At 36.6% G+C, this 51,290-nt stretch carries 48 protein-coding genes (1 of these 48 only partly in view); 25 read left to right on the top strand and 23 right to left on the bottom strand.

Features of this window, described 5'->3' with window-relative positions; translation table 11 throughout:
- Positions 1–89: 89 nt before the first annotated feature.
- From SB679_RS03235 to SB679_RS03220, 4 genes are all read right to left on the bottom strand, one after another.
- Positions 90–3,122 carry a T9SS type A sorting domain-containing protein gene (locus tag SB679_RS03235; RefSeq protein ID WP_410700781.1) on the bottom strand — a complete coding sequence of 1,011 codons (3,033 nt, stop codon included), beginning with the start codon at positions 3,120–3,122 and terminating at the stop codon, positions 90–92.
- Positions 3,123–3,378: 256 nt separating this feature from the next.
- Positions 3,379–4,404, bottom strand: coding sequence for a phytase (locus tag SB679_RS03230; protein WP_410700780.1), 1,026 nt, complete (start codon positions 4,402–4,404; stop codon positions 3,379–3,381).
- A gap of 14 nt (positions 4,405–4,418) precedes the next feature.
- The gene (locus SB679_RS03225; RefSeq protein WP_410700779.1) at positions 4,419–7,229 is read right to left on the bottom strand and encodes a TonB-dependent receptor; all 2,811 of its coding nucleotides are present in this window, start codon (positions 7,227–7,229) and stop codon (positions 4,419–4,421) included.
- A gap of 189 nt (positions 7,230–7,418) precedes the next feature.
- Positions 7,419–8,282, bottom strand: a complete 864-nt coding sequence (locus SB679_RS03220; RefSeq protein WP_410700778.1) for a DUF1932 domain-containing protein — start codon at positions 8,280–8,282, stop codon at positions 7,419–7,421.
- A 310-nt stretch (positions 8,283–8,592) separates the two neighbouring features.
- On the opposite strand from SB679_RS03220, the gene SB679_RS03215 reads away from it, so the two are divergent.
- Positions 8,593–10,026, top strand: a complete 1,434-nt coding sequence (locus SB679_RS03215; protein ID WP_410700777.1) for a serine hydrolase — start codon at positions 8,593–8,595, stop codon at positions 10,024–10,026.
- A gap of 334 nt (positions 10,027–10,360) precedes the next feature.
- Here the strand turns inward: SB679_RS03215 and SB679_RS03210 are convergent, their stop codons facing one another.
- From SB679_RS03210 to SB679_RS03200, 3 genes are all read right to left on the bottom strand, one after another.
- The gene (locus tag SB679_RS03210; RefSeq protein WP_410700776.1) at positions 10,361–10,777 is read right to left on the bottom strand and encodes a hypothetical protein; all 417 of its coding nucleotides are present in this window, start codon (positions 10,775–10,777) and stop codon (positions 10,361–10,363) included.
- 201 nt (positions 10,778–10,978) lie between these two features.
- Positions 10,979–12,166 carry an MFS transporter gene (locus tag SB679_RS03205; RefSeq protein WP_410700775.1) on the bottom strand — a complete coding sequence of 396 codons (1,188 nt, stop codon included), beginning with the start codon at positions 12,164–12,166 and terminating at the stop codon, positions 10,979–10,981.
- Between the two features lie 108 nt (positions 12,167–12,274).
- Positions 12,275–13,252, bottom strand: coding sequence for a helix-turn-helix domain-containing protein (locus SB679_RS03200; protein WP_410700774.1), 978 nt, complete (start codon positions 13,250–13,252; stop codon positions 12,275–12,277).
- Between the two features lie 525 nt (positions 13,253–13,777).
- Between SB679_RS03200 and SB679_RS03195 the strand changes: the two genes are divergently transcribed.
- The 3 genes from SB679_RS03195 (at position 13,778) to SB679_RS03185 (ending at position 16,630) form a co-directional block, all read left to right on the top strand.
- Complete coding sequence (locus tag SB679_RS03195; RefSeq protein ID WP_410700773.1) at positions 13,778–15,361, top strand: Na+/H+ antiporter; 1,584 nt, start codon at positions 13,778–13,780, stop codon at positions 15,359–15,361.
- A 125-nt stretch (positions 15,362–15,486) separates the two neighbouring features.
- Positions 15,487–15,696 (top strand): hypothetical protein, encoded by a 210-nt coding sequence (locus tag SB679_RS03190; protein ID WP_410700772.1) that lies wholly within the window; start codon positions 15,487–15,489, stop codon positions 15,694–15,696.
- Positions 15,697–15,760: 64 nt separating this feature from the next.
- Positions 15,761–16,630, top strand: coding sequence for a LysR substrate-binding domain-containing protein (locus SB679_RS03185; protein WP_410700771.1), 870 nt, complete (start codon positions 15,761–15,763; stop codon positions 16,628–16,630).
- Between the two features lie 634 nt (positions 16,631–17,264).
- Here the strand turns inward: SB679_RS03185 and SB679_RS03180 are convergent.
- Positions 17,265–17,840: a DUF1349 domain-containing protein gene (locus SB679_RS03180; protein WP_410700770.1), complete on the bottom strand. Its 576-nt coding sequence runs from the start codon at positions 17,838–17,840 to the stop codon at positions 17,265–17,267.
- A gap of 154 nt (positions 17,841–17,994) precedes the next feature.
- Here SB679_RS03180 and SB679_RS03175 point away from each other — a divergent pair, with 154 nt between their 5' ends.
- The 12 genes from SB679_RS03175 to SB679_RS03120 all read left to right on the top strand — a co-directional run bounded on the left by SB679_RS03175 (position 17,995) and on the right by SB679_RS03120 (position 29,139).
- The gene (locus SB679_RS03175; RefSeq protein WP_410700769.1) at positions 17,995–18,738 is read left to right on the top strand and encodes a response regulator transcription factor; all 744 of its coding nucleotides are present in this window, start codon (positions 17,995–17,997) and stop codon (positions 18,736–18,738) included.
- 113 nt (positions 18,739–18,851) lie between these two features.
- Complete coding sequence (locus SB679_RS03170) at positions 18,852–19,211, top strand: helix-turn-helix domain-containing protein (protein ID WP_410700768.1); 360 nt, start codon at positions 18,852–18,854, stop codon at positions 19,209–19,211.
- Between the two features lie 615 nt (positions 19,212–19,826).
- Entirely contained in the window at positions 19,827–21,083 is a 1,257-nt protein-coding gene (locus SB679_RS03165; protein ID WP_410700767.1) for an aminotransferase class I/II-fold pyridoxal phosphate-dependent enzyme, read from the top strand.
- A gap of 6 nt (positions 21,084–21,089) precedes the next feature.
- Positions 21,090–21,719 (top strand): TetR/AcrR family transcriptional regulator, encoded by a 630-nt coding sequence (locus SB679_RS03160; protein ID WP_410700766.1) that lies wholly within the window; start codon positions 21,090–21,092, stop codon positions 21,717–21,719.
- 100 nt (positions 21,720–21,819) lie between these two features.
- Positions 21,820–22,905 (top strand): DNA polymerase III subunit gamma/tau, encoded by a 1,086-nt coding sequence (dnaX, locus tag SB679_RS03155; protein WP_410700765.1) that lies wholly within the window; start codon positions 21,820–21,822, stop codon positions 22,903–22,905.
- 86 nt (positions 22,906–22,991) lie between these two features.
- Positions 22,992–23,522, top strand: coding sequence for a hypothetical protein (locus SB679_RS03150; RefSeq protein WP_410700764.1), 531 nt, complete (start codon positions 22,992–22,994; stop codon positions 23,520–23,522).
- A gap of 422 nt (positions 23,523–23,944) precedes the next feature.
- On the top strand, positions 23,945–25,027 hold the full coding sequence (locus SB679_RS03145; protein WP_034713475.1) for a chorismate mutase: 1,083 nt from the start codon (positions 23,945–23,947) through the stop codon (positions 25,025–25,027).
- Between the two features lie 107 nt (positions 25,028–25,134).
- Positions 25,135–26,064, top strand: a complete 930-nt coding sequence (gene rsgA, locus SB679_RS03140) for a ribosome small subunit-dependent GTPase A (RefSeq protein ID WP_410700763.1) — start codon at positions 25,135–25,137, stop codon at positions 26,062–26,064.
- A 329-nt stretch (positions 26,065–26,393) separates the two neighbouring features.
- Positions 26,394–26,810, top strand: coding sequence for a nucleoside-diphosphate kinase (locus tag SB679_RS03135; protein WP_034707297.1), 417 nt, complete (start codon positions 26,394–26,396; stop codon positions 26,808–26,810).
- Between the two features lie 479 nt (positions 26,811–27,289).
- A complete protein-coding gene (locus SB679_RS03130) occupies positions 27,290–27,508 on the top strand; it encodes a hypothetical protein (RefSeq protein WP_410700762.1) in 219 nt (72 codons plus the stop codon).
- Positions 27,509–27,510: 2 nt separating this feature from the next.
- Positions 27,511–28,605, top strand: a complete 1,095-nt coding sequence (locus SB679_RS03125; protein ID WP_410700761.1) for a DUF692 family multinuclear iron-containing protein — start codon at positions 27,511–27,513, stop codon at positions 28,603–28,605.
- Positions 28,606–28,653: 48 nt separating this feature from the next.
- Positions 28,654–29,139: a DUF1772 domain-containing protein gene (locus SB679_RS03120; RefSeq protein ID WP_410700760.1), complete on the top strand. Its 486-nt coding sequence runs from the start codon at positions 28,654–28,656 to the stop codon at positions 29,137–29,139.
- A gap of 369 nt (positions 29,140–29,508) precedes the next feature.
- On the opposite strand, the gene rpe is transcribed toward SB679_RS03120, so the two are convergent.
- A complete protein-coding gene (rpe, locus tag SB679_RS03115; RefSeq protein WP_410700759.1) occupies positions 29,509–30,159 on the bottom strand; it encodes a ribulose-phosphate 3-epimerase in 651 nt (216 codons plus the stop codon).
- Positions 30,160–30,272: 113 nt separating this feature from the next.
- Entirely contained in the window at positions 30,273–31,346 is a 1,074-nt protein-coding gene (locus SB679_RS03110; RefSeq protein WP_034713488.1) for a M28 family peptidase, read from the bottom strand.
- 51 nt (positions 31,347–31,397) lie between these two features.
- Here SB679_RS03110 and SB679_RS03105 point away from each other — a divergent pair, with 51 nt between their 5' ends.
- Positions 31,398–32,102, top strand: coding sequence for a DUF4294 domain-containing protein (locus SB679_RS03105; RefSeq protein ID WP_034713491.1), 705 nt, complete (start codon positions 31,398–31,400; stop codon positions 32,100–32,102).
- A gap of 28 nt (positions 32,103–32,130) precedes the next feature.
- On the opposite strand, the gene SB679_RS03100 is transcribed toward SB679_RS03105, so the two are convergent.
- Together SB679_RS03100 and mnmD are read right to left on the bottom strand one after the other, a co-directional pair.
- A complete protein-coding gene (locus SB679_RS03100) occupies positions 32,131–32,547 on the bottom strand; it encodes an NUDIX domain-containing protein (protein WP_410700758.1) in 417 nt (138 codons plus the stop codon).
- Between the two features lie 93 nt (positions 32,548–32,640).
- Positions 32,641–33,315 carry a tRNA (5-methylaminomethyl-2-thiouridine)(34)-methyltransferase MnmD gene (mnmD, locus tag SB679_RS03095; RefSeq protein WP_410700757.1) on the bottom strand — a complete coding sequence of 225 codons (675 nt, stop codon included), beginning with the start codon at positions 33,313–33,315 and terminating at the stop codon, positions 32,641–32,643.
- 85 nt (positions 33,316–33,400) lie between these two features.
- Between mnmD and SB679_RS03090 the strand changes: the two genes are divergently transcribed.
- The 5 genes from SB679_RS03090 (at position 33,401) to SB679_RS03070 (ending at position 38,405) form a co-directional block, all read left to right on the top strand.
- Positions 33,401–34,474, top strand: coding sequence for a branched-chain amino acid aminotransferase (locus SB679_RS03090; protein ID WP_410700756.1), 1,074 nt, complete (start codon positions 33,401–33,403; stop codon positions 34,472–34,474).
- 196 nt (positions 34,475–34,670) lie between these two features.
- Positions 34,671–35,183 carry an FKBP-type peptidyl-prolyl cis-trans isomerase gene (locus SB679_RS03085; protein ID WP_410700755.1) on the top strand — a complete coding sequence of 171 codons (513 nt, stop codon included), beginning with the start codon at positions 34,671–34,673 and terminating at the stop codon, positions 35,181–35,183.
- Between the two features lie 51 nt (positions 35,184–35,234).
- On the top strand, positions 35,235–36,299 hold the full coding sequence (locus SB679_RS03080; RefSeq protein ID WP_410700788.1) for a peptidylprolyl isomerase: 1,065 nt from the start codon (positions 35,235–35,237) through the stop codon (positions 36,297–36,299).
- A gap of 96 nt (positions 36,300–36,395) precedes the next feature.
- Positions 36,396–36,971, top strand: coding sequence for a hypothetical protein (locus tag SB679_RS03075; protein ID WP_410700754.1), 576 nt, complete (start codon positions 36,396–36,398; stop codon positions 36,969–36,971).
- Positions 36,972–37,241: 270 nt separating this feature from the next.
- Positions 37,242–38,405 (top strand): aspartyl protease family protein, encoded by a 1,164-nt coding sequence (locus SB679_RS03070; protein ID WP_410700753.1) that lies wholly within the window; start codon positions 37,242–37,244, stop codon positions 38,403–38,405.
- A gap of 87 nt (positions 38,406–38,492) precedes the next feature.
- On the opposite strand, the gene SB679_RS03065 is transcribed toward SB679_RS03070, so the two are convergent.
- The 7 genes from SB679_RS03065 to SB679_RS03035 all read right to left on the bottom strand — a co-directional run bounded on the left by SB679_RS03065 (position 38,493) and on the right by SB679_RS03035 (position 46,527).
- Complete coding sequence (locus SB679_RS03065) at positions 38,493–39,851, bottom strand: M28 family peptidase (protein ID WP_410700752.1); 1,359 nt, start codon at positions 39,849–39,851, stop codon at positions 38,493–38,495.
- A gap of 1 nt (position 39,852) precedes the next feature.
- On the bottom strand, positions 39,853–41,211 hold the full coding sequence (locus SB679_RS03060) for a M20/M25/M40 family metallo-hydrolase (protein ID WP_410700751.1): 1,359 nt from the start codon (positions 41,209–41,211) through the stop codon (positions 39,853–39,855).
- 1 nt (position 41,212) lies between these two features.
- A complete protein-coding gene (locus tag SB679_RS03055) occupies positions 41,213–42,616 on the bottom strand; it encodes a M28 family peptidase (protein WP_410700750.1) in 1,404 nt (467 codons plus the stop codon).
- A 56-nt stretch (positions 42,617–42,672) separates the two neighbouring features.
- Positions 42,673–43,917, bottom strand: coding sequence for a DUF1015 domain-containing protein (locus SB679_RS03050; RefSeq protein ID WP_410700749.1), 1,245 nt, complete (start codon positions 43,915–43,917; stop codon positions 42,673–42,675).
- Positions 43,918–43,920: 3 nt separating this feature from the next.
- Positions 43,921–44,886, bottom strand: coding sequence for a D-2-hydroxyacid dehydrogenase (locus SB679_RS03045; protein WP_410700748.1), 966 nt, complete (start codon positions 44,884–44,886; stop codon positions 43,921–43,923).
- 118 nt (positions 44,887–45,004) lie between these two features.
- Positions 45,005–46,069 (bottom strand): 3-phosphoserine/phosphohydroxythreonine transaminase, encoded by a 1,065-nt coding sequence (gene serC / locus SB679_RS03040; protein WP_410700747.1) that lies wholly within the window; start codon positions 46,067–46,069, stop codon positions 45,005–45,007.
- A 107-nt stretch (positions 46,070–46,176) separates the two neighbouring features.
- Positions 46,177–46,527 (bottom strand): 4Fe-4S binding protein, encoded by a 351-nt coding sequence (locus SB679_RS03035; protein ID WP_034714414.1) that lies wholly within the window; start codon positions 46,525–46,527, stop codon positions 46,177–46,179.
- Between the two features lie 59 nt (positions 46,528–46,586).
- Here SB679_RS03035 and SB679_RS03030 point away from each other — a divergent pair, with 59 nt between their 5' ends.
- From SB679_RS03030 to SB679_RS03020, 3 genes are read left to right on the top strand one after another with little or no spacing between them, the layout of a single operon-like run.
- On the top strand, positions 46,587–47,621 hold the full coding sequence (locus SB679_RS03030; RefSeq protein ID WP_410700746.1) for an acyl-CoA reductase: 1,035 nt from the start codon (positions 46,587–46,589) through the stop codon (positions 47,619–47,621).
- A gap of 49 nt (positions 47,622–47,670) precedes the next feature.
- Positions 47,671–48,117, top strand: coding sequence for a peptidylprolyl isomerase (locus tag SB679_RS03025; protein ID WP_410700745.1), 447 nt, complete (start codon positions 47,671–47,673; stop codon positions 48,115–48,117).
- A gap of 17 nt (positions 48,118–48,134) precedes the next feature.
- A complete protein-coding gene (locus SB679_RS03020) occupies positions 48,135–48,821 on the top strand; it encodes a Bax inhibitor-1 family protein (protein ID WP_410700744.1) in 687 nt (228 codons plus the stop codon).
- Between the two features lie 88 nt (positions 48,822–48,909).
- Here the strand turns inward: SB679_RS03020 and SB679_RS03015 are convergent, their stop codons facing one another.
- From SB679_RS03015 to SB679_RS03000, 4 genes are all read right to left on the bottom strand, one after another.
- Positions 48,910–49,158 (bottom strand): DUF6952 family protein, encoded by a 249-nt coding sequence (locus SB679_RS03015; protein WP_027375263.1) that lies wholly within the window; start codon positions 49,156–49,158, stop codon positions 48,910–48,912.
- A 1-nt stretch (position 49,159) separates the two neighbouring features.
- On the bottom strand, positions 49,160–49,465 hold the full coding sequence (locus SB679_RS03010; protein ID WP_410700743.1) for a thioredoxin family protein: 306 nt from the start codon (positions 49,463–49,465) through the stop codon (positions 49,160–49,162).
- Positions 49,466–49,612: 147 nt separating this feature from the next.
- Positions 49,613–50,245, bottom strand: a complete 633-nt coding sequence (locus SB679_RS03005; RefSeq protein WP_317739558.1) for a peroxiredoxin — start codon at positions 50,243–50,245, stop codon at positions 49,613–49,615.
- 148 nt (positions 50,246–50,393) lie between these two features.
- Positions 50,394–51,290, bottom strand: the end of a protein-coding gene (locus SB679_RS03000) for a M16 family metallopeptidase (protein ID WP_410700742.1). The gene runs 2,043 nt beyond the window's last position; 897 of the gene's 2,940 nt are visible here — the last part of the coding sequence; the start codon falls outside the window, past its right edge; the stop codon is at positions 50,394–50,396.

Below are 51,290 nucleotides of genomic sequence, written 5' to 3'. Positions count from 1 at the left end.
AAAGCAAAAACAAATTTGCTCTGGTTTAATTATTTATTTTTGTCCTTTAATCTGTATCGGAGTTTCAGGACTAGTCAAAAGTACTGAACTTATTTTTTAATAAGAGTCTGGCTGATGATAACCGTATTGTCTTTTACAATATTTACAAAATAAGCACCTGTAGGAAGGTTTGATAAATCGAAACGGTCACCCGTTGTTGAAATCACGGTCACCCCTAAACTGTTGGCTATTTTGATCTGATAGTTAGCTTTGCCCGGAACACTGTCGTTCAGTCCTCTGGCTGCAGCATCCTGCATTGTATGCACAAAATACTGATTAGAATTATTCGTTTCATTTACCAGTTTAAACGGTGAAGTTGCTGCAGGAACAGATAGATAGGTTGTAGAAGATCCACATCTGTTAGTAGCTGTTATTTCCATATCAAAAGAATAGTTTACAGGATGCACCATATAACTAAATCCGGTCCTTGTCCCTCCGTTGTCCATTCTCTTCCATACAACCTGCGTAACTCCTTGATCGGTAACGCTCATAGGACTGGAGCTTTTTACTTCATATAAGATGTCCGGAGCATTGTTCGTATTTTTAGAAATATAAAACTGAGGTTTTCCGATCCATATATTTTTGCTTATCGTATTGCTTCCGTCATTCCCTGAAAGTAGAGCCTGAAGTTGTACATAACCAGAAGCATTTGTTTTCGCTTTTAAACTAATCTGAGGTAGAATTGTAGATCCTGTAATGTTTACAAGAGAAGCTCCTGTAGGAACAGACCATTGGATATTCGGTGCAAAACCTGTAGTATAGGTTGCTCCTTCATCTGAACATAAAAGAACATTGTCCCCTCCGATTAAGACCTTAGTTCCGCAAAGGTATGACGAAGTGATTTTCTGGTTCTGTACCGCTGCATTCGTAGAAAGCTGGTTAACGATAAAATCTCCGTTTCTCTGGCTGAAGGTGATATGATCTGCATTGATTCCCACTTTTTCTGCTACAAAATTGGCGAAAGGAACTTTAGCCGCATCATCTACAGGAGAATAAGGTCTCTGATAATCATTTTCCGTTAAGACCTGGTTGCCGGAATACACATCCAGCGCACTCGGTGTAGGAATAAAACTGAATGGAGTAATCGTTACATTATCTTTGATGGAATTGGGAAGCTGAGTTCTGTCAAAAGCAAATCTTCCTCCTCCGTATTTATCCATTGGAAATATACCTGAAGGCTGATTTCTGCTTCCTTCCATAAACGTTGTCTGCGCATTCAGTACCCAAAGTATTTTCTTTTTGTACGTCATTTTGCCGCTGTAGATCTGTTTGTTTTCATTAAGATTGGTCATAGGACGCACCGTGAAATCAAAAACAAACTTGGAACTTCCCGGAATAGAAGAAAGAATGATCATATCCACATCATGCATCGCAACTCCCAGTAATGAAGCAATAAGACCATTAATTCCATGTCTGTCACGGGTTTCCATATCAATTCTTATCAGGTCCGTAAGGTTTTGGTCTGTTCCACATTCGCTTCCGTTGGAAATAGCTACATTCCTTGTTAACTGAGGATATCCTTTGGCTTTCAGTTCATTCTGCCAGTTATTGTGAATGGAATTATCTATATTATAATTTTTATCGTAATAATTAACCAACATCTGTCTTGCCGCAGGAGTATCGGTAAGCGTTAAAATATCATTAACAGAAACTCCCTGGTTAAAAATAGGAACAATCAATTCTCCAGCTCCTGCCAAAAGAGGGGCTCTCAGATAGCTGTTTGAAACATTAATCAGCATGCTTTGAAGTCCAAGCGGGATATTGGCTCCTTGATGAGGACTGTCATGTGAAATGAAAAGCTTGGTGTCATGACTCTGTCCTGCAGTTTCCATATCTTTCAATGCATATCGGGCAACAAGGCCTCCCATACTCTGTCCCAAGACAATATTTTTATCTGTTCCCGTTTTATTGGCATTCACCCACTGTATTGCTTTTTTTAAGAGGGCAGCATTATTCTGAATGTAATCTACACCATTTCTCCAGTCTACATACACGATATCATAGTTGGATCCGAGTTGCGAATACAGAGAATAATTCCCATACAGCGATTTTATAAAACCGTCAATATTGGTTAATCCCGCTTCTTCACTCGGGGAAGTAATGATTCCCAAATCAAATCCTTCAGCCACAATCACAGGCTTTACAAGCTGTGTATGTCCCGGAGCCAGCTTGATATACATCGTTGCTTTTGCAATCTGAATAGGGGGATTTCCAAATAAACCTGGAATAGTAATAGGATCTACCAGTACTTTTGTGTACTGTCCCAGATTGGTTGTTTTAGAAACAGGACTTCTGGTATCCGTATATTTATCCATATTTCCTTTTACCGTAAACTGGGTATGAGAATAGAGTATTTCCCCTGAATTCAGGGTAAGTTTAAAAGTCCAAGTGTAAACCCCTTCGGCTGGATAAGAAACATCAATCAGCTGATTTTGAGGTAATACCTGATACGGCTGCGAATCTTGCAGTTTATATTCAATTTTTTGTATCTGAGCACTTTGATTGCTCAAGAACAGATGATCCGGAAGCGCAATTTTAAAACTGTGCTTATTGAATCCGTTAGTAGCAGGAGCCAATGCAAAAACCTTTTTTTCTTCATAAGGATTAATCCACTGTCCGTCTACATACTTATCATTAATGGCTCGTCCGGCGATAACGATGGTGCCGGGATCGAGGCCATTCTGCATATTCTGTCTTGTTTGTGCAGAATATTCAGAATATTTGTAAAACAATCCTCCAAGCGGAATGATGTCCGGTCTTTGCGAAGCTTTCCAGTCAGACAGAAAACCGTCAGCAGTTTTTGGAAGTACTGCACTTGCAGAAAGGCGGCTGGTGATCAGCGTACTGTAAATGTCGGCAACAAGTTTTGAACTTGTATAAGAACTGTCGGGAAGAGTACCGTCATACCTCTTAAGATCTGTAAATTCTACCGCAGCATCCAGTAAAAGACCATTAGGGATTCTGTCTTTTTCAATAAACTGAAAGTAGTTTGCAATGGAATTGTCATGAATTTCGGGTGCCGGGACTTGTCCGAACCCTAAAAAACCGACAAAGAATAGGTACAAATGAAGATGTTTTTTCATAAAAATATCATATTAAGATTAAAAGTTTTTAAAATGGAATGATCTGGTGATTTAAAGATCATCATAACTTCTCTCACCGGTGAATAAAACGGATTAAGTTTTTGTTAAACCGGGAATATGTATTATTTATAAAAATGACAATAGAATCAAGGATAATATTGTTTTTTGACAACAGAAAACGGATGTATTGCTTTTTTTTAAAATGGGAAATGACAAGGCAAAAAAAAGCAGGATGCGAACACATCCTGCTTTACAATTATTTCATATTAGCCTTTATCCTTTCCTCGACCGTTCGCCAGTCGTAAATGTGAAAAACTTTGCCGTTGCTCATGGCAACAAAGATTCCTTTCGGAAATTGAGGTCCCAGATTAACAGGAGTAACCTCCGAGCCGTCACTTTCACTGGTGGAAACCGGTATTTCAGCAATGATTCCTTTGGCCGGGTTTTCTCTCAGATACACATTGAACGTATCTTTCTGCTGATTGGAAACCAAAATATATCCTGCAGTAGAAGAGGTAGGGTAGATGGAAATTCCTTCCACATCAGATTTGAAATCACCTTTCCCGAATACCAGTAGCTCTTCATTTCCTTTTTCCGGATCTGCATAATACTGATGAACACCAAACTGTTCGTCAGAATAATAAATATATCCTAATTCATCATCTACAGCAATGCTTTCAATTTCCTTCAACCCGCTGTATTTTCCAAACTTCCGGACTATATTTCCCGTAATTTTTCCCTCTTTCTCAGAAAGCAGATACTGCCATAAATAGCCATCACTAGGTCCCGATTTTCTTCCGGCAATCACAAAAATTTCTTGCGTTTTCGGATTTTTATACATAGAAATTCCCATCGGTCCGCGTTCCGTTTCCCCATCAAAAACAGAGAATGCGCCCACTTCTTTCAGATCAGGAAGTGAATACAGTTTCACCATATTGGTTTCTCTTTCGGTAACCGCAGCGATGTCTGTTTTTTTTCCATTTAAAAGGAATCCGTATTCAATATCCACATTATTAGGACGCTTTAAGCCCAATACCTTATTAATGATCTTTCCTTGCAGGTTGAAGGCATACAAGCCGCCGTCAGTATCTTTATCCGTTCCTACAATAATACTTTTTGAAGCATCCGCAGGATTAATCCATATCGCAGGATCGTCAGTGTCATAAACAACTGTTTCGGTAATGACCGCAGGAACCAGGTTTTTCCCCAGTGACTTCTGTCCCGTACAGTTGATCACAAAAGGCAGTACAGAAAGGGCTGCGATGTAATGTGTTTTTTTCATTCTATTCATAATCATTAAAAATCAAATTTTACACCTAACGTGAATCTCGGTCTGTAATATTCTACCTGAGCAGTTCTGCTCTGAATACCCTGATAATACCGTAACGGCTGGTTGGTTAAATTATTGGCTTCCGCAAAAACTCTCAGTTGGCTCGTTACCTTATAAGAGGCGTTGGCATCAAGGAAAATCTGTTTGTCGTAATAACGGTCTTCAAATGAATTCCCACCCAGCTCATCAATATAATGAGCAGCATAATTCATAGAAACCCTTGCCGAAAAACGTTTGTTTTCCCAGGAAAGAGATCCGTTGAACATATGCGGCGCCGTTCCCGGAAGACCTACATCATCCCTTTCAAGGCCATCTTCATGGGTAATTCCTTTTGCTTTTGAATGGGTGTAGGTATAATTGATATACACTCCCAATCCTTTCCAGAAAGCTCCCGGAATAAAATCCAGCTGTCTCTGAAGTGCCGCCTCAAAACCGTAAATATCTACACTGCTTCCATTACGCTGCTGGGTAAATCTCCAGTTATTTTCCCCGGCAGGAATAGGGTTGGCCTGTCCTGCAAAATCCGTTGCAAAATCGGTCGAAGAATAATTTCTTCTCGTATACGTATAAATAAAATCTTTAAGGTTCTTATAAAACAAACCTCCGGAAAGAATTCCGACAGATTTAAAATATTTCTCTGCCATAAAATCGAAATTGTAGGCATACGTTGCTTTAAGATTGGGATTTCCGGCAGCAATCTGCTCATCACCGGAAATAACGTTCAGATAAGGAACCAGCGCATAATAATTGGGGCGGGCCAGGGCAGTAGTAAACGCTCCGCGAAGTACAAGATTCTGTGCCGGAGTATATTTAAAAGAAATATTAGGAAGGATATTCGTGTACGAATTGGTATTATTGATCTTCCCGGCCAGATTTTCCTCATCCATTACATAATTTCCTGTGTAATCGATCTTTGTCGTTTCAATACGGGCTCCCGCGATCATGGAAAATTTGTCGCTGAAATCCTGATCCCAACGGATATACCCTGCATAAATATTTTCTTTAGCACTATAATTGCTCGAAAGGAACTCTTCCGGTCTCAGCGTTGCCGTAAATAGATTAGTATTAAAAAGATCCAGGCCGCCCATATATCCCGCACTTACAAAGGTTCCGGGAATATAATTTCCGGGCTGGAAATGCTGGCCGTCAAAATAAGTGGTCGGTACAGACAGCAGACTTCCCATAGAACTGGTTGGGCTAAAAGAGTAATAGTCATTGTCTCTTTCCTTTTCTTTCAGTCGGAGACGGGCTCCCACACGGATTCTTCCTTTCTGATCCTGAATGACGGAAACCGGAAACCTTACATTTACTTTTGCTCCGAATTCCTTTTCCTGAGTAAAGCTGTTGGCATCCGAAAGGCTGCTTAGCTGATATTTTCCTAAATTATCAGCAGTAAGAGGAGTGATCATCGGTCTTTCAGGATCACTGAAATCATTAGAGAACTTAATACTTTCGCCATCAAACTGCATCAGTCGTTCATGCGGTTTCTTTTCGCTGGCAGTCGCGTAGTTCATCGACCAGTCAAGATCCACTTTAGAACCCAAGAGATGCTCACCTCTCAAGGCATAATTCTGTACTTTTTGTCTCTCAAGACGGGTGTTGTCATTATCAGCATCTCCGCCTTTCACCTGTCTGGTGATATTGCCTTTCCAGCCAGTGATTTCTGTTTCGTCACTGTTGTAAGTAGGCTTTATTTTATAGCCTAATGCATATCTGTTTTCCTTATCATTTCTGAAATTATACATAGCAGAAGCATAGATCTTATTTTTAGAATTGAATTCGTAATCCAGATTCAGGTCAAAACTATGTCTGATACGGTGCTCATTATAATACCGGACTCCCATTTTGCTTACGTAGGCAGTCTTTGCCAGATCATTGGCCAGACTCCAGGTCGGCTCAATATTATCAGATCCGAAATTGTTGTTATTGTAGGAAAAACTGAACACAGCGCCTAGCTTTTTATTAAGAAAACGGTCACCATAGACTAATCCGGCCGTGTAATTTCCTTTTTCTCTAATAGGATTGTATCCTCCGGCTACGGTAGCCGAAATTCTCTGTCCGTTAGGGGAAGCTCTCGTAATAAGATTTACGGAACCTCCGATGGCATCGGCATCCATATCCGGTGTCAGTGTTTTATTAACCTCTATGGTGGCAATCATATCCGAAGGAATAAGATCCATCTGTACATTACGGTTATCTCCTTCCGCAGACGGAATTCTGTCGCCATTCAGTGTTACGGAATTCAGATTTGGGGCAAGCCCTCTGACGATTAGGTTTCTGGCTTCTCCCTGATCATTTTGTATGGTAATTCCCGGAACTCTTTTAAGGGCATCTCCAATATTCGCATCCGGAAAACGGCCGATCTGGTCCGAGGAAATTACATTGGTAATATTAGCATTATTCTTCTGCTTGTTTAAAGCCCGGGCTTGGTTTTTCAACGTGGCACCGCTTACAACAACCTCTTCAATAGCGGTTTCTTTTTTGGCAAAAACAATATTCTGTTTGGTGTTTTTATCGGATTCTACCAGCACGCTGTATTCGCGGGTTCCGTATCCCAGATAGTCTATCCTCATACTGTAGCTTCCGGCGGGAACATTAAGAAATACAAAATTTCCGTGTTCATCAGAAGTCGTGTAAATATTTCCGGGGCTCAGGTAAATTTTAGCGCCCGGTAATGCAATTTTGGCGTCGTCGTTAATGTTTCCTGAAACCGTACCGCTTTGGGCATAAAAGTAGATGGATGCGCAGAGTAGAACAGAAGTAAATATTCTTTTCACTTTTCATTTAGATTTAAATTCACGCAAAATTAGAAGTATAGAACGCAAATTGACTGAAATGAAAATTAAGCTTGTTTTAAAGAATTATTAACAGAAATTAAGAAAAGGTCTGCAATATTAAATATTCATGAATATTCATTTCGTCTAATGCTGCCTGAATAAGAGGAAACATGAATTTTAAACTTCTTTTTACGACAGTTTTTTAAAACTTTGAAAGGTTTCCACAACACTCTCAAAATGTTCATCCTTGAAAACTCCTGATTGATACACCCGTTCGAAGGTTTCCGCAGTTCCGGAAGCCATTACGCTGGGGAGATTTTCACTGTCCAACATTTCCGTAAGGCCTTTCATTTCATCAATTCTACGGAAAATATGCTGTGGATAGGTAGGAGTGGTTTTGGTAAGGTCCTGATAGGTGCCGGGAATGAATGCCTGAAGACTTTCATTAAGTTCATCAAGGATGCCAAAATGAGTTGCGGCAGTCATGGTTTCAAAAAATAAAGCGTTCATTCCTTTATTCACCATCGAAAATAGTAATTTATAGGCTGATGCAGCTTCTGTTTTTTCACCGGCATCTTTTATGGTGAATAGGGTTGAAAATAAATCAATAAATGCATGCCTGTGTATACCGCTTACAACCAAAGCAGCATGATCCGGAATATCTTTAGATGCCCCCATCACAGCACCGTTAATAAATTGAATATCTATCGCTGAAAACAGAGCTTCAATAGCCAAAGCAGCAACAGGAGTGTTAGAATTTAGATCAATATAAACCGGACGATTATCAGTGTTTTTTAAACAAGAAATCACTTGTTCAGCAATAATAATGCTTCCTTCAGGACTTGTAAGAGAAAGAATGACTTCGGCTTGATTGACTACATTTTGCAGAGAACCAGCATCTTCAATACCTGCATTTTGGATGTTCTGTAAAGTTCGTGGCGACCTTCCTTCTCCTGCGGTGATCACTTTAAACTGATGCTTAATTAATTCTTTAGCGATCTGTGTTCCCATATCTCCCGGAAAAAGAAGGGCTATTACTGGTTTGGTCTGCATTGATGATGATTTTAATGTTTAAAATAGCTGAAGATATTCAGTTCTTCTGATGATACAAAGTTCTTTAAAATTTTTCACTCTGTAAAACACATTATTCCGATCATATCTATTGCTGAAACCGATGGATTTATTCGAATATCTTGTCAGTAATGATAATGGTTGGCTTTGACATTAAGGCTTTGCTTTGTTCTGTAATAGTTATAATGATTTTTTTATCATATATTGATATTTTTCTGTTGAAAAATGGCATCAATCGACTCAATATGTAATAGAAATATTCTTTGGATTGTTTTATTATTAAAATGACCCCATGAAAACGTATTGTATATTGATTTTTTTTATTTTTTCGGCCTGTTTTTCAGCTCAGAACCCTGAAGCTGCCGTGGACGCGGTGATCAACAGGGAAATGAAAGATCGGCATATTCCGGGACTACAGATTGCCGTCGTGCAGAACGGAAAAGTTATTCTTAAAAAAGCTTTTGGAACAGCCAATATGCAGGATCATATTCCAGTTACCGATGCCACCGTTTTTCCGATTAATTCATGTACGAAAGTCTTTACTGCTGTAGCCATTATGCAGCTTGCTGAGGAAGGCAAACTCAATTTATCTTCCCCTTTATCTCAGTATCTCAATGATCTCCCTGAAAAATGGCAGCAAGTGACCATTGAGCAGGTGATGGCTCATATTTCCGGTTTTCCTGAAATATTACAGTTGCTGGACCCCGTTACGGGAACAAACCTGAAATCAGAAAAAGAAATCTGGGAAGCCCTTACAATACTTCCCATGAGTTTTAAAACAGGGGAGCAGTTTAGCTATAATCAAACCAATTATTATCTGCTTGGAAAAATAATTGAAAAGCTCAGCGGGCAGCCTTTTGATGCATTTTTTAAAAAGAGACAGTTTGAACCCGTTGGAATGAAAAGTACAGTATTTGGAGATTCCAGGGATGTTATTGCTCATTTTGCACCTACTTACAGGTATATAAATATGCTGGATGGGAAAAAGCTTGATGAACCCAAGTTCATTAATGATTATCATCTGTTCCCGGACTTTACCAGAACAGGTTCGGGTCTTAATACTACTGCAGAAGAACTTGCTGCATGGATCATTGCCTTACAGAAAGGAAAACTATTAAAAAATCCGGAATCATTACAAAGGATGTGGTCGCCGATCCAATTTAATAACGGAACACCTACCAATTGGTCGCCGGGTTGGGGATTAACGAAGTTCAGGGCTGAACACAAGGCTATAGGGATGTCGGGAGGAGGCAGATCTGCGTTTTTAATATATCCGGATGATAATTTATCTGTTATCGTGCTTACCAACTTAGGCGGCGGTATGCCCGAAGATTTCCTGGAAGAGCTTGCCGGAATTTATATTCCTGATATTGTGAAAGCAGATCCCATTACTTTTCTTAGAATTCAGCTTCAAAAGAAAGGTTTTAATAAAGCCATTGATGTCGTGAATGCGGAACAGAAAATACATCCTGCATTCAAACCTAATGAATCCGAACTGAATGACTGGGCATACCGGTTAATGTCCCGAAACCAAATACAGGAAGCTTTCGAAATTTTTAAATTAAATACCATTTTATTCCCTGGCAGCTGGAATGCTTATGACAGCTATGGAGAAGTATTATTGAAAATGGGAAAGAAAAAAGAAGCGGCCGATATGTATAAAAGATCCATACAACTGAATCCGGATAATGAAAATGGGAAAAATATGTTGAAGCAGTTACAATAAAATTAATGGAATTCTATTTTGAAGGTTGGTCATAATTATTTGTTTTATTTGAGCACAGATTTCGCAGATTTCCACAGATGATTATTTTAATTATGCGACTTTTCTTTTTATAATAGTATTCGAAAAGCTTTATGCCTTTTTTGGTTACCCATATTTAGAAAAAATCTGCATCATCTGATTGATCTGCGCGATATTTAATTTGATTTATAGTTTCGAATTGATTTTTATCTGTTGTATTACAGTCTGTTGAATTATTAATTGATAACAAATAGCCAACAAAAAGGTCTGATTCATAAGAAACAGACCTTTTTATGTTATAGGATGAATTTATTGATTAAGCTTCGCTGTTTACCAGACCATAATTCGCTGGGGAAGGTTCTTTTCCGAATAAACATGAGAAAATATTCTGAAATTCATGGATGTATTTGCATTTGATTGAATTGCCATATATCTTCAACCCTTCCATTATTTTTCGTGAACTTAGATCAATATCATATTTAATAAACGTTTCCGGTCTTTCGTAACGGATTCTATGATCGGAGCTGTAGGTTCTTGAAAACCCAAACTTTTCAAGCCATTCCTCAGTAATTCGAATGGGTTTGATAGAATCTGCCGGAACTGAAATAGTATGGATCGGATTTTCTATTTTAACAAAATAACCCTTTTCAACGCTTTGAAATATTTCAGTAATCGTAAAAATTTGATTTTTATACTCGACTAAGTTTTTAATTTTAAGATCATCTACATTCATAATATTTTGATTTTTTTAAGAGGTGGTACTTGGTTACTCTAATTATTTGCAAATATTATGCCTTACATCGTGAATTTTATTGAAGTTTTTGTTAACAATTGTGTAATTTTTTTCGTTTAATTATAATTTTATGTTAAAATTATTTTTTTGTTGGGACTAATTTTGGACAATAATAAAAAATGTGGTACCTGTTGCAAAATTTTATGCTTGCTTATTTTTGGTAACAGTCAGAAGGAAAGCGGCCCCGACAGATACAATAAGAACAGCGGTGAAAATAGTCCATGAAGTGGCATTAAGCAAATATCCCGTGGCACTTCCTAAAAAGCTTGATCCAAAATAATAAAATAGCCAATACATAGAAGTGGCTGAAGATTTCCCCTGCTTAGCGTGCAGTGCCGTCATCTGGCTGGCCATCGTGTGGGCGGCAAAAAAGGAAAGGGTGAATATTCCCAGACCCGAAATAACAACATAAATATTCGTGGAGATCAATAGACAAAGTCCGAAAAGCATACAAAGGATAGCACCTTTCAGAATATGTTTTTTATCAAATCTTCTGGAAAGCCTGCTCGTAATCATTGTTCCCAATACTCCAAAAGTGTACATTAGAAATATAAAAGCAATCACAAAATGATTCAGTGAAAAAGGCGCTGCTTCCAAGCGAAAGGTCAGATAATTATATACACTCACGAAAACTCCCATTAATAATGCAGCAATACAATAAAGTCGAAGCATATAGGGATCCGTTAAAAACACTTTCATCTGCTTTACTTTCAGAGAATAATCTACCTTTTGAGGATGAAAAAATTTTGATTCCGGGAACAGTTTCCAGAATATCAATCCTAAGAGCAGGCTTTCTATTCCAATCATAAGAACTGCATTTCTCCATCCGAATTCCCCTGCTAAAATAGTGGCAGATATTCTTCCGCTCATTCCACCGATCGTATTTCCGCTGAGATACATACTGATGGCCAGAGGCACCACCATACTGTTGACTTCCTCTGTAAGGTAGGCAAGGGCTACAGCAGAGACCCCGGAAACAACAAATCCTTTCAATATTCCAATGAAGATGAGTAAGGGGAGACTGGGAACCCAAGTTGAGATGATCGTGAGGAATGCTGATGATATAAGGGAAAACGTCATCAGTTTTTTGCGTGAATAACTGTCTGCCTGAAAAGCAAAAAATAACAATCCACAAGCCATCCCTATGGTTGTTGAAGAAACAAGCAGCGAGCTATCGCCAACGGTTGTTTTAAAATGTTCCGCTACCATCGGCAGCAATGGCTGAAAAAGATAAAGCTGGGCAAAAACAGAAAGTCCTGAAAAGAAAATACAAAGTTTTATATATCGAAAGCGCAGGCTTCCCTTATCTGCTTTTTCAGATGTATTCATAGAGTTGGAATTAAAAACTCATTCTATTGATAAAGAGTTTTCTTTATCCTGTAAAGTTCCTGATAATTTTCCAATCTGTAAAACGCTTTGTTTCGATAATATTCATCGTTAAAACCGATTATGAAATTCCTGTTTGCTGGTAATATATTCTGAAGGTGTAATTTTTTCAATCTGCTTAAAAACACGATTGAAGGTAGACTGATTAGAAAATCCTGCCTCCGTATAAATATAAAGCAAGGTTACCTTTTCAATATCGTTTTCATTAAGAAGCTCCTTAACGCAGTTGATTCTGTAAATATTCAGATAATTATTGAAGTTTGGATGTCCTTTATACCGGATTGCCTGTGAAATGTACCTGCTGTTGATGTTTAAGGCTACAGAAAGCTTTGCGATATTAAAATTAATATCCTTATAAAACTTTTTGTCTTTCATTTCCGTTTCGATCTTTTCAAACAATTCTTCATAAAATACAGGTTCTTTATCTAATCCAAAAGCGGCTTTATCTTCACCTTTAAACTTTTCTTCAACCTGATTATAGACTTCAACTCTTCTTATTTTGTCTTTGAAATAAAGAAGGAGTAAAAACACGGCAAGATTAGAAAGGAAAAGGAACGTATCGGTCATTTTTATATCTTCCGCACTGTGTTTTTGAAAATTAAATTGAAAGTTTTTAGAAATTAAAAAACCTAAAATGATATTTAAAACAACATATATACTATATCTGATCACATATTTTCTTGAGAAAAAGATGTTTGCGCCCAAAGGAATAGGCAGAAGCCATACAAAGCTGGCTACAGAATTGTTCCAGAATGCAAGCATGACATAAAAGTTATAAATGGGTGCTGTAATCAAATAAACATGCACCAGCAATTCAATAGAATAATTTTTGCGAATAATAAAAAAAGAATACAGTAAAAAAAATAAACCTCCATACAGGTACCATGACATCGTTTTGTCCGGAATAAGAAAAGTGAAAATAAGGGCATATATAAGAAGGATGAATGCCATTAAAATGATGTAGTACAGGATCAGATCTTTCTTGTACTGATTGATCTTTTCGAGTGTTGTATTTTCTTTTATTTTCATCTGCAGTTTCAATAGGAGTTAATTATAGCTCAAACTTTTTCAGTCAATTAAAGTGGGTATAACCAACTGATTTAAATTATTGATTTATAATCTTTTGTTTTTATGATCCGTTCGGTTTTTTTTCATTGCTCTACTCCAAAATCGTTTTGCCGTAGCAGATAAATTTGTACAAAATTCATAAAGGACAAAGATAAAAAAAAGTTGATGAAAAGTGATATGTGTTGTTCATTTTATAAAGAAACTAAATAAAAAAAAGGCTATAAATACATCAGGAAAACACAGGTATTCGTGTACTGGTCGCTATTACATTTTTTGTACACAGTTGTGTGATCAAGTAGGAATCCGTACAGCATCGGCATTACAAGATGAAATGATTGCTGTTCATTGGATGATAAAATTAAATAAGAATTACTCTTTTTTAATACCTGCAAGAAAAAAAAGTTTTTTAAATAAATGAGAAAAATGTATTTTTTGCAGATAATTTTTTAATTGATTATCATTGTATTCATAAAACACGTTATATAAATGATAGAGCATTTTCAATTTTATTTATCTCTTATTGTTGCCATTATATTACTGATCATGCTGGCTAACAAAATAAAAGTTGCGTATCCGGTACTGCTTGTTGTTGCAGGATTACTCATAAGTTTCATCCCGGGGATTCCGGCCATCCATATCGATCCTGAACTTATTTTCATTATTTTTTTACCTCCGTTATTATATGAGGCTGCATGGTCTATCTCATGGAAAGAATTATGGAAGTGGCGGCGTATCATCGGAAGCTTTGCTTTTGTAGTCGTTTTCCTTACTGCAATTTCTGTGGCATTTGTAGCAAACTATTTTATCCCTGGGTTTTCTTTGGCTCTTGGATTTTTATTGGGTGGAATAGTTTCACCACCAGATGCTGTAAGCGCAAGTGCTATTTTAAAATTTGTAAAAATTCCGAAAAGAATGTCTTCTATTTTAGAAGGAGAAAGTCTGCTGAACGACGCCTCTTCATTGATCATTTTGCGCTTTGCCCTGATTGCTGTAGCAACGGGGCAGTTTATCTGGTATGAAGCTGCTTTCAGCTTCTCATGGATGGTGATAGGTGGAACTGGAGTAGGACTTTTAATTGGATGGTTGTTTATGAAAGCCCATAAATATCTTCCCACAGATGCCAGTATGGATACGATACTTACCATTGTGGCTCCGTATGCCATGTACATTGCTGCGGAGGAAGTTCACAGTTCTGGTGTATTGGCGGTAGTAAGTGGCGGATTGCTGCTTTCCAGCAGAAGACATCGTTTTTTAAGTGCTTCTTCCAGATTGCGTGGGATCAACGTATGGGAAAGTCTGGTCTTTGTCCTGAATGGATTGGTATTTCTGTTAATCGGTTTAGATCTTCCGGAGATTGTTTCCGGATTGGAAGGAGTAAGTGTTTCCGCAGCAGTGGGATATGGGCTCTTGGTGACTGCCGTTTTAATTGTGGTCAGGATTTTGTCAGCCTATGGAGCAGTTATTGTGACTTTAATCGCAAGAAACTTTATCACAGTTGCAGATACGAGAAGTCCGGGGTTTAAAGCCCCACTGATTATGGGATGGACCGGTATGCGTGGGGTAGTATCATTAGTAGCAGCCCTTTCAATCCCGACAAAATTATATGTTGGCGGCCCGGATTTCCCTCAAAGAAACCTTATTCTGTTCATTACTTTTATTGTCATTCTTACCACCTTACTTCTTCAGGGCCTTACCCTTCCATATCTTATTAAAAAAATAAATATTCCCTCATTTAATGACCATCTTCCCGATGAGGAATCTGATGAGCTTATCAAAAGAGAGATGTCGAGATTTGCATTGGATCATCTCACAGACCATTATGGAGAGGTGCTTGTTAAAAGCCCTTTTTTACAACAGCTTCATGAAAAATGGAAAAGTAAAATTGATGAAGAAACTGAAGTGAAACTAACCCCAGAGATCAAAAATGCCTATCTGGATGTTCTTGACAAGCAGAGAATGTGGCTTATTGAACAGAATCATGATAATGATCAGCGGTTCGATGAAGATATCATCAGAAAGCATTTAATGAAGATAGACCTGGAAGAAGAACGGATTCTTTTAATGCATTAACAGGGATCCTAATCAGCTTGAAATAATACATTTTTCAGGTTTTGTAATACTTGTTTATCTCTGTTGCGGCCTGTAGCTCAAATACCTTGGCCTCAATTTTGATGCTCAAGGCGAAACACTTTGAAATGAAAAAAGAGGAATTTAATTATTTAATGGGCAAAACACGCCAGGAAATCAAGAAGGAATTAGGAGACGGTTTTAATTATTTTAAAAGTGAGAGGTGGACTTACGAACTGGGAAGGACCTGGATCGGGAAAAAGATTATTCTTTCTATCACTTTCAAAGATGAAAGAGCATCAGACTTTACCTTTTACAAAACATTTGGCAGAGCCTAACCGTTTCTAAATAACAATCTGTTTTATAATTTCTACATTTGCATATATCTAATAGATTTGTAGAATGGAGCTCAGACAGATTCGTTATTTTCTGAAAGCAAAAGAACTGCTTAATTTTACAGAAGCCGCCAATCAGCTTTACATTAGCCAGAGCACGCTGTCTCAGCAGATCAGACAGCTTGAAGAAGAACTTGGGATCCCATTATTTAATCGGATAGGAAAACGTATTGTTTTAACAGAAGCAGGAAACGTTTTCGCGGGATATGCAGAAAAAAGCCTTTTGAAATCTCAGGAAGGATTTCTTGCGTTGCAGGATTTACAGGAATTAAAGGGAGGAGAGCTCAATATTGGCGTTACCTATGGAATGCGCCAGACATTAATACAGCCCCTGATCAGTTTTTCGAAAGAATATCCGGATATTAAATTTACCATTATATTTGGAACCACTTCCGAACTAATGGAAAAACTGCAGCATCTGGAACTGGATTTCGCCCTTACGTTTGCAGAAGGAAACAGACAGGAGATTTTTACCTACCATCCTCTTTTCACCTCTCCAATGACTTTGGTAGCCTCCAGAAATTCGGATTGGGCACATAAAAAAAGCGTCACTCTGAAAGAAATTGCAGATCTTCCTTTGGCAATGCCTGCGAAAGGGTACAGTACCACCAGATTTGTAACTGAAGCATTTGGAAGCAATGGATTGTCACCCAGGATTTTTATTGAAATTAACGATATTCCCACCTTACTTGAATTGGCTAAAAGTGGAAACTGGTATACAATTTTAGCACAGACTACTATGACAGAAAATGACGATCTTATTACTATTCCGATAAAAGGAAAGAATATGATTCGTACAGCTATGCTGGTTTCTCTGAAAGATGCTTATGAGAAAAAAGCAATGAAAGTTTTTCATACTTTTCTTAATGTGACATAGCGGGAAGTAAAATTGTATCAATTTATTATTTTTCCCATTATTATCGCTATGTTACTCTAGTTTGTATTTCTTTTTATGAAAAATGAGAAGAAAATTTATTTTATGGTTAAATTAATTTATCATTGATAATTTAATATTAATATGTATTGAATTATATTTTTTGTTAATATTTTGAATTATTTGTTCTTTTATAGTATTTTGTTTGCGATTAATTATTATATTTACAATAGATAAAACAAATAACCAAAATTTGACATATAAAAAACGGTATTATCTATTAAAATGATCCTTGCAATTTTTGCTTTTAACAGGAGTGTTTAGGTTGGGATTAATACAACATCACTCAATCAATATATTTGATAGAATAGCCAACAGAGCAATAAGATCAGCAGTAAGAATACATTAAATACAATAGCAGCAACGGAAGTTTATCATTATCCCTCATAATAATAGATTGCAAAGTGTTGCCAGTGGCTGTATCATTGATTTAAACCTTATCAATCCAGATACTCGATTCTAATGCACAAATACAAGCCGGATAAAAATATCTGGCTTTTTTTATACACAAAAGTCCCCCAAAAAAAATGGGAGACTTCATAAAAATTGACTGTATATTGAAATGTAATTCAATCGGTTATTTATTGTTTTCGAGCCACTTCAGGCGACGCTGATCCGGAAGTGTTTTTACTTTAAAATTCTCGAAAACTGCACTGAATCCGTTTCCGTCAGGACAGGCTGCCATCAGACCGACCATAACGGGGGTATTATCCTGCAGATAAGCATTCCGCATCAGGATGTAATTCTGATCATCAAAAGAGTAGAAGATCTCAACTGCATCAAGTCTTCTGACGGCTTTTATCCATACTGCAGCAGGTGTTTTGTCTAAGGTGATTACACTCCAGTCGCTGGTCGTATGCGTTGCAACTGTGCTCAGATTGTATTTTCCATCTACGAATTCAATTCCTGCTTTGATATAGTGGTCTTTATCAATTCTCAGCATCAATCCCATCTGATCGAATCTGGCTTTATAATTCCCGGTAATTTTTACCTTTGCTTCAAACTCGCCACCATAGGTTGTATAGTAGAAGGGAGCATCATCAACGGTAAAGCCATAATGCGAAATTCTCCAGTAATCACTTTGTGGCGTAACAAACATAGATAGGCTGTTGTTTTTGATTTCCCATTTTTCAGGTTCATTAAACCATGTCATCTTTTCTAATGTCTGTGCAGCATTCTTTTAAAATATAATCAGTGCGCAGAAACTTAAAATCAATCTCTTCATTGGATATAACTGAGTGTAAATTGTTACTTTAGCAAAAGTATAATTAAACCTGAATTTCAACAATACTTATAAATAACCATTTATGGAGATTAAGGATAAACTGAATGACACATTACTGAATAATGCTGGAGAAAAGTGCCTTCTGGATGTGGAAATATATAAACAAAGAGCATTGGTGTACTCGCAGATGGAGGGTGCTATTGCTGTGTTAAGTGATATGCAGGCAGACAAAAGTTATGTCTATCAATCTAAAGCAGCGTTGGAGTTGGGATTAAACATTACGGAAGACCTTTCAGAAATAGATTCTATCTGGGAGGAGGAAATCATCAGAAAAATACATCCGGATGATAGGCTTAAAAAATATATCCATGAATTAAGATTCTTTAAACTTATGGATTCATTAGATCCTAAGGACCGCGCAGACTATAATGTACTGTCAAAAATCCGAATGAAAGATAAGAATGACGAATACCGTTTTGTAAAGCATCGTATGTTTTATATTTATTCTCCTTACAACAGTCGGTTGCGGTTTGCATTATGTTTGTATAATATCGCGCTGGATCAATCTTTGCTTTCGTCTTCTGAATTTTTAATTATAAACGCCATCAAAGGAGAAATAGCGGTAAAAGATAAACTCAATTACGAAACTATTTTATCCAAAAGAGAACTGGAAATTTTAAAATACGTGGGTGACGGATATGCGAGCAAAGAAATTGCTGACCTTCTTTTTATAAGCATTAATACAGTAAGCAGGCACCGTCAGAATATTCTGGAAAAACTAAAGGTAAAAAACTCTATAAAAGCATTTAAAGACAGTTTTCATTAAATCAACATTTTTTATTATCCGAAAAGTTCACCACGGTATTTTTAAAGAGTATTTCTATATTTATAGTCTAAACAACATATTCAATAGATGTTATGCATAATGATGAAAAAAGAATGAAAAGAGGGGTGGAAATCTGTAGTCAATATTTTATGTTGCTGGAAAAGCATATTAAAGATGTTGTCTCAGGGACGGTTCCTGAATTTATGAAATTGAATGAAATAGCTGGCGAAATGGCGATTTCTCATCAGCATCTTACAGACACGGTGAAAAAAGAAAAAGGAAATCATCCTTGCTATTTTTATGATAGGGAAATTATAGAGCAGGCTAAAATTATGCTTGCCAATTCCGATAAGCCTATCGCAGAAATTGCACGCATTTTTACTTATGATCCTTCCAACTTTTCAAAATTCTTTAAAAAAATGACAGGAATTACTCCTGGCGAATTCAGGAAAGAAAAAAGAAGCTCATATTAATACCCCGAAAAATATCTTCGTCATTACCTTTTTTCAATATTCATTTTATCATTAGCTGGCAATTTTATGCTCTTAATAATTACTATTCATATATTCTTATAAATGCATAAGATATAATCTATGAGAAAAACAAGTCTTTTTTACTGGAAAATAATAATTTAGACCTTAAGTTCCTTATTTTTTTTCATTTGCTTAAAAGTGATATATTTCAAATACATTCCAAATACATTCCAAATACATTCCAATAAAAATAGGACCTTCAAACAAATAATAAGGGATTATGTACATGCTTTTTTGTTTTTAAACAAAGAAGATATAAAGACAAATGAAATTTAATATTTTATAAATGAGAAGGTTGTGAATAAACCGAATTTTTTTTGCGTTTTCTGTACCATAAATGTTTTATGGTCTTCTTTTTTTTATTAGTTTTATATAGATAAAAAACTAATAATCTGTAACGAAAATCATAAAGATTCAATAATATGTGAAGGAATCTGGTTTTCAGTTGTTAAGATCTAAATAGTATTTGTGTAATAATATTTAAATCTAAATGTCAACTTGAGCAATTCCAAATAATCATATATTTGTTTCATTAAACAACTAACAAAATTAAGGATGAGTATTAACTTTTCAACAGCAACATTTAAGGACTTTGAGAATATTCCAAACTACAATATTGCTCAAAGAGCAGAGTCTTTTTACGATTTTTTAGACTATATGAAGTCTAACGGTCATATGAATTATAGACTGAAAAATACCACAGGAACCAATGCTACGCTACATGTAGATATTGCCAACCAAAACAAAGAATATGTAAGTTTTGTTTCAAGTGATTATTTAGGGTTTACGCAACACCCGAAAGTAAAGCAGGCTGCCATAGAAGGAATACAAAAATATGGTACCGGCACAGGAGCAACTCCGCTTATTGGTGGGTATTTTGATTATCATGACAGGCTTGAAAGAAAAATATCAAATTTTTTCGGAAGAAATGATGATGAAGCAGTGGTTTTTACAACAGGATATACTGCGAATAGCGCTACATTACAATGCCTGATGCAAAAAGAAGACCTTGCTATTTTAGACATGGCAGTACATGCCAGCGTATATGAAGGATGTGCTTTTACCAATAAAAAGACATTTCCACACAATAATTTAGAAGGTTTGGAACATATTTTGAAGACTTCTGAAAACCTTTACCGCACAAAACTCGTAATTATAGATGGAGTATATTCGCAGGACGGAGATACCTCACATATGAATGAGATTTATAATCTTGTAAAGAAGTATAATGCCTTTCTAATGGTGGATGACGTACATGGTATAGGGATTTTGGGCGAAACGGGAAGAGGTACCATAGAGCAGGCAGGCTTGCTGGATAAAGTAGATATCATGACCGGAACTTTTAGTAAAACTTTTGGTAACTTAGGAGGGTATGTTATTGCAGATAAAAAATTGGCAACCTTTCTTAAATTTCAGTCCCGTCAGCAGATATTCTCGGCAACAGCGCCACCGTCTTCTGCAGGAATTATCAAAGCTATCGATTTAATAGATGAAGAACCGGTATGGAGAGAGAGGCTTTGGAACAATATAAATTATTTCAAAAAAGGATTGGACGAGTTAGGATTAGACACAGGAATTACCTGTTCTGCCATTGTTCCCGTAAAAATTGGAGATCCACATGTAACAGGAGATGTAGGAAGACTACTAATTGAAAAAGGAATCTATACCAATCCCATTTTATATCCGGCAGTAGCCAGAAAAGATGCAAGAATCAGAATGAGTGTAACAGCCAGACACGAAAGAGAGCATCTTGATAAAACGCTGAATGCGTTTGAAGATATCAATAATAAATTGCATATTGCAAAAAAATAATAAATTATGCCTAGAAAAGTAGTGCAGGGGCCCATCAGGGACAAAGAGAAAACCAAACAGAAATTGCTCGCTGCAGTCGGTAAAATCCTGAGAGTAAAAGGATATTCAGGATTAAAAGTAAGTAAAATTGCTGCGGTAGCCGGTTTTGATAAAAAGCTTATCTATGAATACTTCGGTAGTACGGATAAACTGATAGACGAATATATCAAATCTCAGGATTACTGGAGTAAAATCAACCAGAATAGTATTGAGGTAGATATTTCCGATGGCGGTAAAGAGCTTTCCAAAATGGCTATCCTTAATCAGTTTGAAAACTTCAGAAAAAATAAAGAACTTCAAAAGATCATTCTTTGGGAACTTTCTGAAAGTAAGCCTATTCTTAGAAGATTGGTGGAACAGAGAGAAGAAGCGGGAAGTATGATTTTCGAAAACATTACCGACCCTCACTTTGGTGAAGGAGCTACACGATACAGAGCGATCATGGCTTTAATTGTTTCAGGTGCTTATTACCTTAACCTTTATACGGGGTACAATGCCAGCAAATTTTGTGGAATTGACCTAAAAAGTGAGGAAGGAAGACATGAGATTGAAAAAGCTATCGCAGAGCTGGTAGACCTTGCTTACGAAAAAAAATGATGATTAAAAGTTTTCTTATGAGGCCAAAAAATTAAGTTCTTTTTGATAATTTGAAAACTTTTAATTTTCAGATTAAAACTATATTCCTTACTTTTGGCCTATGGAAAATTTTATAGTATCTGCAAGAAAATATCGTCCACAGGAGTTTGAAACTGTTGTAGGGCAATCTCATATTACAGATACTTTAGAACATGCTATTGATGAAAATCAGCTGGCTCAGGCTTTGCTGTTTTGCGGACCTCGTGGAGTAGGTAAAACTACATGTGCAAGGATTTTAGCGAGAAAGATTAATGAAAAAGATGGCTCCGTTTCAGAAGATGGCTTTGCTTATAACATCTACGAACTAGATGCTGCGTCCAATAACTCGGTAGACGATATCAGAGAATTGATAGACCAGGTGCGTTTTGCTCCTCAGGTTGGTAAATACAAGGTATATATCATCGATGAGGTTCATATGCTGTCTTCTGCTGCCTTCAATGCTTTTCTTAAGACCCTGGAAGAGCCGCCCGCTCATGCCATTTTCATTTTGGCTACAACGGAAAAGCATAAAATTATTCCTACCATTTTATCCCGCTGCCAGATTTATGATTTCAAAAGAATTGTTATTGAAGACATTCAGGGACATTTAATCAATATTGCTAAAAAGGAAAATATCCAGTATGAAGATGATGCTTTATACATGATTGCTCAAAAAGCAGATGGAGCATTAAGGGATGGGCTTTCTATTTTCGACAGGCTTTCCACTTTTTCCCAAAAGAACATTACTTTAGCCAAAGCTGCTGAAGTACTGAATATTTTAGATTACGATCAATACCTGAATATTGTAGACTTTGCTAAGGAAAACAAAATTCCGGAAGTTCTTTTTGCATTTAATGAGATCGTTAAAAAAGGTTTTGATCCTCATATCTTTATTGCCGGATTAGGAAATCATTTCAGAGATTTAATGATGGCTCAAAATGCCTCTACCATGGATTTGATTGAAGTAGGAGAGAAGACCAAAGTTAAATTTGTTGAACAGGCTCAGAAATGGAGTGCGCAGCAGCTTATAGATGCTATTGAAATCTGTAACCATGCTGATATTAATTATAAAAACTCTAAGAACCCAAGACTGACGGTTGAGATTGCCCTGATGCAGCTGACCTCTTTAACGGCTAATGCAGACGTTACTAAAAAAAAAAGTTCATAATACTAGCTCCCTTTCTTCATGAAAAACAGGAGGTAAAATTACCTGAAAAACCACAGGAGAAAATAGAGAAGCCCATTGAGAAACCTTTGGTTATCGATAATGAGGTGAAAATACCCAATACAACCACTTCCAAACCTCTGTCCAGACAAGGAGCTCCTTCCGGATTTAGTATCAATGCTTTGATGAATCCTGCAAAAGAAAAAACTGCAGAAGTAAAAGAAACCGTTTCTACAACCACCGAAAATCTTCCGAAAAGCCATTTTACAGAAACAGATCTTCAAATGGAATGGAATTTGCTATTAAAACAACTTCAGTCTAAAAATACATTCGTTTTTAATGCTATCAAAGCTTTTAAACTTATCAAAAAAGACGAAAACGCTATTCAGGTTTTATATCCGTCTGATTCTGCAAAAATAGAGTTTGATAAAATAAGCGGAGAATTTTTTAATCATTTCAAGACAAAGGTTCATAACTACAGTATTGAAATTGAGTACAAAAGAGACTTCGAAAACCTTAAAATAGAAGTGGTTACCAAGAAGAAAATATTTGAAAAATTCATCGAGAAAAATCCATTGCTGAAAGATCTTGATGATTTAATGAAGTTTGATTTGACATAATTTTATATATTTGTCAAATATTTCTGCAGAAAAATATGACTGCAGGAAAAAAATAATTAATTTAAAAGTTATAAATAACGTAAGCTCAGGTACATAACAACAGTGGAAACATCTTTGATCCCATATATGTCCGACTTTAGAAACTCTGTTAGTTTCGCTCCCGCTAATTACTTTAGCGGTTATTTTGGCTTTTCTTTTACCTATTATAGAAATTTTAGAAGTTATTATCGATTTTATTGGTATAGCTAACTAAATTTCTTTCTCAAAAAATACAGGACAAATAGATTCCATTCCAATTTTCCTGATTCCTTTAAAAATTTTGAACGGCATTTTTTGAAAAGAATTATAAAGTAAATTTTATAATGAATGGATTATTGATGCAAATTTTAAAAATAAAAATAATTATACAATAAATTAACAAGATGAATTTAAAAGACTTAAAAAACGACTGGATCAATGAGTTTTCACAACCATTAATGATCGCCGGACCATGCAGCGCAGAAAGTGAAGCTCAGATGCTTGAGACTGCCCGAAGAATTAAAGAAACAAATGCACAGGTACCAATTTTCCGTGCAGGAATCTGGAAACCGCGTACTAAGCCCAACGGTTTCGAAGGAGTAGGAGTTATCGGTCTTAACTGGCTGAAAAAAGTAAAAGAAGAATACGGATTCAAAACTGCAACCGAAGTTGCCAATGCTCATCACGTTTTTGCAGCTCTGGAAGCCGATGTTGATATCCTTTGGATTGGGGCACGTTCTACCGTAAACCCATTTACCGTTCAGGAAATCGCAATGGCATTAAGAGGTACAGATAAGCCTGTATTTGTTAAAAATCCGGTAAATCCAGATTTAGCATTATGGATCGGAGCTTTAGAACGACTTTTAGGTCAGGATATCAAAAATCTTGGAGCGATTCACAGAGGTTTTTCTACGTACCAGAAAACAAAATACAGAAACAATCCAAACTGGCAGATCGCATTAGATTTCAAGAGCCAGTTTCCAAATATTCCTATGTTAGTGGATCCTTCCCATATCTGTGGTAACAGAACAGGATTGGCTGATATTACCCAGGAAGCAATGAACGTTGGATACCAGGGAGCAATTATCGAGAGCCACTGTAATCCTGATGAAGCGTGGAGTGATGCTTCACAGCAGATTACACCGGAAGTTCTTGCCGAGCTGATCGGAAATCTGAAAGTTAGAAATTCAGGAATTGCTGGTTTTGACGGGGAAATGGGAAGACACAGAACCTTGATCTCGGATATCGATTTCCAGTTGATTGAACTTCTTTCTCAAAGAATGAAAGTTTCCGAACAAATTGGTAAACTTAAAAAGGAGAATGACATCGCTATTTTCCAGCCGGAACGTTGGAAAGTGATCACAGAATACGCAGGTCAGAAAGCAAAAGAAACAGGAATGTCTCAGGATTTTATTGAAAAAGTTTTCAAAGCGATCCACGAAGAATCTATTGAAGTGCAGAACAGCATTATGATAGACAGACAATAAGCGGAAAGATTCATCAATATAGTTAGGGCTTGGGAAATAGGAGTTAGTTTACCGCTAATACCGAAATTCTAAGCCCTAATTTCTTATATTTGCACTCAGTTATAAATATGAAAGGAAAAATCATTAAATCTACAGGAAGTTGGTATCAGGTTTTAGAAATGGAAACCGATAGAATTTTTGAAGCCAGAATCCGGGGTAAATTCAAATTAATTAAAACAAGACTTACCAATCCGCTGGCTGTAGGAGATTTCGTGGAATTTCAACTGGAACAGGATGATATTGCATGGATTACTAAAATAGAACCACGCAGAAACTACCTGATAAGAAAATCGGTTAACCTTTCAAAGGAAGCCCACATCATCGCATCCAATATCGATTTGGCATGCTTTATATTCACCCTTAAACATCCTGAAACCTCACTGGGGTTCCTTGACAGGTTTCTGGCATGCTGTGAAGCGTATAACATAAAACCTCTACTCTTATTCAATAAGATTGATGTCCTTCACGAAGAAGAAATTGAAATCGTAAAAGATATTGAATTTCTTTACCAGGAAATAGGATATGACAGTTTAGAGATTTCTTCTTACTCAAGATTAAATTTAGAAAACCTGGAAGAGATGCTGAAAGACAAGACTTCCGTCTTTTTCGGACACTCCGGTTGTGGCAAATCAACACTGGTTAATGCTCTGCAGCCAGGATTGAATATAAGAACATCAGAAATTTCAGATACCCATTTAAAAGGAAAGCATACCACTACTTTTGCCCAGATGCACTTTTGGCATTTTGGAGGAAATGTAATCGATACTCCGGGGGTAAGGGAATTTGCCATGATTGATATAGAAAAAGAAGAAGTACAACATTATTTTCCTGAGATTTTCAAAAAAAGAAAAGAATGCAAGTTCCATAACTGCCTTCACATCAACGAACCGAAATGTGCCGTGATGGCTTCTCTTGAAACAGGAGAAATTCAGCATTCCAGGTATGCGACTTATATTAAATTAATGGATGAGGCAGAAGAAGCTAATCAACAAAAATAATCTTTAATTTTTTTTAATATTTGCTTTTATTTCATTGATTGAATTAGAAGCAATAGTCTATTAATGTGATTTTTATGCGTTAAAAATTTTATCGATTTCACAACAGAGTGGGTTGTTTTTTGTCAATAAAAAACCCAGCCGAAGCTGGGTAAAAACTAATAACCATGAAAACTCAAATTAAACATGAGAATCGTAATTAATTAAACAATTATTGTGCCAAACTTTATTTTAAAATTTCTTAATAAAAGTTATTTTTATGTTAAAGAAAAATTAAAATTAAAATAATGGATATTTTTTGTAATTTTGCGCCATTAAAAAAATATACATTTATGTCTAACATTACATTCACTATGATTAAGCCTGATGCTGTTGCTGACGGACATATCGGTGCTATCTTAGGTAAAATTGCAGAAGGAGGTTTTAAAATCAAAGCTTTAAAATTAACTCAACTTACTGTTGCTGATGCTAAAAAATTCTATGAAGTACATGCAGAAAGACCATTTTATGGTGAGTTGGTAGAATTCATGAGTTCTGGTCCAATCGTAGCTGCTGTTTTAGAAAAAGACAATGCAGTTGAAGATTTCAGAACACTAATCGGTTCAACAAATCCTGCAGATGCTGCAGAAGGTACCATCAGAAAAATGTTCGCAAGAAGCATCGGAGAAAATGCTGTTCATGGTTCAGATTCTGACGAGAACGCTCTTATTGAGGCTCAATTCCATTTTTCTGGAAGAGAGATTTTCTAAGAAAAAAGATCTTCACTATAAAAAATCCAGAGATATTTCTCTGGATTTTGTTTTTTTATGCCAAAATGGCTGTGACTTCATGTCACTTTCAATTCTGCCATTAGCTATACCTTACTCTCAATAGCATCTGTTTTTCCTTTATAGAATTCCATAAATTAATCCTGCAAAACTGGAGCTTCAACGATATTGTTGTCCAATTTTCTTCCATATTCAATTCAGTTTTCGATGTGACATTTCTCTACATTTGTGGCAGATTTTATAGACGATATATCATTATTTATATTTTGTTCAGTTCAATTTGTTTTTCATCTGCTGTTTTTTAATGGCAAAAAATTATGATAATTAGTGTAAATAGTATATTTTAAATCAATATTTATGATTTAAAGCCTTAAAACTATGAAATAATGAGTGATAAAATTGTTGTACTTTAGGAAAATCATAAATGGAATACTTATTGTAACCTTCCTAAAAAAATGAATATGAAAATTCCAGTATTATTAATGGCAAGTTTATTGGCGGTAGGAGTCTCCGGACAGACTTCAAAACCGGGGAGTAAAAATGTAAAGAAGCCAGTGAAAAAGGTGAAAAAAACACAAGTAGCCCAATCTCCCAAAGCAGTTCCTGTAAAGCCTGCTAAATTTAAAGACAGTCTTACGAGAGGTAATTCTCATTACTGTCCGGCTTGTGGAATGGGCTAGATATGAGAAAACCATTACTAGGATTGTCAATGATGGCCGAGACAGAGTTTGTTTCTGCGGTCTTGCCATTAATGCAGGCTAATTCTATTGAAGTATTGGAGTGGTCTTTTGATACATTTTATAATACAGAAGAGCCCGAATGGCTCAGTAATCTTCTTAATTTTTATGCTGAAAATAACCGCCTTATCGGACATGGCGTTTATTATTCGCTCTTTGATGCACGCTGGACAGCCAGACAGCAAATGTGGCTTCAGCAATTAAAAAAGGAAACCCAAAAAAGGAATTATAATCATATTACTGAACATTTTGGTTTTATGAATACAGATAATTTTCATCAGGGTGTTCCATTGCCCGTTTCTTTGAATTCAAAAACACTTGGAATAGGAAAAGACAGAATAAATAGGTTACAGGATGCGGTAGATATTCCGATAGGGATTGAAAATCTTGCTTTTTCTTTTTCCGTAGACAATGTTAAAGAACAGGGAGAATTTATTCATAAGCTGATCGAAGATATTGATGGCTTTATAATTCTGGATATCCATAACCTTTATTGTCAGTCCTGTAATTTTGAAACAGATATCTGGGAGCTTATTCAGCTGTATCCTTTAGAAAAGGTAAAAGAAATTCATTTGTCAGGAGGAAGCTGGCAGAAAAGTGTATATGGAAAAAAGCCAATCCGGAGAGACACTCATGATGATGCAATTCCGGAGGAGATATTTACTGTAATGCCCCAACTTTTATCCCAATGTACTAATCTTGAATATGTGATCATTGAAAGACTAGGTGATACTATCAAAACTCAAAAAGAAAAAAAATGTTTCTTTAATGATTTTAACAGGGGCAAAAAAATAATTGATACCTCAGCTGATCAGTTGGAGAAGAAAAGAGTCTGGCATAAAAAAGAAATCAATCTTTCAGCGCCTGTTGAAGATCTGCTTTTATATGAAGATCAGGCACGATTGACAAAGCTTTTGTTTGATGCTGTTGATGAAGCAGCTGTCAAAAAAGAGAAATTTCATTATTTTGAACCTGAAAAATGGGATTTAGAAATGATTAATACAGCTCAGGCCATTATTAAAAAATGGAACCCCTATTAAGTTGTTGAATACAATTCACGAAATATTACAAAATAAAAAATAATGAAAATGACAACGGTATTTTTATTGATCACGGCGGTGCTTACGGCATTAATTGCCGGACTTTTTTATGCATATTCATGTTCAGTAATGCTAGGGCTCGGAAAATTGTCAGATCTGGAATATCTTAAAGCTATGCAAAGTATCAATCGGGAAATTCTTAATCCTGTATTTTTTATAAGCTTTATAGGGACGGCTGTTCTCCTGCCTGTTTCCACTTTTTTATTTCGTGGGCAGAATCCTGCTTTTATCTTTTTGCTGATCGCTTCAATTGCTTACTTGGTCGGAGTTTTTGGCGTTACTGTATTCGGAAATGTTCCACTGAACGATATGCTGGATCAGTTTGATATTAATAATTCAACGACTGGTTTAATAAGGCAAATGCGTGAAAATTTTGAAAATAAATGGAATTTTTTAAACAATATAAGAACTGTTTTTTCAGTAATTAGCATAGTTTTAGTGGTTTGTGCCTGTATTTGGAACAAGCTGGTATAGGAACGAAAAAAGCTATCCGTATAAATACTTAGTCGCAAATTACGTATTTATACGGATGTATAAATAAAGTTTTATGCAGATCTTTACGTTAGTAATTACACAAGGAAATTTAAGTATTTAAAGGCTCTTGCTGCAAAAACTAACTAATAACCACAAAGCTCAAATTCTACAAAAAAGGCAGCCCGTAAGAGCTGCCTTTCTTATGTTGATCAAATTAAATTTTTTAGTTTGTGATACGCAATTTTACACTAGACTTTGCCTGCTGTCATTCAGAATGTAACGAAGTGAAATGAAGAATCTAATCTATGAAAGAGATTCCTCCTTCGTCGGAATGACAATACATGTAAAATTATATATTCTTGCCAATTTTTAAATCTTTAAAAGCTCAATCGTTCTTTCCGGACTTTCTGCTGAAAATACTGCATTTCCTGCTACTAAAACGTCAGCTCCGGCATCAAAAAGTTTAGAAGCATTGTCTAGGTTTACACCGCCATCAATTTCAATAAGCGCTGTTGAATTATTGCTTAAGATCAGATCTTTGGTTTCAGCAATTTTTTTGTAGGTGTTTTCAATGAATTTTTGTCCTCCGAATCCCGGATTTACACTCATTAGCAATACAAGATCTACATCAGCGATAATATCTTCAAGCATTAAAACCGGAGTGGAAGGGTTTAAAACAACCCCTGCTTTAGCTCCTCTGCTTTGGATATGATGAATCGTTCTGTGCAGGTGCGTACATGCTTCATAATGTATGGAAATAAGATCTGCTCCATGATTGATGAATTCATCAACATATTTGTCCGGTTCCACGATCATTAAGTGAACATCAACAAATTTTTTGGCGTGCTGCTGAACGGTCTTCATCACAGGAAAACCGAAAGAGATGTTAGGAACAAATCTGCCGTCCATTACATCAATATGGAACCAGTCGGCCTGGGATTGATTCAGCATTTCAATGTCTCTTTGCAGATTCCCAAAGTCTGCAGATAATAGGGAAGGAGCAATCAGCTTAGTTTTCATTTTTACTTTTTATACTTAATATTAGATTTCAGATTGAAGATGTCAGGTCTCGGACTTTTAGATTTTCATAATAGTTTAATCTAATATCTCGTGTCTGGCATCTGATATCCTCCTTAATGATATTTCAATTTCATTTCCGGTTTGATCTCCAGCAGGGTTTCGTAGATAAGGTTAATCACATTACTTACATCCTCTTTAGAGACCATTTCTACCGTGGTATGCATATAGCGTAAAGGTAATGATATTAATGCACTTGGAACTCCGCCGTTAGAGTGAGCGAAGGCATCCGTATCAGTTCCTGTTGCTCTGCTGGCTGCGGCTCTCTGGAAAGGTATTTTCTTTGTTTTTGCGGTGTTGATGATCAATTCTCTGATCGTGTGATGAACACTTGGGGCAAAGAAAACAACAGGTCCGTCGCCACATTTTTGATCACCTTCTTTTTTCTTTTCGATCATTGGTGTCGTAGTATCGTGGGTAACGTCTGTTACAATAGCAATATTAGGCTTTATTGTATCGGCAATCATGTCAGCACCATATAAACCGACTTCCTCCTGAACCGAATTGGTGATGTACAGCCCAAACGGAATTGTTTTTTTGTTTTCCTTTAAAAGTCGGGCTACTTCAGCGATCATAAAACCTCCGATTCTGTTGTCCAAAGCTCTGCATACAAAATAACGGTCGTTCATTTCGAAGAATTCATCCGGGTAAGTGATCATGCAGCCTACGAAAATACCCATTTCCTCCACTTCTTCTTTAGTGATGGCACCACAATCGATAAAGATATTCTCAATCTTAGGAGTAGGCTCATTTTGATTGGATCTTGTATGGATTGCCGGCCATCCGAACACCCCTTTTACAATTCCTTTTTCACCATGAATATGAACGACTTTTGAAGGGGCAATGGTCTGATCCGAGCCTCCATTTCGGATTACATAGATCAATCCGTCATCAGTAATGTAATTTACGTACCATGAGATCTCATCGGCATGTGCTTCAATCACTACTTTAAATTCGGCATCGGGATTGATTATCCCATAGCATGTTCCGTAATGATCTACTTCAATTTTGTCTACATAGGGTCTGATATAATCCATCCAGATTTCCTGTCCTTTGTGTTCATAACCGGTTGGAGATGAAGTATTTAAATATTTTTCTAAAAATTTTAAAGATTTCTTTTCAAATTTCATAAAAAGGAATGATTTTTGCGTTTAATTTTTGTTATTATAAGTGTAAAAATAATGAATTTTAGTAAAATTATCTGTCTTTTTATTTTCTTTTTTGGAGTCAGTGTTTTTGGACAAAAAGATTCTGTAGAGGCAAAACCTCTCGATCAGTATCCGGCTGGATCTTTGAAAGTAGATGAATTTGGCAATAGATATTATTATGACGAACAGCAAAAAGTCAAGATCTATGAGGTCAATGGTGAGCCTGTCGTTGTTTTGGATGAGTTGGTGTTGATCAACAAACCCAAATTCAATAATCAGTTGGATAAAAATTACTATTATTTCCTTAATAAAAAGCTGTACAGGGTATATCCTCTATTTGTTGCCGCACTACAACAGTACAGAGATATCCAGAAAGACATGGATGATATGGACAGCAAGGCTAAGCGAAAATTTGTGAGAGAAAGACAGAATATGCTGGCCGACCAATATGAAAAGCAATTACGCGACCTGACAACTACCGAAGGACAGGTTTTTGCAAAGCTTATGAACAGAGCAACCGGTAAAAACGTGTATGAGATCATAAAAGAGCTTAGAGGCGGATGGAGTGCCTTCTGGTGGAATGTAAAAGGAAAGATGGCAGATATTGATCTGAAAGACCAATACGACCCTCATAAGAACAGGACTGATGAATTTGTGGAATCTCTGCTTCAGTCTAACTGGAATTCAGGGTATCTTCAGCCTTATCCCGGAGCCAATGATTTTAAAATCAAGAAATAATCATAAATAATAATTCCTGTAAGAGAGCTTACAGGAATTTTTCTTTTAATTTATCAAATACAATCTGATCTATCGGGAGAGGAAAGGGATTATCCGGTCTGTCGATATCAATCCATTCTGTTTTTTCGATGCAGGGATCCATGATAATGAAGTCTTCTTCATTCAGGATATTCACCATATAATATATAGTAAGCAATTGTTCATTTTCGCGAAAACGGGAAGCCAAAAAGCTTTCCTGTGTATAAAGATGTTCTACAATATCTACTTTTACGTTAAGCTCTTCATCGAATTCGCGGTGCAGACATTCCAGAACTCCTTCTCCGAATTCCAGCCCGCCGCCAGGAAATTTCATTAAAGCTTCGCCTGCATATTCTTCAAACAATGTTAATACTTTTTTGTCCTTTACCGCACAGGCATACACTCGGATGTTGATCTTATCTATCATATATATAATGGTATTTGTAAAGCTAAAATAGGGAAATACTTAAGAGTATAAAAGCTTATTCGTGAATTTATGGCTGAATTAATGCATCAAAATCTACATTTTCACAGCATTAATCATTTCTCTTTTTCCGGGTGGTCCCTGTTTTTTCTCAACATTGAAATTAAGTTCCTGAAGGATTCTTCTCACGCTTCCTTTTGAAGAGTAAGTTGTTAACAGTCCGTTAACATCCATCTTGTCAGAAACCATTTCAAATAATGGTTTTTCCCATAGATCAGGTTGTACTCTCGCTCCGAAACAGTCATAATAGACCAGGTTGATTTTAGGTAAGTCTATGTCTTTCAGGGAGAAAAAGTCACATTGAATCTTTTTAAGGTTAAATCCTTTAATAATTTCCACTGATTTTTCCCATTCTGACTGATGAATTTTTTGATACATATTTTTGAATTCCGGGTTGTCAAAGAGATCAAAATAGGCCAGTTCGTTAATTTCCGATTCATTTATGGGGTACTTTTCGAGCGAAAAATAGTTGATGACATGATTTTTGTCAGTTTTTAAATATTCATTAATTGTAACCAAAACATTCAAACCTGTTCCAAAACCGAGTTCTAAAATATTAATTTCGTAATCATTTACCAGATTTAGTCCATTTTTAATAAACACATGTTCTGCTTCCTGCAGCGCTCCATGATGGGAATGGTATTTTTCGTTTAATTCATTGATAAACAATGTTTTACTACCGTCATTTGTGGTCTTAATTTCTCTTTTCAAGCTATTTTTTTGTCAAATTTACTCCAAAATTTTTATATTTAGAAAATTATGTTAAATTTGTAGAACATCATAAAAAATTTTAGAAATGATAATTCAAAAAACTGAAAACTCCAGAATTTCTACATTCGACCCAAATAATTTTTCATTCGGGGATACTTTCATTGATCATATGATCATATGTGAGTACGAGAATGGAAAATGGGGTGACGTAAAATTAGTTCCTTATGGTCCATTACAATTTACGCCTGCTATGATGGGGGTAAACTACGGACAGGCTTGTTTTGAAGGTATGAAAGCCTATAAAGACAAGGACGGACAGGTTTTCCTTTTCAGGCCTGAAAAGAATTTTGAGCGTATCAATAAATCAGCTAAGCGTCTGGCTATCCCTGAAATTACCGAAGAAATGTTTTTGGACGGGTTGAAAGCACTGGTAGATTTAGATAGAGCATGGATCCCGCAGGGTGAGGGGATGTCATTATATCTGAGACCATTGATTTTTGCAACAGAAGAAGTTCTTAAAGCCAGGGTTTCTAATAAATATATGTTTGCTATCGTAGCATCGCCTGCGAAAAGCTATTATACAGAGCCTGTTTCTGTAAAAATATCTGATCATTATTCAAGAGCGGCAAGCGGTGGTGTAGGTTCGGCTAAAGCAGCAGGAAATTATGCAGCATCTTTCTATCCTACGCAATTGGCTATCGAAGAAGGATATGAGCAGATTATCTGGACAGATGACGCTACTCACGAGTATTTCGAAGAAAGTGGTACAATGAACGTTTTCGTTAGAATCAACGATACAATCTATACGCCTCCTACTTCTGAAAAGATTTTAGATGGTGTTACAAGAGACAGCTTTATTCAATTGGCTAAGAAAAGAGGTATTGAAGTAAAAGTTGAGCCGATCGCTGTAAAAGACGTAGTAGCAGCTCAAAAGAACGGAACTTTGAAAGAAGTTTGGGGAGTGGGAACTGCTGTAGTAACGACTATTTTCCAGGCTTTAGGATATAACGGTGATAAACTGGCACTGCCTTCACTTTCTGACGAAGAAAGCTATGCAGCCATCCTTAAAAGTGATTTGGTAAATCTTCAAAATAATCTTTCCGAAGATACTTTCGGATGGAGAGTATTGGTTGAAAAACAAGTATTGGAAACAGTTTAATTGTACTCAATACATTACAATAAAAAGACCGGTGGGAGATTTTCCACCGGTCTTTTCTTTTTCAGGAAGATTGCAATCGCATCTGGAAATTGAGCGCAAAGAATGAGGTTTTATGATGCTGTTCTGAAGATTTAAAGTAATATCCGCATGAATAATTTCTGAATATTCTCCGAAATCCGTATTTTCGCAAAAGTTTATGAAAAAATTACTCTTCATATCAGCAGTAAGCCTTTTGAGTTGCAACAGAAGTGCCCAACAGACCCATCCTCCTGTAGGCGGGGTTCTGAGCCAGAAAGATCTGGATGTTTCTAAAAATAGAATGCGGAATCTTAATTCGCAGGAAAGAAGCCAGATCCAGGAATGGGCAAATGGACAGCCTGTAAAGTATTATACGACACAGCTTAATTACTGGGTAACTGCAGAAAATTTTGACAAAAGAGAAAGGAGACCGGATAATTCCACGATTTCTTACTCTTACGATCTGTATGATTTTGATCAGACCAAGATTTACGATCAGTCTTTTGAAAGAAGAGAAGCCAAATTCGGGCACTTTGATGAACTGAAAGCAGTAGAGAATGCTTTGCGTTTTATACATGATGGGGAGGAAGTTACGCTTTTGGTACCGTCTTCTCTGGCCTACGGTACGTACGGAGATGAGAAGAAAATAGATAACGACATACCATTGATCATAAAATTAAAAGCTCTATAAATGAAATTGTTTAACAAGAATATAATTCTGGCAGCGGCAAGCGTATCGCTGATGAGTTGTACACCAATTTATAAAAAAATGAACGTAGACAAAGAAACTTACGAAGGTCTTAATGACGGACTTTATGCAAATCTTCAAACGACTAAAGGAAATTTAATCGTTAAGTTAGAAGACAAAAAGGCACCCGTAACTGTAGCCAACTTTGTTGGTCTTGCAGAAGGGAAAATCGACAACAAAGCTAAGGCTAAGGGAGTTCCTTTTTATGATGGAACGATTTTTCACAGAGTGATCAAAGATTTCATGATCCAAGGAGGAGATCCTAAAGGAACTGGAATGGGAGATCCTGGGTATAAATTTGAAGACGAAAGAAATGACCTTCACCACACTGGAAAAGGAGTGCTTTCTATGGCAAATTCAGGACCTAACACTAACGGTTCTCAGTTTTTCATTACAGAAGTAGCAACACCTTGGTTAGACGGGAAACATACCATCTTCGGAAAAGTAGTGAAAGGAGAAGATGTAATCGATACGATTGCTAATGTAGAAAAAGGTGCTCAGGATAAACCTAAAACAGATATTGTTTTAGAAAAAGTATCTGTTTTCAGCAAAGGAGACGAGTATAAGCACTACGATGCCGCAAAAACTTTCAGTGAAGGAAAAGCGAAAATCGCAGAAAACAATAAAGCTTTTATTGCTAAAGAAGAAGCTGACAGAAAGAAAAAAGAAGAGGAGTTTAAAGCTAATCAGGAAAAAATGGTAGAGAACTTGAAAGCTGGAATGCAGAAAACTGAATCCGGTTTATATTACAAGATCACCAAAACTACAGATGGAAAAGCTCCAAAATCAGGAGATAATGTATCTGTACATTATGCAGGAAAATTGATCGACGGTACTGAATTCGATTCTTCATTCAAAAGAAACGAGCCGATCGACATTCCAATCGGTATGGGGAGAGTAATCAAAGGATGGGATGAAGGAATCCTATTGTTAAAAGAAGGTGAAACAGCTACTTTATTGATTCCGCCAGCAATGGGTTACGGAGAAAGAGGAGCAGGAGGAGTGATCCCGCCAAATGCATGGTTAATTTTCGATGTTGAGCTTGTGAAAGTAAAATAATCAAAATTTTATGATATTGAAAGCCGTCCTTTTGGGACGGCTTTTTTATTGCCAGAAAGAGTGCTTTTTTATAGTTTTGTGAATAAAATATAAATAATGAGAACCAAACCACTTATATTTCTATTCATTCTGTTGTCGTTTGTAACTTTTGCGCAGACGAAGGCAAATCCTGATGATGCAGCAATAAAAAAATCACTTACCTATTTTGTTAATAGTATTAAATCTAAACAGATCGATCAGGCAGTAAACTGTATATATCCAAAATTCTTCACCATAGTTTCAAAAGAGAAAATGACACAGATTTTGAATATGACGTACAACAATCCGTTCATGAAAATTGAAGTGCAGAATTTACAGTTTGGGAATATTGAAAAACCGGAATTCATTAAGGGTGAATATTTCTCCATTACCAATTATTTTCTCAAACTGAAATGTAATGCTGGTTCATTGAATGACGATATAAAAAAGAAAATAAATAGTGCTTTAACAGCAAAATACGGCAAGAATAATGTAAAATATTTAGCAAACGAAGGTTCATATCTCATCAACGCAAATATGAAAGCCTGTGCCGTTTCAAGAGATAAAAAATACTGGAAATTTGTTATTCTTGAAAAGGAGTATAAGCCCCAATTGGTAAAAGTGTTGCCGAAGAAAGTTCTTGATAAATTTTAGAAGTTTATTTTTTTAATATTAAGTAGGCTCAAAAAGAGGCTTTTGCATTGCTGGAATGTAAGAAATATCAATCTGGATTAATGAATATACTTCCAAAAGAGATTCTTGAAAAGATTTAAAATTGTTTCGAATATATGAGTTATTAGGTTGTCTCATCATAACGGTTTCATGAAATTGTCTATGTTTTAATTTAGAAAAATTCTCAAATTTGGCCTTCTTGCCGGATCAATATTTACACTAAATCTTTGTACATTCGCTTCAAATCTTATTATGAAAAAAACGTTGTACCCTTTTTTTATATTGTGTATGCTCTCACTTTCCGCACAGGGAAAGAAATTTTTTGAAAGTGGTGATGTACAACTTAAAAATCCTGTAGAGAAGATTAACCTGAGATATACTGCTGATCTGCCATTTGTGCAGGTAAGCATCAATGGAAAGGCTTATAATTTCCTTTTTGATACTGGTGCTCCAACGGTCATTTCGAATGCTGTTTACACTGAACTCAACCTTGAGAAAAAATACAAAGCTAAAATTAAAGATTCACAGAAAAATAAACAGACTCAGATCTTTACAGAACTGCCGGAAATGGTGGTAGATAATGTGGTGTTTAAAAATATTGGTGCCGTGGTGATGGATTTTACGGTTTCAGAACTGGACTGCTTTAAGGTTGACGGCATTCTGGGTGCCAATCAAATGGCGAAACTGTTTTGGAGGATCAATTATTCGGAGAATTCGCTGGAGGCCACAAAAGACCTGTCTCAGTTCGATCTGAGCGCCTATGATACTGTTATTCCATTTGATCCGAAACCACAGAAAACACCTGTTGTAATCGCTAAAGTTTTAGATAAAAAAATAGATCTTACATTTGATACCGGGTTTTCCGGAAGGATGAAGATCTCAGAAAGCAGCTATGATGCCGGAAAAGCATCCAAAAGCATTAAAACGTATGGTACAAGCTCTGTGGGAGCGTATGGTGCTGGAAAACCGATTGCAGGTTATATTTTCAAAGCTGACGAGATTTCTCTGGGAAATAAGAGCTTCATCAATGAAATTACTACGACCGGGAATTCCAATCTGATTGGAAATGATTTCTTTAAGAATTTCTCCTTCATTATGGACTGGACTAACAATAAGGTATATATGAAGCGTATTAAAAATGAAGCTCCCAAACTGGAATCTTTTGGTTTCGGATATCGTTTTGTAGATTCAAAACCTGTGGTTGCCTTTGTGTTTGAGGAGGAAAACTTTCCCCTTAAAGTAGGTGATTCCATTATCAGTATTAATGATGTGGAGCTGGATAACCTGGACAAAGATGGAGCCTGCCATTATTTTACCAATAGAGTAGAAAAGGATTTTAGTACGATTGAAGTCAAAGTAAAGAGAGATGGTAATATTCTGGATTTTAGAATGAGTAAGAAAGAGTATCTAAAATAGAATTCATGGCTGATATTAATTTAATTGCCTGATATATAACATAAAAACCGCCCATACAGGCGGTTTTATAGTAGTAAGAAGTTAATTCTACCAGTTTTTATCAATCATATAGATAAGTTGGGTCATAGCAGCTGCTCCAAGTAATAATTCCCGGCGGTTAACCTTTTCAAAAGTATCCTCTTCTGTATGGTGGATATCAAAATACCGTTGTGAATCCGGAACAAGCTCTGCGGTGGGAACTCCCATATCATGAAGCGGATAAATATCGGTTCCTGAATAGGTTCCTTCAAAGTTGTAGACTCCGTAGGGAAAAAATAGAGGTGCCCAGCTTTTGATCTGATTTCTTTTCGTATCGTCCATTTCCAGGGAGATTCCTCTCGGGGCAAAACCTCCGGCATCAGATTCTATGGCAAAAAGATGTTTTTCATTATTGTCTTTGGCTGTTTTGCCATACTGTACGCCTCCTTTTACGCCATTTTCTTCATTGGCAAAGCATACTGCTCTGATGGTATGGTTATTTTTTATTCCCAGTTTTTTGAAGGTTCTAAGGACTTCTATACTCTGTACAATTCCGGTACCATCATCATGGGCTCCTTCACCTACGTCCCAGGAATCCAAATGGCCGCCGACAACAATGACGCTCTGGTCTTTTTTGCCTATAATCTCGCCAATAACAGAGTGGGAGAGTTTATCAGCTTTCATACCGCAGTTAGAGTTTAGCTTGGCGGTAATTTTTTGGCTTTTTAAAAGATTCTCCAGTTCGTCGGCAGTGGTATTCCCTATAGCAACAGCTGGAATTTTAGCGTAATCTTTATCATATCGCATTCCTCCGGTATGTGGAACATCATCAAAAGCGGAAGATAATGATCGGATGATGGCAAATCTTCCTCCTTTTTTAGAAGTTAAAGAAGCTGCGTTCACCCTGTACTTTGCCGCATCACCATATCCCTTGAAAGTTTCTACAAAAGACTGGCTAAAGGGATAGTTGAAGAAAACGATCTTATCTTTCACCTGTTCAGCTGGTAGCTTGTCATATTCTTCCATGGATTTTACCATAATAATCTCACCGGAGACATCTTTTCCGCCAGTACCTTCAGAGTTTCCAAGAGAAAGCATTTTGAGACTTTTCCATTTGCCATTGGAGGTTTTGATCTGAAGAGATTCTTTTCCTCTTTCCCAGACAGGGATCATGACTTCCTGAAGCCATACTTTGTCAGCACCTGCATCCCTGAGTTTCTGTGCTGCCCATTCTACGGCTTTTTCGTAAGATTGGGAACCGCTTAAACGATGACCTATGTTTTTGGTTAGTTCTTTTAATTCTGTATATCCTTTTCCATTATTCAGAATTTCCGTGGAAATTTTACTGAACTGTATGGAATCTTCTTTAGACTGCCCGAAAACAGCCATGCTTAATAGAAGCAATGTAGTTCCAACTATTTTTTTCATTTTACCAGTTTTTATCAATCATATAAATAAGCTGTGTCATTACAACAGATCCCAGAAGGAGTTCTCTGCGGTTTACTTTTTCGAAAGTATCTTCTTCCGTATGGTGGATGTCAAAATAACGTTGCGGATCAGGTACCAATTCTGCGGTAGGAACGCCTGTTTCATGAAGCGGGGCAATATCTGATCCCGAATATTTTCCTTCGAAATTATAAACACCATAAGGTAGAAAAAGATCGGTCCAGCTTTGAATCTGTTTTCTGTTTTGATCATCCATTTCCAGTGAGATTCCTCTCGGAGAAAAGCCTCCAGCATCAGATTCTATGGCAAAAAGATGCTTTTCATTCTTCTCTTTAGCTGTTTTCCCGTATTGTTTTCCGCCCTTCGTTCCGTTTTCTTCATTCGCAAAACAGACCGCCCGGATCGTATGGTTATTCTTAATTCCCAGTTTTTTAAACGTTCTGAGCACTTCTATACTCTGAACAATTCCGGCACCATCGTCATGAGCTCCTTCGCCTACATCCCAGGAATCCAGATGTCCTCCTACAACAATAACGCTCTGATCTTTTTTGCCTGTAATTTCACCAATAACAGAGTGGGAGAGTTTCTCACCTTTCATGCCACAGTTGGAATTGAGTTTGGCGGTAACTTTTTTGTTTTTTAACAATACTTCAAGTTCATCTGCGGTAGTATTTCCGATGGTTACAGCCGGTACTTTGGAAATGTTGTCATCATATCGCATATTACCTGTATGGGGAATATCATCAAACGCTGAAGACAACGATCTGATTACGGCAAATTTTCCGCCTTTTTGGGCTGTTAAATTGGCTGCGGTTCTTCTGTATGCTCCGGCTTCCCGGTATGAAATAAAAGTTTGTACATGTGATTGATTAAATGGGTAGTTAAAGAACACGATCTTATCCTTTACTTGATCTGCCGGAAGCCTGTCATATTCCTCTAAAGATCTTATCATAATCATTTCACCGGAAACATCTTTTCCACCCGTTCCTTCGGAGTTTCCAAGAGAAAGCATTTTGAGACTTTTCCATTTTCCATCTAGGGTTTTGATTTGGAGAGATTCTTTTCCTCTTTCCCAGACAGGGATCATGACTTCCTGAAGCCATACTTTGTCAGCGCCTGCATCCCTGAGTTTTTGTGCTGCCCATTCTACTGCTTTTTCGTAGGATTGGGAGCCGCTTAAACGATGGCCTATGTTTTTGGTTAACTCTTTTAATTCTGTGTATCCTTTTCCGTTATTGAGTATTTCCGTAGAAATTTTACTGAATTGTATGGAATCTTCCTCAGACTGACCGAAAACAGTCATACTTACCATTAGAAGTGAAAGGGTGACGGTCTTTTTCATTTTACCAGTTTTTATCAATCATCAGAATAAGCTGTGTCATGGCAACTGCACCAAGCAGCAACTCTCTTTTACTTACTTTATCGAAAGTATCTTCTACAGAATGGTGATAATCAAAGTATCTTTGGGTATCCACGACCAATTCGGCTAAAGGAATGTCCAGCTTTTTCAACGGAGAAATATCCTGAATGGCATCGGTTTGATCAAAATCATAAATGCCGTAAGGAAGGAAATAGCTTTTCCAATCAAATATCAATCTTCTTCTCTGAGGAGACATATCTAATGAAAACCCTCTTGGTGAATATCCTCCGGCATCTGTTCCTAAAGCAAAAATATGTTTTTCATCCCTCTTTTTAACGTACGCTGCATACATGTCACGTCCCTGTCCGCCGTTTTCACTGTTTGCGTATAGTACCACTCTGATCGTATGGTTATTTTCATAGCCCAGTGCTTTCAAGGTTCTCAATACTTCAATACACTGAACCACACCGGTACCGTCATCGTGGGCACCTTCTGCGAAATCCCATGAATCTAGCTGAGCTCCCAAAACAATGACTTTAGAATCTTTTTTACCTTGAATTTCAGCAATGATATTCGGATTGGTGGTGTCACCTTTTGATTCGGCAGACATATTTAATTTTGCGGTTACTTTTTGCTTTTTTAATAACTTTTCCAATTCATCAGCAGATCTTACTCCAATTGATAAAGCGGGAATTTTAACTTTATCATCAGGTTCATAATAGACCATTTTCGCATGAGGCGTATCATCGGATGCTGTTGTTAAAGATCTTATAATTAAAGCTTTTGCCCCTGTTTTTGAAATGACAGAAGCTGAAATTAATTTTGATTTTGCGGTAATTAAATAAGAATCACTGGTGTTAATGATTTTTGGATCGATCGGGAGATTAACGAAAACGATTTTATCTTTTAATTGTCCGACGGATAAAGAATTAAGCTCAGAAACAGTATTAATTTGAACAATTTCCCCTGTAAGATCTTTCCCTCCGGTTCCTTCAGAATTTCCAAAAGACAGCATTCTGATGTTTTTCCAATCTCCATTACCGGCTTTTATCTGTAGAGATTCTTTTCCTCGTATCCAAACAGGAACTTTTACCTCCTGTCTCCAGATCATTTCAATACCAGCATCTTTAAACTTCTTTTCGGCCCATTCTACGGCTTTCATATAGCCTGGCGTTGCACTGAAACGAGATCCTATACCTTTAGTTAATTCTCCAAGGTTTTCGTAAGCGGCTCCGTTGGTCATGATCTCATCCGAGATCTTTTTAAACTCATCTTGGTAGTTTAATTTTACAACGATTCCTTTTTTTACCGGCTTTTTTTGAGGTTTTTTTTGAGAAAATAAAAATCCACTCAAAAAGAGTGGAAGTATAATGAATATTTTTTTCATTTTTTATAGACCATTTCTTTTTCCGCTGATAAAAGTAGCGAAAAAATAGGAATATTTTAAGGTTTCATATCATACATCAGTAATGCTGTAACCAATTTTGGTTCAATGAATGTACATTTTGGTGGCATGCTTAGTTTAAGGTCTGAAATTTTAATCATATCATTAAAACTTACAGGATAAATTCCGAAACCTACTTTTCCTTCACCATTGTCTATTTTTTCTTTTAAAATATTAATTCCCTGGATGTTAGATGTCCCTTTTATATAGGAGATTTTGTCTGAACTGTCAGAGTTTTCAATCTTCAGAATATTTTTAAAGATGTATTTATCTAAAAGATGGTGGTCAACATTATCCAATGACATTTCTGCAGAACGGAGGTCATGTTTTACGTGAAGTGAATAGAACTTTCCGTCCATATACATTGACATATGGAATTTCTGTGAAGGAAAATATGCCGTTTCTCCTTTTTCATGAATCAGAAAATACTTTTCAAGCTCCTGTAAAAAGTCTTCTTTCGAAATGCCGTCAATATCGCTTAAAATCCTGTTGTAGTCATGAATTTTAATCGACTGGTTGGAAACGATAAAACTGTATACAAAATTATACGCTTCCGTACCGTTATGTCTCTTGTTTTTGTCTTTATTACGTTTTGCATTCAGAGCGGTAGAACCGATCCTGTGGTGACCATCTGCAATGTAGAATGAATCAATCTGATCGATCACTTCTTTAAACTGCTGTAGTTTCAGACGGTTGTCGATACGCCATATTTTATGTCTGATGCCTATAGAATCCACATGGTTGAAAATCGGAACGTTTTTCTCCTCATGGTTCATCAGCAATTCAATTTTTGAATTGGAAGGATAGGTAAGCAGTACAGGTTCAGCCTGCAGATTTACTTTCTCCAGATAATGAGCCAGTTTTTCTTTCTTTTGAGGGATGGTACTTTCGTGCCTTTTAATTTTCCCGTTCCAGAAATCTTCTATGCTGGCAAGGCCTAGCAGGCCTCTGAACACCTGTTTACTGGGATAGATCTGCTCATAAAGATAATAAGCCGAACTGTCCTGGACCAGTGTTTTCTCTTCCAGAAGTTCTTCAAAAGTAGAACGTATTTTTCTTAAGTTCCGGTCAATATCTTTAGATTTACTTACAACATAAGGTTTTATCATATTGATGTAAGTATTTTCAACTTGAGCCTTCTCCGCAATCTCTTCCTGGGTAAAATTGTCAAGAGGATGCGTAGGGAAAGTGCTCTCAAAGTCTTTATGAGGTCTTATTCCACGGAAAGGTTTAAAAACAGGCATATTTTATTTTATAATTTCTTTTTGTAGCTTAATAATTTGTTCTGCAAGCTCAACTCCGATCTTTTCCTGAGCATCTACCGTGTTTCCTCCTACATGCGGAGAAAGCGATAATGATGGATTCATCAGTAAAAGGACTTCAGGATTGGGTTCGCGTTCGAAAACGTCCAATGCTGCACCGGCCACTTTACCGGATTCAATATAATCGATCAGAGTTACCTCATTGATCACACCGCCTCTGGCAGTATTTACAATATAAACGCCGTCTTTCATTTTCTCAAACTGGGCGGTATCTATGATATATTCATTCGTTTGCGGAGTATTGATACTGATAAAATCTGCATTACTCAGGAATTCATCAGAATCAGTCGTGGAAGTTACTTCAAAATGAACTGACTGTCCGTCAAAAAAATCCAGTGTAAGTGTTTTTGTTTTAACTTTACGGGTCAATACACTTACTTTCATCCCTAAGGCAATTCCCATCTTTACGACTTCCTGGCCAATACTTCCAAACCCTATCACTCCTAATGTTTTTCCTGAAAGCTCATAGGCGTTGCTGAATGATTTTTTCATCGCATTGAAATGAGTTTCTCCTTCTAAAGGCATTAATCTGTTGGATTCGTGAAGAAACCTTGCCAATGAAAAGAAATGTCCAAAAACCAGTTCTGCCACTGATTTTGAAGACGCATTAGGGGTATTGATTACTTGTATTCCTTTGCTTTTTGCATATTCTACATCAATATTATCCATTCCGATACCGCCTCTCCCAATAATTTTCAGGCCGGGGCAGGCATCAATAATATCTTGCTTCACTTTAGTTGCGCTTCTTACCAGAAGAACGTCCACGTTGTTTTCGTTGATAAAATTGATCACGTGGTCCTGGGCAACTCTGTTGTCCAGAATTTCAATTCCTGCTTCCTGTAAGGCTAATTCCCCTGCTTTGGAGATTCCATCGTTAGCTAAGACTTTCATAGTTTATTTAATTTAAAATTCAAAGATTGAAAAATTTTAAATAGGCCTGCAAATTAATCAATTTAAATTAACTGCATTTCCAGCTTTCTATCTTTGAATTTTTTAATACTTACATTGATTAGTTTATGGACTGCATTACGTCTACCAATACCTGTACGCTTTCAATCGGTAAAGCATTATACAGACTGGCTCTGTAGCCTCCAAGGCTTCTGTGTCCGTTCAGTCCACTGATTCCTGCCGCTTTCCAGGCATTGTCAAATGCTTCTTTTTTACTTTCGTCTGTGATCTGGAAAGAAACATTCATTAAAGAACGGTCTTCTTTTACACAAAATGCTTCAAACAGAGGGTTTCTGTCTATTTCATCATACAAAAGTTTTGCTTTTGCTTCATTTCTTTTTTCAGCAGCAGCAATTCCTCCGTTTCTTTCAAGATGCTGAAGTGTCAATAACGTAGCATACACAGGGAAAACAGGAGGCGTATTGTACATTGATTCTTTTGAAATATGCTGAGAATAATCTAGTATAGACAACATATTTTCTCTTCCTGTTTTTCCAAGGATTTCTTTTTTAATCACCACTAAGGTAACTCCTGCAGGTCCCATATTTTTCTGAGCACCGGCATAAATCAGATCAAATTTAGAAAAATCCAGTTGTCTTGAAAAAATATCAGAACTCATATCACATACCATCAATGTATCCACTTCCGGAAAAGACTTCATCTGGGTTCCGTAGATGGTGTTGTTTGAAGTACAGTGGAAATAATCATATTCTGAAGATACCGTATAATCTTTCGGAATGAATGAATAATTTTTTTCTTTTGAAGAACCTACCACATCCACTGTTCCCAGCTTTTGAGCTTCTTTGATAGCTCCTGCTGCCCAGGTTCCGGTATTGATATAAGCGGCTTTTCCTCCTACCTTCATCAGGTTGTAAGGAACCATTGCAAACTGCAGGCTGGCACCCCCTCCTAAGTATAAAACTTCATAATCATCACCCAGATTCATTAATCTTTTTACAATGGCACGCGCCTCATCCATAACAGCAACGAAATCCTTGCTTCTGTGGGAGATCTCTAAAAGAGAAAGCCCGATACCATTAAAATCTAAAATAGCTTCTGCTGATTTTTCGAATACCTCCTGAGGTAAAATACATGGTCCTGCGCTGAAGTTGTGCTTTTTGCTCATATTTTTATTTTTTGGTTGTGCAAGAACTTGCGGACTTGCATTTTACTAGATTTATTTAAGATTTATAGGTAAAAAAGCCGTCCCATACTTCATGAGACGGCGTTTTTTTATTCACCGTGTAAAAACGCTTTTTTATTAAGCAGCGCTTCTTCAGATTCCACATGATCTTCATCCGGAACACAGCAATCTACCGGGCAAACGGCCGCACACTGTGGTTCCTCATGGAATCCTTTACATTCTGTACATTTGTCTGTAACAATAAAATAAACATCATCGCTTACAGGTTCCTGCGGTGCATCTGCATTTACAGTAAGACCTGACGGCAATGTGACAGTACCTTTAAGCTCAGTACCCTCGGAAGCTTTCCAGTCTACTGCTCCTTCATATATTGCATTATTTGGACACTCCGGTTCGCAGGCCCCACAATTAATGCATTCATCAGTTATTTTAATAGCCATCGCTAATTTTTTTTAAATTTGCACAAAATTACAAAATATTCCCCAATTTTACAGCAATTATGAATATTGAAAAACAAGTTTTAGGACTTATTAAGCTAGGCGATTATATAAAAGAGTTTTTAGCAAAGAATCCAGAAGGATATAATGATAATGATTTAGATTTTGAATTATTGTTGAAGAAATCTGAAATTGAAAATCCGTGGTTTACTATTGATAATCAGAAATTTGCCTTACAGCAGTGGTCAGGTTTACTCACTGAGGAAAATATAAAAAACTGGCTTAAAGACTATTCGATCTCCAAGATCACCAAAAGGGTAGGACTTATTTTGGCGGGGAATATTCCTTTGGTAGGATTTCATGATGTGATATCGGTGGTGCTGAGCAATCATATTCCGGTGATCAAACTTTCTTCAAAAGATAAGTATATGGTTCCGTTTTTACTGAAAAAATGGAAAGAATTTTCTGATAATCAAGTTGATTATGAGTTTGTTGAACGGTTAAAAGATTTCGATGCAGTAATTGCTACCGGCAGTAATAATACGGCAAGATATTTAGAATATTATTTTAAAAACAGCCTAAGCATCATCCGTAAAAACAGAACTTCTGCGGCAGTACTGAAAGGGGATGAAACCCCGGAAGAACTGCAATTGCTGGCGAAAGATATTTTCCAGTATTTCGGGTTGGGATGCAGGAATGTAACCCGTATCTTTATTCCGGATGACTTCCTGATTGACAGGCTGTTTGAAAGCTTTATTGAGTATAAGGATATTATCAATCATAATAAATATGCGAACAATTATGATTATAACAGGGCTGTGTTTTTATTGAATCAGGATAAATTCTGGGATAATAATTTTGTGATGCTGAAAGAGGATGATAAATTATTCAGTCCACTTTCTGTTGTTCATTTCAGCAGATATTCTTCGTTAGATGATGTTAAAAATTTCATTGCTGAAAACGGAGAAAGTATTCAGTGTATCGTGGCTAAAGAAGAGTTGGGTCTGGATTCAATCCACTTTGGGGAGGCTCAAAACCCGGGCCTGGATACATATGCAGATAATGTAGATACGATGAAATTTTTGGAATTGGTTTGATTTTCGTATCTTCAATCACTTATTTCACCCAATCCAAGAAATCAATAGTATGAAAAAATTAATGTTAGGACTTGTTGTTCTTTTCGGACAGTTTTTCTTTGCACAAGAAGTGGTAAACATGAAAGTGCAGGAGAGTCAGAAAACAGCTCCGCAGTCGGAACTGAGCAAAGAAAAAATCAAATTGTATAACGGGAAATTCTTTGAATTTGTCAATGCATTAAAGTCTTCAGACCGTAAGGCGATGGACGAATTGATTTCTGAAAAAGTAAAAACCTTAGTTACTGATGATGTCCTCAAGAAAGTTAAAGATGGAATTGATGTTACGAAAAAATTTGAGGTTTTAAAATCTGACTATATGCCTGTGGCAGACGGTTCTAATTATCCGGTGATTCAGTACAAATATGAAGGAGATTCAGCTGCTCAGGGAGTAGTAAGTGTTGTGTTTGAGGAAAACGGTAAAATATTAGGGGTTAAACCCTTAAGTAAGAGTGAATAATTAAAAAAATATAAATTATGATGACAGATGTTTTAGTTGCGAATTCCACCGACGTGGAAAAAGCAAGTTTTTATAAGAAAACATACCTGCATGTTGCTTTGTCAATTCTTGCATTTATAGGAGTTGAAACTGTTTTATTGAAAATAGTTCCAGAGCAGCTTATTTTTGCCATGTTCGCCCAGCGATATATATGGCTTTTAATAATAGGTGTTTTTTGGCTGGCTTCCTTTTTAGCGAATAAATGGTCGCTTTCACAAAGCAGGTCAACACAGTATTTTGGACTTGGATTCTATATTCTGCTTGAAGCAGTTATTTTCCTGCCGCTGATTTATATCGCAATGGTGTATTCCGGGCCGAAAGTTATTTTCCAGGCTGCAACGTTAACGGTAGCGATGTTTGCAGGGATTTCTGCAGTCGCATTTACTTCGAAGAGAGATTTTTCTTTTTTAAGAAACGTCATCGTTATTGGAGGATTTATTGCTCTGGGATTAATTGTAGGCGGAATGCTTTTCGGATTTAATCTTGGACTGTGGTTCTCGGTAGGAATGGTAATTTTAGCTTCGGCAACGATTTTGTATCAGACCAGCAAGCTTAAAGATTCGTATGCTACCAATCAGTATGTGGGAGCTTCTTTACAGCTTTTTGCTTCGATCATGTTATTGTTCTGGTATCTTTTGAGTATTTTAATGAGCAGAAGAAGCTAAGACGATAAAAAAAATAATAAACCCAAAAAATCCTGATGTTAATTCATCGGGATTTTTACTTTTTTAGGAGTAGTATGTTGGATAGAGACTACTTGTCAATGGAGCCTAAAACTTTCTGAGCAAAAGAATTTAAAGCATCTTTTTCGCTCATTCCGTTTTGTACATTGGCGTGAACTTCTAAGGCTCCGCAAATGTTGGTAATCAATTCTCCGGCAACGTTTAAATCTTCTTCACTGGTTCCTCTGAACTCAGAGAAGCTTTCTAAAACTTCCAGTGTTTTTTCAAGGTTTTCAGGCGTCTGATTCTGATAAAATTGTCTTATTACAGGTAGTTTCATATTATAATTCGTTAAATAAATTAATTAAACTTTCCGCCTGGTTAGACTGAACCTGATTCACCAATTCACCGTTTTTGAAGATAGCGAAAGTAGGTAAGTTATCCACTTTTGCTAATTTTCTGCTTTCCGGAAGTTTCTCAGCGTCTACGTATAAAAATGGAATACCTTCATTTTCAGAGGCTAATTTTTTGAACTTCGGTTTCATGATTCTGCAGTTTCCACACCAGGTTGCCCCATATTGAACGACTACTTTTTCATTATCGGTTACGATATTTTGTAAGGTATCTTCTGTTAGTTCTGTATACATCTGTTATATTTTTCAAATTTAACAATGTAGCAATTTAATAATTTACCAATCTAAATGAGATTTTTCGTGAACATTCATTAGTAAACTATTTGGATGCTCAAAATACATTATTAGACAATTAGATTGCTACATTGTTATATTAAAATTTTAGTTTTTTGCTAAATATTCAGCGGTAGAGTTTCTGTCAGCTTTCATAGCATCTTTTCCTTCTTCCCAGTTAGCAGGACAAACTTCTCCATGCTTCTGAACGTGAGTATAAGCGTCGATTAATCTTAAATATTCTTTTACATTTCTTCCAAGAGGCATATCGTTTACAGACTCGTGGAATACTTTTCCAGTTTCGTCAATTAGGTATGTTGCTCTGTAAGTAACGTTAGAACCTGTGAAGTTTTCATTACCTTCTTCATCATATTCGAAATCCTGATCTACAATTCCTAAAGCGTTAGCCAATTGTCTGTGTGTATCTGCCAAAAGAGGGTAAGTAACTCCTTCAATACCTCCGTTGTCTTTTGCTGTGTTTAACCATGCAAAGTGTACTTCGTTAGTATCACAAGAAGCACCGATTACTTTTGTGTTTCTTTTTTCGAATTCACCTAAAGCATCTTGGAAAGCGTGAAGCTCAGTCGGGCATACGAAAGTGAAATCTTTCGGGTACCAGAATAAAATAACTTTTTGTTGGTTTTTAGTGGTTTCTTCGAAGATGTTGATTCTAAGATCATCACCCATTTCAGACATTGCGTCAATTGCTACATTTGGGAATTTTTTTCCTACTAAAGACATAATTTTCGGTTTTTATATTTAAATTTTCTGATGCAAATATAGAAATATTCTGTCTATCGAACAAATCAATATCGATAAATAGAATCTATAATTGTTTTTGATTGATCCTAAAGAAAAAAGCCCTGAATTCAGGGCTTTTCATTATCTTTTAATAACCAAATACTTCGGTTAGATTAAGCTTTTTCACTTCTCCGAGTTTTTTCATATCGGCTTCGTTCACTTTATCCTGAGAGGAAACAATACAGTATGTATAGTTTTTACCTTTCATCTGTTTGTCATGAAAATTACTAATGTCCGTGAACGCCAGCTTCGGAGCCTGCTCGTACACATTCTTTCTCATGTCAAAATTATTTCCAAGCTTTTGGGCTTTTAAATAAGAGAAGATGATTCCATCCTGAGTAATTCTTTCAGAAGCGATGGTTTTTTTCAATCCGCTTTTTGCTGTTTCAAATAACTGATCTGATTTTGGAAGATCAGTAAGAAGTTCGTTCATCGCGGTTGTAGCCTCATTGAATTTATCAGCCTGAGTTCCAACGTACGCCATTACCATATCCTTATCTTCTTTTTTGCTTGGAAGTGCAAAGTAAGAATAGGTTGAGTAGGCTAATGCTTTAGACTCTCTGATGGTCTGGAACACGATAGAACCCATTCCGCCACCAAAATAATTATTGAATAAGCTTACGGTAGGCGTTGTTGATGAATTATACTGATCAGCATTTCTTACCCAGAAAACTTCGGCCTGCACCATATCATAATGAGCAAATAAAACCTTGTTCTTATCGGTTGGGATCTGAGCAAAAGTTTTAGATTTTGGAAGTTCTTTCAGGGTAGTAGGTAGTTTGTGTACCGTTGTCAGAGCGGCCGTAACTTCATTTCCGGATTTTGGTCCGTAATATAATACCCTGTGCTTATTATTGAACAAGTCATGAAGTACATTAATAAGGTCTTCTGCCTTTAACGCATCCAGTTCAGCATCACTTAATACGTTGTTGAACGGGTTTTGAGGACCATACTGCGCGTAACTTCTAAGTCCGGCCATAATGGT

Origin of the sequence: Chryseobacterium sp. SIMBA_029 (genome assembly GCF_046535275.1) — a bacterium.
Lineage (GTDB): Bacteria > Bacteroidota > Bacteroidia > Flavobacteriales > Weeksellaceae > Chryseobacterium.
This window is presented reverse-complemented; position numbering and strand designations above follow the sequence as displayed.

Excerpts from the sequence above, each read along its gene's own strand:
- SB679_RS03025 (WP_410700745.1), top strand. The coding sequence starts at position 47,671 with ATGAAAAAATTAATGTTAGGACTTGTTGTTCTTTTCGGACAGTTTTTC.
- SB679_RS03030 (WP_410700746.1), top strand. The coding sequence starts at position 46,587 with ATGAATATTGAAAAACAAGTTTTAGGACTTATTAAGCTAGGCGATTAT.
- SB679_RS03015 (WP_027375263.1), bottom strand. The coding sequence starts at position 49,158 with ATGAAACTACCTGTAATAAGACAATTTTATCAGAATCAGACGCCTGAA.
- SB679_RS03110 (WP_034713488.1), bottom strand. The coding sequence starts at position 31,346 with ATGAAATTTGAAAAGAAATCTTTAAAATTTTTAGAAAAATATTTAAAT.
- SB679_RS03080 (WP_410700788.1), top strand. The coding sequence starts at position 35,235 with ATGAGTTGTACACCAATTTATAAAAAAATGAACGTAGACAAAGAAACT.
- SB679_RS03200 (WP_410700774.1), bottom strand. The coding sequence starts at position 13,252 with ATGAAAATAAAAGAAAATACAACACTCGAAAAGATCAATCAGTACAAG.
- SB679_RS03230 (WP_410700780.1), bottom strand. The coding sequence starts at position 4,404 with ATGAAAAAAACACATTACATCGCAGCCCTTTCTGTACTGCCTTTTGTG.
- SB679_RS03190 (WP_410700772.1), top strand. The coding sequence starts at position 15,487 with ATGAAAAAAGAGGAATTTAATTATTTAATGGGCAAAACACGCCAGGAA.
- SB679_RS03165 (WP_410700767.1), top strand. The coding sequence starts at position 19,827 with ATGAGTATTAACTTTTCAACAGCAACATTTAAGGACTTTGAGAATATT.
- SB679_RS03145 (WP_034713475.1), top strand. The coding sequence starts at position 23,945 with ATGAATTTAAAAGACTTAAAAAACGACTGGATCAATGAGTTTTCACAA.
- SB679_RS03065 (WP_410700752.1), bottom strand. The coding sequence starts at position 39,851 with ATGAAAAAAATAGTTGGAACTACATTGCTTCTATTAAGCATGGCTGTT.
- SB679_RS03195 (WP_410700773.1), top strand. The coding sequence starts at position 13,778 with ATGATAGAGCATTTTCAATTTTATTTATCTCTTATTGTTGCCATTATA.
- SB679_RS03160 (WP_410700766.1), top strand. The coding sequence starts at position 21,090 with ATGCCTAGAAAAGTAGTGCAGGGGCCCATCAGGGACAAAGAGAAAACC.
- SB679_RS03050 (WP_410700749.1), bottom strand. The coding sequence starts at position 43,917 with ATGCCTGTTTTTAAACCTTTCCGTGGAATAAGACCTCATAAAGACTTT.
- SB679_RS03060 (WP_410700751.1), bottom strand. The coding sequence starts at position 41,211 with ATGAAAAAGACCGTCACCCTTTCACTTCTAATGGTAAGTATGACTGTT.
- SB679_RS03220 (WP_410700778.1), bottom strand. The coding sequence starts at position 8,282 with ATGCAGACCAAACCAGTAATAGCCCTTCTTTTTCCGGGAGATATGGGA.
- SB679_RS03055 (WP_410700750.1), bottom strand. The coding sequence starts at position 42,616 with ATGAAAAAAATATTCATTATACTTCCACTCTTTTTGAGTGGATTTTTA.
- SB679_RS03120 (WP_410700760.1), top strand. The coding sequence starts at position 28,654 with ATGACAACGGTATTTTTATTGATCACGGCGGTGCTTACGGCATTAATT.
- SB679_RS03210 (WP_410700776.1), bottom strand. The coding sequence starts at position 10,777 with ATGAATGTAGATGATCTTAAAATTAAAAACTTAGTCGAGTATAAAAAT.
- SB679_RS03010 (WP_410700743.1), bottom strand. The coding sequence starts at position 49,465 with ATGTATACAGAACTAACAGAAGATACCTTACAAAATATCGTAACCGAT.
- SB679_RS03130 (WP_410700762.1), top strand. The coding sequence starts at position 27,290 with ATGAAAATTCCAGTATTATTAATGGCAAGTTTATTGGCGGTAGGAGTC.
- rpe (WP_410700759.1), bottom strand. The coding sequence starts at position 30,159 with ATGAAAACTAAGCTGATTGCTCCTTCCCTATTATCTGCAGACTTTGGG.
- SB679_RS03185 (WP_410700771.1), top strand. The coding sequence starts at position 15,761 with ATGGAGCTCAGACAGATTCGTTATTTTCTGAAAGCAAAAGAACTGCTT.
- SB679_RS03215 (WP_410700777.1), top strand. The coding sequence starts at position 8,593 with ATGAAAACGTATTGTATATTGATTTTTTTTATTTTTTCGGCCTGTTTT.
- SB679_RS03045 (WP_410700748.1), bottom strand. The coding sequence starts at position 44,886 with ATGAAAGTCTTAGCTAACGATGGAATCTCCAAAGCAGGGGAATTAGCC.
- SB679_RS03075 (WP_410700754.1), top strand. The coding sequence starts at position 36,396 with ATGAGAACCAAACCACTTATATTTCTATTCATTCTGTTGTCGTTTGTA.
- SB679_RS03100 (WP_410700758.1), bottom strand. The coding sequence starts at position 32,547 with ATGATAGATAAGATCAACATCCGAGTGTATGCCTGTGCGGTAAAGGAC.
- SB679_RS03205 (WP_410700775.1), bottom strand. The coding sequence starts at position 12,166 with ATGAATACATCTGAAAAAGCAGATAAGGGAAGCCTGCGCTTTCGATAT.
- SB679_RS03090 (WP_410700756.1), top strand. The coding sequence starts at position 33,401 with ATGATAATTCAAAAAACTGAAAACTCCAGAATTTCTACATTCGACCCA.
- rsgA (WP_410700763.1), top strand. The coding sequence starts at position 25,135 with ATGAAAGGAAAAATCATTAAATCTACAGGAAGTTGGTATCAGGTTTTA.
- SB679_RS03035 (WP_034714414.1), bottom strand. The coding sequence starts at position 46,527 with ATGGCTATTAAAATAACTGATGAATGCATTAATTGTGGGGCCTGCGAA.
- SB679_RS03125 (WP_410700761.1), top strand. The coding sequence starts at position 27,511 with ATGAGAAAACCATTACTAGGATTGTCAATGATGGCCGAGACAGAGTTT.
- SB679_RS03175 (WP_410700769.1), top strand. The coding sequence starts at position 17,995 with ATGGAGATTAAGGATAAACTGAATGACACATTACTGAATAATGCTGGA.
- SB679_RS03085 (WP_410700755.1), top strand. The coding sequence starts at position 34,671 with ATGAAAAAATTACTCTTCATATCAGCAGTAAGCCTTTTGAGTTGCAAC.
- SB679_RS03105 (WP_034713491.1), top strand. The coding sequence starts at position 31,398 with ATGAATTTTAGTAAAATTATCTGTCTTTTTATTTTCTTTTTTGGAGTC.
- SB679_RS03235 (WP_410700781.1), bottom strand. The coding sequence starts at position 3,122 with ATGAAAAAACATCTTCATTTGTACCTATTCTTTGTCGGTTTTTTAGGG.
- SB679_RS03005 (WP_317739558.1), bottom strand. The coding sequence starts at position 50,245 with ATGTCTTTAGTAGGAAAAAAATTCCCAAATGTAGCAATTGACGCAATG.
- SB679_RS03180 (WP_410700770.1), bottom strand. The coding sequence starts at position 17,840 with ATGACATGGTTTAATGAACCTGAAAAATGGGAAATCAAAAACAACAGC.
- serC (WP_410700747.1), bottom strand. The coding sequence starts at position 46,069 with ATGAGCAAAAAGCACAACTTCAGCGCAGGACCATGTATTTTACCTCAG.
- SB679_RS03135 (WP_034707297.1), top strand. The coding sequence starts at position 26,394 with ATGTCTAACATTACATTCACTATGATTAAGCCTGATGCTGTTGCTGAC.
- SB679_RS03170 (WP_410700768.1), top strand. The coding sequence starts at position 18,852 with ATGAAAAGAGGGGTGGAAATCTGTAGTCAATATTTTATGTTGCTGGAA.
- SB679_RS03020 (WP_410700744.1), top strand. The coding sequence starts at position 48,135 with ATGATGACAGATGTTTTAGTTGCGAATTCCACCGACGTGGAAAAAGCA.
- SB679_RS03070 (WP_410700753.1), top strand. The coding sequence starts at position 37,242 with ATGAAAAAAACGTTGTACCCTTTTTTTATATTGTGTATGCTCTCACTT.
- dnaX (WP_410700765.1), top strand. The coding sequence starts at position 21,820 with ATGGAAAATTTTATAGTATCTGCAAGAAAATATCGTCCACAGGAGTTT.